This is a genomic window from Longivirga aurantiaca (assembly GCF_042660085.1).
In the GTDB taxonomy this organism is placed as follows: domain Bacteria; phylum Actinomycetota; class Actinomycetes; order S36-B12; family CAIYMF01; genus Longivirga; species Longivirga aurantiaca.
In genome coordinates, this window is the sequence record NZ_JBHSTI010000008.1 from 1319659 (window position 1) to 1376652 (window position 56994).

The 56994-nt window shown below is 72.6% G+C and carries 54 protein-coding genes (2 of these 54 cut by a window edge); 28 read left to right on the top strand and 26 right to left on the bottom strand.

The features are described from left to right. Positions 1 to 631, top strand: partial view of an HAD family hydrolase gene (locus tag ACFQGU_RS10085; RefSeq protein WP_386766255.1) — the 3' portion only. Its footprint begins 14 nt before the window's first position; the window shows 631 of its 645 coding nt (coding positions 15–645); its start codon lies beyond the left edge, outside the window; it ends in the stop codon at positions 629 to 631. Between the two features lie 64 nt (positions 632 to 695). Then, complete coding sequence (locus tag ACFQGU_RS10090) at positions 696 to 2030, top strand: FAD-dependent oxidoreductase (protein WP_386766257.1); 1335 nt, start codon at positions 696 to 698, stop codon at positions 2028 to 2030. 58 nt (positions 2031 to 2088) lie between these two features. Here the strand turns inward: ACFQGU_RS10090 and ACFQGU_RS10095 are convergent, their stop codons facing one another. The 6 genes from ACFQGU_RS10095 to ACFQGU_RS10120 all read right to left on the bottom strand — a co-directional run bounded on the left by ACFQGU_RS10095 (position 2089) and on the right by ACFQGU_RS10120 (position 8600). Then, a complete protein-coding gene (locus ACFQGU_RS10095) occupies positions 2089 to 2601 on the bottom strand; it encodes a beta-class carbonic anhydrase (protein WP_386766259.1) in 513 nt (170 codons plus the stop codon). Between the two features lie 76 nt (positions 2602 to 2677). Then, entirely contained in the window at positions 2678 to 3667 is a 990-nt protein-coding gene (locus tag ACFQGU_RS10100) for a sucrase ferredoxin (protein ID WP_386766261.1), read from the bottom strand. After that, a complete protein-coding gene (locus tag ACFQGU_RS10105) occupies positions 3664 to 6156 on the bottom strand; it encodes a DNA gyrase/topoisomerase IV subunit A (protein ID WP_386766263.1) in 2493 nt (830 codons plus the stop codon). Before ACFQGU_RS10105 ends, ACFQGU_RS10100 begins: the two co-directional genes overlap by 4 nt. A gap of 93 nt (positions 6157 to 6249) precedes the next feature. Further along, positions 6250 to 6663: a hypothetical protein gene (locus tag ACFQGU_RS10110; RefSeq protein WP_386766265.1), complete on the bottom strand. Its 414-nt coding sequence runs from the start codon at positions 6661 to 6663 to the stop codon at positions 6250 to 6252. 96 nt (positions 6664 to 6759) lie between these two features. Further along, the gene (locus ACFQGU_RS10115) at positions 6760 to 7701 is read right to left on the bottom strand and encodes a carbohydrate kinase family protein (RefSeq protein WP_386766267.1); all 942 of its coding nucleotides are present in this window, start codon (positions 7699 to 7701) and stop codon (positions 6760 to 6762) included. Next, entirely contained in the window at positions 7698 to 8600 is a 903-nt protein-coding gene (locus tag ACFQGU_RS10120) for a pseudouridine-5'-phosphate glycosidase (protein ID WP_386766269.1), read from the bottom strand. The genes ACFQGU_RS10115 and ACFQGU_RS10120 overlap by 4 nt, the downstream gene beginning before the upstream one ends. Before the next feature lie 43 nt (positions 8601 to 8643). Here ACFQGU_RS10120 and ACFQGU_RS10125 point away from each other — a divergent pair, with 43 nt between their 5' ends. From ACFQGU_RS10125 to ACFQGU_RS10145, 5 genes are all read left to right on the top strand, one after another. After that, entirely contained in the window at positions 8644 to 11460 is a 2817-nt protein-coding gene (locus tag ACFQGU_RS10125; protein ID WP_386766271.1) for a bifunctional acetate--CoA ligase family protein/GNAT family N-acetyltransferase, read from the top strand. 60 nt (positions 11461 to 11520) lie between these two features. After that, complete coding sequence (locus ACFQGU_RS10130) at positions 11521 to 12819, top strand: MFS transporter (RefSeq protein ID WP_386766273.1); 1299 nt, start codon at positions 11521 to 11523, stop codon at positions 12817 to 12819. Between the two features lie 4 nt (positions 12820 to 12823). Beyond that, on the top strand, positions 12824 to 13411 hold the full coding sequence (locus tag ACFQGU_RS10135; protein ID WP_386766275.1) for a DUF5998 family protein: 588 nt from the start codon (positions 12824 to 12826) through the stop codon (positions 13409 to 13411). A 138-nt stretch (positions 13412 to 13549) separates the two neighbouring features. Beyond that, positions 13550 to 14206 carry a thymidine kinase gene (locus ACFQGU_RS10140; protein ID WP_386766277.1) on the top strand — a complete coding sequence of 219 codons (657 nt, stop codon included), beginning with the start codon at positions 13550 to 13552 and terminating at the stop codon, positions 14204 to 14206. After that, the gene (locus tag ACFQGU_RS10145; protein WP_386766279.1) at positions 14203 to 15057 is read left to right on the top strand and encodes a sulfurtransferase; all 855 of its coding nucleotides are present in this window, start codon (positions 14203 to 14205) and stop codon (positions 15055 to 15057) included. Before ACFQGU_RS10140 ends, ACFQGU_RS10145 begins: the two co-directional genes overlap by 4 nt. Positions 15058 to 15132: 75 nt before the next feature. Here the strand turns inward: ACFQGU_RS10145 and sepH are convergent, their stop codons facing one another. Together sepH and ACFQGU_RS10155 are read right to left on the bottom strand one after the other, a co-directional pair. Next, positions 15133 to 16083 carry a septation protein SepH gene (gene sepH / locus ACFQGU_RS10150; RefSeq protein ID WP_386766281.1) on the bottom strand — a complete coding sequence of 317 codons (951 nt, stop codon included), beginning with the start codon at positions 16081 to 16083 and terminating at the stop codon, positions 15133 to 15135. Positions 16084 to 16191: 108 nt separating this feature from the next. Next, positions 16192 to 17424, bottom strand: coding sequence for an MFS transporter (locus ACFQGU_RS10155; RefSeq protein ID WP_386766283.1), 1233 nt, complete (start codon positions 17422 to 17424; stop codon positions 16192 to 16194). Positions 17425 to 17482: 58 nt separating this feature from the next. Here ACFQGU_RS10155 and ACFQGU_RS10160 point away from each other — a divergent pair, with 58 nt between their 5' ends. The 3 genes from ACFQGU_RS10160 (at position 17483) to ACFQGU_RS10170 (ending at position 20478) form a co-directional block, all read left to right on the top strand. Next, complete coding sequence (locus ACFQGU_RS10160) at positions 17483 to 18571, top strand: ferrochelatase (protein WP_386766285.1); 1089 nt, start codon at positions 17483 to 17485, stop codon at positions 18569 to 18571. Between the two features lie 54 nt (positions 18572 to 18625). Continuing rightward, complete coding sequence (locus tag ACFQGU_RS10165) at positions 18626 to 19453, top strand: inositol monophosphatase family protein (RefSeq protein ID WP_386766287.1); 828 nt, start codon at positions 18626 to 18628, stop codon at positions 19451 to 19453. A gap of 176 nt (positions 19454 to 19629) precedes the next feature. After that, a complete protein-coding gene (locus ACFQGU_RS10170; RefSeq protein WP_386766289.1) occupies positions 19630 to 20478 on the top strand; it encodes an SDR family NAD(P)-dependent oxidoreductase in 849 nt (282 codons plus the stop codon). Here the strand turns inward: ACFQGU_RS10170 and ACFQGU_RS10175 are convergent. Next, positions 20475 to 20993 (bottom strand): gamma carbonic anhydrase family protein, encoded by a 519-nt coding sequence (locus tag ACFQGU_RS10175; RefSeq protein ID WP_386766291.1) that lies wholly within the window; start codon positions 20991 to 20993, stop codon positions 20475 to 20477. The two genes, ACFQGU_RS10170 and ACFQGU_RS10175, sit on opposite strands and share 4 nt — an antisense overlap. A 188-nt stretch (positions 20994 to 21181) precedes the next feature. Here ACFQGU_RS10175 and ACFQGU_RS10180 point away from each other — a divergent pair, with 188 nt between their 5' ends. Further along, entirely contained in the window at positions 21182 to 21478 is a 297-nt protein-coding gene (locus tag ACFQGU_RS10180) for a DUF4193 domain-containing protein (protein ID WP_386766293.1), read from the top strand. Positions 21479 to 21515: 37 nt separating this feature from the next. Beyond that, a complete protein-coding gene (locus tag ACFQGU_RS10185; RefSeq protein ID WP_386766295.1) occupies positions 21516 to 22313 on the top strand; it encodes a hypothetical protein in 798 nt (265 codons plus the stop codon). Here the strand turns inward: ACFQGU_RS10185 and ACFQGU_RS10190 are convergent. Together ACFQGU_RS10190 and ACFQGU_RS10195 are read right to left on the bottom strand one after the other, a co-directional pair. After that, positions 22310 to 22603, bottom strand: coding sequence for a DUF4235 domain-containing protein (locus tag ACFQGU_RS10190; protein ID WP_386766297.1), 294 nt, complete (start codon positions 22601 to 22603; stop codon positions 22310 to 22312). The two genes, ACFQGU_RS10185 and ACFQGU_RS10190, sit on opposite strands and share 4 nt — an antisense overlap. A gap of 32 nt (positions 22604 to 22635) precedes the next feature. After that, positions 22636 to 23142 carry a DUF3093 domain-containing protein gene (locus ACFQGU_RS10195; protein ID WP_386766299.1) on the bottom strand — a complete coding sequence of 169 codons (507 nt, stop codon included), beginning with the start codon at positions 23140 to 23142 and terminating at the stop codon, positions 22636 to 22638. Positions 23143 to 23194: 52 nt separating this feature from the next. On the opposite strand from ACFQGU_RS10195, the gene ACFQGU_RS10200 reads away from it, so the two are divergent. The 3 genes from ACFQGU_RS10200 to ACFQGU_RS10210 are packed head-to-tail and all read left to right on the top strand — an operon-like array spanning position 23195 to position 25094. Continuing rightward, complete coding sequence (locus ACFQGU_RS10200; RefSeq protein ID WP_386766301.1) at positions 23195 to 23803, top strand: PaaI family thioesterase; 609 nt, start codon at positions 23195 to 23197, stop codon at positions 23801 to 23803. Then, positions 23800 to 24261, top strand: coding sequence for a dUTP diphosphatase (gene dut / locus ACFQGU_RS10205; protein ID WP_386766303.1), 462 nt, complete (start codon positions 23800 to 23802; stop codon positions 24259 to 24261). The genes ACFQGU_RS10200 and dut overlap by 4 nt, the downstream gene beginning before the upstream one ends. 53 nt (positions 24262 to 24314) lie before the next feature. Next, a complete protein-coding gene (locus tag ACFQGU_RS10210) occupies positions 24315 to 25094 on the top strand; it encodes a DUF3710 domain-containing protein (protein WP_386766304.1) in 780 nt (259 codons plus the stop codon). On the opposite strand, the gene ACFQGU_RS10215 is transcribed toward ACFQGU_RS10210, so the two are convergent. Next, positions 25091 to 25786: an alpha/beta hydrolase gene (locus ACFQGU_RS10215; RefSeq protein WP_386766306.1), complete on the bottom strand. Its 696-nt coding sequence runs from the start codon at positions 25784 to 25786 to the stop codon at positions 25091 to 25093. The genes ACFQGU_RS10210 and ACFQGU_RS10215 overlap by 4 nt on opposite strands. 68 nt (positions 25787 to 25854) lie before the next feature. Between ACFQGU_RS10215 and ACFQGU_RS10220 the strand changes: the two genes are divergently transcribed. Further along, complete coding sequence (locus tag ACFQGU_RS10220) at positions 25855 to 26226, top strand: OB-fold nucleic acid binding domain-containing protein (protein ID WP_386766308.1); 372 nt, start codon at positions 25855 to 25857, stop codon at positions 26224 to 26226. A gap of 1 nt (position 26227) precedes the next feature. Then, positions 26228 to 26968 carry a DUF3159 domain-containing protein gene (locus tag ACFQGU_RS10225; protein WP_386766310.1) on the top strand — a complete coding sequence of 247 codons (741 nt, stop codon included), beginning with the start codon at positions 26228 to 26230 and terminating at the stop codon, positions 26966 to 26968. Positions 26969 to 27025: 57 nt separating this feature from the next. On the opposite strand, the gene ACFQGU_RS10230 is transcribed toward ACFQGU_RS10225, so the two are convergent. Both ACFQGU_RS10230 and ACFQGU_RS10235 read right to left on the bottom strand, forming a co-directional pair. Then, positions 27026 to 27682 carry a potassium channel family protein gene (locus ACFQGU_RS10230; protein WP_386766312.1) on the bottom strand — a complete coding sequence of 219 codons (657 nt, stop codon included), beginning with the start codon at positions 27680 to 27682 and terminating at the stop codon, positions 27026 to 27028. Beyond that, positions 27679 to 28344, bottom strand: coding sequence for a potassium channel family protein (locus tag ACFQGU_RS10235; RefSeq protein ID WP_386766314.1), 666 nt, complete (start codon positions 28342 to 28344; stop codon positions 27679 to 27681). Before ACFQGU_RS10235 ends, ACFQGU_RS10230 begins: the two co-directional genes overlap by 4 nt. Before the next feature lie 65 nt (positions 28345 to 28409). On the opposite strand from ACFQGU_RS10235, the gene ACFQGU_RS10240 reads away from it, so the two are divergent. The 10 genes from ACFQGU_RS10240 to dxs all read left to right on the top strand — a co-directional run bounded on the left by ACFQGU_RS10240 (position 28410) and on the right by dxs (position 42299). Then, positions 28410 to 30470, top strand: a complete 2061-nt coding sequence (locus ACFQGU_RS10240) for an APC family permease (protein ID WP_386766316.1) — start codon at positions 28410 to 28412, stop codon at positions 30468 to 30470. Continuing rightward, positions 30467 to 31723: a class I SAM-dependent RNA methyltransferase gene (locus ACFQGU_RS10245; RefSeq protein ID WP_386766318.1), complete on the top strand. Its 1257-nt coding sequence runs from the start codon at positions 30467 to 30469 to the stop codon at positions 31721 to 31723. Before ACFQGU_RS10240 ends, ACFQGU_RS10245 begins: the two co-directional genes overlap by 4 nt. 38 nt (positions 31724 to 31761) lie before the next feature. Next, the gene (locus ACFQGU_RS10250) at positions 31762 to 32142 is read left to right on the top strand and encodes a bleomycin resistance protein (protein WP_386766320.1); all 381 of its coding nucleotides are present in this window, start codon (positions 31762 to 31764) and stop codon (positions 32140 to 32142) included. A 113-nt stretch (positions 32143 to 32255) separates the two neighbouring features. Next, a complete protein-coding gene (acnA, locus tag ACFQGU_RS10255; protein WP_386766322.1) occupies positions 32256 to 34916 on the top strand; it encodes an aconitate hydratase AcnA in 2661 nt (886 codons plus the stop codon). Between the two features lie 99 nt (positions 34917 to 35015). Next, positions 35016 to 35387: a hypothetical protein gene (locus tag ACFQGU_RS10260; protein WP_386766324.1), complete on the top strand. Its 372-nt coding sequence runs from the start codon at positions 35016 to 35018 to the stop codon at positions 35385 to 35387. 270 nt (positions 35388 to 35657) lie between these two features. Beyond that, positions 35658 to 36788, top strand: coding sequence for a sugar ABC transporter substrate-binding protein (locus ACFQGU_RS10265; protein WP_386766326.1), 1131 nt, complete (start codon positions 35658 to 35660; stop codon positions 36786 to 36788). A gap of 89 nt (positions 36789 to 36877) precedes the next feature. After that, on the top strand, positions 36878 to 37738 hold the full coding sequence (locus tag ACFQGU_RS10270) for an ATP-binding cassette domain-containing protein (RefSeq protein WP_386766328.1): 861 nt from the start codon (positions 36878 to 36880) through the stop codon (positions 37736 to 37738). After that, the gene (locus ACFQGU_RS10275; RefSeq protein ID WP_386766330.1) at positions 37735 to 39003 is read left to right on the top strand and encodes a sugar ABC transporter permease; all 1269 of its coding nucleotides are present in this window, start codon (positions 37735 to 37737) and stop codon (positions 39001 to 39003) included. Before ACFQGU_RS10270 ends, ACFQGU_RS10275 begins: the two co-directional genes overlap by 4 nt. Before the next feature lie 46 nt (positions 39004 to 39049). After that, positions 39050 to 40276 (top strand): ROK family protein, encoded by a 1227-nt coding sequence (locus ACFQGU_RS10280; RefSeq protein ID WP_386766332.1) that lies wholly within the window; start codon positions 39050 to 39052, stop codon positions 40274 to 40276. A gap of 70 nt (positions 40277 to 40346) precedes the next feature. Continuing rightward, positions 40347 to 42299 carry a 1-deoxy-D-xylulose-5-phosphate synthase gene (gene dxs, locus ACFQGU_RS10285; protein WP_386766334.1) on the top strand — a complete coding sequence of 651 codons (1953 nt, stop codon included), beginning with the start codon at positions 40347 to 40349 and terminating at the stop codon, positions 42297 to 42299. Between the two features lie 6 nt (positions 42300 to 42305). On the opposite strand, the gene ACFQGU_RS10290 is transcribed toward dxs, so the two are convergent. The 11 genes from ACFQGU_RS10290 to ACFQGU_RS10340 form a co-directional block, all read right to left on the bottom strand. Then, entirely contained in the window at positions 42306 to 43211 is a 906-nt protein-coding gene (locus tag ACFQGU_RS10290; protein WP_386766335.1) for a hypothetical protein, read from the bottom strand. A gap of 120 nt (positions 43212 to 43331) precedes the next feature. Continuing rightward, complete coding sequence (locus ACFQGU_RS10295) at positions 43332 to 45455, bottom strand: 3-hydroxyacyl-CoA dehydrogenase NAD-binding domain-containing protein (protein WP_386766337.1); 2124 nt, start codon at positions 45453 to 45455, stop codon at positions 43332 to 43334. A gap of 5 nt (positions 45456 to 45460) precedes the next feature. Next, on the bottom strand, positions 45461 to 46669 hold the full coding sequence (locus ACFQGU_RS10300; protein WP_386766339.1) for a thiolase family protein: 1209 nt from the start codon (positions 46667 to 46669) through the stop codon (positions 45461 to 45463). 120 nt (positions 46670 to 46789) lie between these two features. Further along, positions 46790 to 48766 (bottom strand): ABC transporter ATP-binding protein, encoded by a 1977-nt coding sequence (locus tag ACFQGU_RS10305; protein WP_386766341.1) that lies wholly within the window; start codon positions 48764 to 48766, stop codon positions 46790 to 46792. Then, positions 48763 to 50496 carry an ABC transporter ATP-binding protein gene (locus ACFQGU_RS10310; protein ID WP_386766344.1) on the bottom strand — a complete coding sequence of 578 codons (1734 nt, stop codon included), beginning with the start codon at positions 50494 to 50496 and terminating at the stop codon, positions 48763 to 48765. Before ACFQGU_RS10310 ends, ACFQGU_RS10305 begins: the two co-directional genes overlap by 4 nt. A gap of 133 nt (positions 50497 to 50629) precedes the next feature. After that, complete coding sequence (locus ACFQGU_RS10315) at positions 50630 to 51316, bottom strand: DNA alkylation repair protein (RefSeq protein ID WP_386766346.1); 687 nt, start codon at positions 51314 to 51316, stop codon at positions 50630 to 50632. Between the two features lie 32 nt (positions 51317 to 51348). Further along, positions 51349 to 51714 carry a hypothetical protein gene (locus tag ACFQGU_RS10320; RefSeq protein WP_386766348.1) on the bottom strand — a complete coding sequence of 122 codons (366 nt, stop codon included), beginning with the start codon at positions 51712 to 51714 and terminating at the stop codon, positions 51349 to 51351. A gap of 61 nt (positions 51715 to 51775) precedes the next feature. Continuing rightward, complete coding sequence (gene efeU, locus ACFQGU_RS10325) at positions 51776 to 52693, bottom strand: iron uptake transporter permease EfeU (protein ID WP_386766350.1); 918 nt, start codon at positions 52691 to 52693, stop codon at positions 51776 to 51778. Positions 52694 to 52747: 54 nt separating this feature from the next. Then, on the bottom strand, positions 52748 to 54145 hold the full coding sequence (locus tag ACFQGU_RS10330; protein WP_386766352.1) for an HRDC domain-containing protein: 1398 nt from the start codon (positions 54143 to 54145) through the stop codon (positions 52748 to 52750). A 122-nt stretch (positions 54146 to 54267) separates the two neighbouring features. Beyond that, on the bottom strand, positions 54268 to 54771 hold the full coding sequence (locus ACFQGU_RS10335; protein ID WP_386766354.1) for a response regulator transcription factor: 504 nt from the start codon (positions 54769 to 54771) through the stop codon (positions 54268 to 54270). Between the two features lie 331 nt (positions 54772 to 55102). Beyond that, positions 55103 to 55699, bottom strand: coding sequence for a DUF3000 domain-containing protein (locus tag ACFQGU_RS10340; protein ID WP_386766356.1), 597 nt, complete (start codon positions 55697 to 55699; stop codon positions 55103 to 55105). A gap of 154 nt (positions 55700 to 55853) precedes the next feature. Here ACFQGU_RS10340 and hemE point away from each other — a divergent pair, with 154 nt between their 5' ends. Continuing rightward, positions 55854 to 56912, top strand: a complete 1059-nt coding sequence (hemE, locus tag ACFQGU_RS10345) for a uroporphyrinogen decarboxylase (RefSeq protein ID WP_386768227.1) — start codon at positions 55854 to 55856, stop codon at positions 56910 to 56912. Between the two features lie 9 nt (positions 56913 to 56921). On the opposite strand, the gene ACFQGU_RS10350 is transcribed toward hemE, so the two are convergent. Continuing rightward, a protein-coding gene (locus tag ACFQGU_RS10350; protein ID WP_386766358.1) for a DUF4349 domain-containing protein crosses the window boundary here: on the bottom strand, positions 56922 to 56994 show its 3' end. The gene runs 947 nt beyond the window's last position; only the last 73 of its 1020 coding nucleotides appear in the window; its start codon lies off the right edge, out of view; it ends in the stop codon at positions 56922 to 56924.

Genomic DNA, 56994 nt, shown 5'->3' on the forward strand with positions numbered 1-56994 from the left:
GCTCGACTTCGGCGGCCCGGTGCTACGCACGCCGTTCGAGCTGCTGCGCGGCGCCGAGACGCGGTTGGGGCTCGCCGACGGCGCGCTCGGCTGGACCGGGCCGTTCGATCCGTCCGTGGACGAGGACTGGCGGCTCATGCAGGGGCATGCGATCACCGAGCGCGACTACTGGCAGCGCAAGGCCGACGAGTTCGCGGCTCTCACGGGGCGCGAGGCGTCGTTCCGTGGCCTCATGGACGTGCTCTTCGACGCGCCCGAGCAGGAGCTCGTGCGGCCCGAGGCGCGGCGCCTCGCCGAGGACGCGCGGGGCGCCGGGATCCCGGTCGCCGTGTGCACCAACGACATGCAGGCCTTCCATGGCCTCGAGTGGGTCCAGCGCAACGAGTTCCTGAAGCTTGTCGACGTGCTCGTCGACGGCTCGGTCGAGCACATCCTCAAGCCGGACCCACGGATCTACCTCATGGTGGTGGAACGGCTCGGCCTCGCCGCGGCGGACTGCGTCTTCGTCGACGACCAGCCCGGCAACGTGGCCGGTGCCGAGGCCGTGGGCATGCCGAGCGTGTGGTTCGACGTCACGGAGCCGTCGTCGTCGTACGCCGAGGCGCGCGCGCTGCTCGGGCTGGGTGCCTAGAGATGGCGGCGACGCGGACCGGTCTCGGCGCCTGCGCGGGGCACGTATGTGGTGGGATCGGCTCGTGACCTTCCGTGCAGCCGTCGTCGGCGCCGGGCCCTCGGGCCTGTACGCGGCCGACGCCCTCGCCTCCGCCGGTGTGAACGTCGACGTCATCGAGCGGCTCCCCGTCCCGTTCGGGCTCGTGCGCTACGGCGTCGCGCCCGACCACTTCTCCATCCGGTCGGTGCGCGACACCCTCGCCAAGGTGCTCGCGCGGCCCGAGGTGCGGCTGCTGGCGGGCGTCGAGGTGGGCGCAGACGTCACGGTCGACGAGCTCGTCGCGGCGTACGACGCCGTGGTGCTGACCTACGGCGCCTCGCGCGACCGGCACCTCGACGTGCCGGGCGAGGACCTGCCGGGCAGCGTCGCGGCCACCGACCTCGTGAACTGGTACTGCGGCCACCCGGACGCCGACCGCGAGCGCATCGAGGCGTCGCTGCGCGGCGTGACGAGCGCCGTCGTCGTCGGCGTGGGCAACGTGGCGGTCGACGTCGCGCGCGTGCTCGTCGCTCCGGCCGATCGGCTGGCGGCGACCGACATGCCGCAGCACGTGCTCGACGTGCTGGCCTGCACCGGCATCACCGACGTGCACGTGCTCGGCCGGCGTACCGCTGCGCACGCCAACTGGACCACGAAGGAGCTGCGCGAGCTCGGCGAGCTCGACGGCGTCGACGTCGTCTGCGGCGCGGCCGAGCTCGTGTCCGAGCCTGTGGCCGACAGGCTCGACGCGGAGGACCGCGTGGTGCACCGCAACCTCGAGGTGCTGCACGAGTGGTCGCACCGCTCGCCCACCGGGGCGCCGAGGCGGATCCACCTGCACTTCCACGCGCGTCCGGCAGAGCTGCGCGGCACCGACCGTGTCGAGACGATGGTGGTCGAGCGCACGCAGGTCGACGACGACGGCAGCGCGCACGGCACCGGCCAGACCTGGGAGCTTCCCGCGCAGCTCGTGATCCGGTCGGTCGGCTATCGCGGCCTGCCGCTCGAGGGCGTGCCGTTCGACCCTCGGCGCAACGTCGTGCGCAACGACGAGGGCCGCGTCGTCGACGAGGCCGGTGCGCAGGTGCCGGGGCTCTACGTCGCCGGATGGATCAAGCGGGGCCCCAGCGGGATCATCGGCACCAACAAGAAGGATGCCGGCGCGACCGTGGCGCACCTGCTCGAGGACCTCGACGGTGCGGCCGAGCGCGGCGGCGACGGCGTCGTGCCCCTGCTGGCCTCGCGCGGCGTCACGCCGGTGGGCCTGTCCGGCTGGGAGTCGATCGACGCCGCCGAGCGCGCGCTCGGCGCCACCCAGGGCCGCGACCGCACCACGCTGCACACCCGCGACGCCCTGGTCGCCGCCGCCCGCCCCTGACCGATTCGGTAGTGGAATCTCGCGGCAGAGTGCGAGATTCCACTACCGAATCGGGGGTTCAGACGTCGCGGGGGAGGAGACGGCCGGTCTGCACGTCGTAGACCGCGCCGGCGACCGCGAGGTCCTTCGGCAGCAGGGGGTAGGCGCGGATCCGCCGCACGTCGAGCGCGAGCGCGGCCTCCTGGTCGTCGACCGTGCGGAACTCCACCGAGGCGGTCTCCACGCCGAACTCCTCGCGGATCGCGTCGTGGATCTGCTCCTCGGTGGCGTTCGCCATCTTGCAGTCGGTGTGCGGCATGACGAGCACGCGGTCGACGCCGAGGAGGTACGTCGCCAGCACGAGGGTGCGGAGCACGTCGTCGGTCACGCGGGCGCCGGCGTTGCGCAGGATCTTGACGTCGCCGTGCTTCATGCCGACGAGCGCGAGCGGCTCGATCCGGCTGTCCATGCACGTGATGATCGCGAGCCCCTGGGCGGCGCGGCCTCCGAGCTCGGAGGGGGTGTAGCGCGCGGAGTAGGCGCTGTTGCCGGCGAGCACGTCGGCGAAGGTGTCACCCGGGAACATGGTCATGCCGACGACGATACAAGAACGGACGTTCCTCTTTCCTTGTCGGGGTCGTCGCGTCCCGAGGCGTTCGGCGTCGGGCTCAGGCCCAGGGCTCCGCGGCCACCGGCTCGTCGGCCGCCCACGACACCACCGGCACGGCGGCCTTGCCGCACGACTCGCTGCGATCGGGGAGCGCGGAGACCACGCGCCGCACCCGGACGGTCCAGGTGCGGCCGTCGACGTGGCGCACCTCGAGTTCGGCGACATCGTCCTGGCCGACGTACGACAGCGGCACCGGAGCGACGTGCTCGCCCACCCGACGCAGCACGTCGATGTCGTCGAGCCCGTCCACGTCGTGACCGAGGCGTACGGCGATCGCGGCCGACTGGGCCGGAGCAGCCGCCGAGCTACGACCACGCAGGTGGCCCATGGCGCCGATCCGGCCCGAGGACGCGGCGTCGAGCACCTCGGTCGCAGCGGCGAGGTCGAGGCGGCCGAAGACGTTGCCCGAGGGCAGCAGCATCGCGGTGGGTGCGAAGCGGTGGCCGCCGAGGTGGTTCACCTCGAGGACACGGCCCGCGTGCGCACCAGCCGCAAGCCCTTCTGCCAGAGGCAGCCCCGCGATCGCGCAGCAGCGGTCGCGGCGCGAGTTGGTGCAGACGAGCAGGAGCGGCGAGTCGTCCTTGGTGCCCCACGGCGGCAGCTGGCCGTGCGCGGCGTCGCGCATGACGTCGGGCAGCTCGGGCCGCAGCAGCACGGAGTCCTGAAGAACGCCGCTGCGCATGCGCACGCCGCCGGGCGCGCTGTGGGCGAACCAGAAGCGCCGGCTGGTGGTCTCCTCGTGCGCGTCGGCGTGCCGACCCGTGGTCCGCGCGAGCAGCACGGCGGTGCGGGTTCCTTCGATCGCGCGCGATAGCGCGGCGCCGACCTCGGCCGGCAGGTGCGAGTCGGTGAGGGCGACGCGGCCGTAGGGACCCGGCTGCTCGAGCACGAGCCACGCGCGGGCGAGCGGCGCCGTGCCCGGCATCGGCTCGGCGAGCCGGGCCGAGACGACCGAGCAGCGCTGGTCGTCGGTCACAGGGGTGCTCACGCGGACGGCTCCGGGGCGGCGGGGGTCGCCGGGCGGGGGCCGCCCGGCTCGAGCGGGCCGCCGACCGCAGCCACCGGCTTGGAGGTGGGCAGGCCTGAGCCGTCGCGACGCGGGTCGATCGGCGGCAGCGGCGCCGGCCCGCCCTGCGGCGTGGCCGCGCGAGCGGGCGCCGGGCCCACCCAGGCGACGAGCAGGGTGTCCTCGCCCTTGAGGAACCGCTGGGCGCGGACGCCGCCGGTGGCGCGGCCCTTGCCGGGGTACTCCGAGAACGGCGTCACCTTGACCGTCGCGCCCGACGTGCCCGGCAGCGCGCTCGTGCTGCCCGCGGCCGTGACGACGACAGCCTCGCGCGCGGGGTCGACCGCGCCGAACCACAGCACGCGCGCGGAGTCGTCGAGCCGCACGCCGGCCATGCCGCCGGCGGGCCGCCCCTGCGGACGGACGGCGGATGCCGGGAAGTGCAGCAGCTGCGCGTCGGTCGTGACGAAGACCAGCTCCTCGTCGCCGGTGGTGAGCTCCACCGCGCCGACGACGCGATCGCCGTCGTCGAGCCGGATGACCGACCACTGGTCGGACGACGACGGCACGTCCGGCGCCACCCGCTTCACGACACCGCCGGCAGTGCCGAGCGCGAGCCCCGGGCCCTCGCCGGTGACCGAGCAGAGCCCGACGGGCTGCTCGCCCTTGTCGAGCTCGACGAGCGCGCCGAGCGGCACGCCTCCGGCGAGCGACGGCGCGCCGTGGGTGGGCGGCAGCGTCGGCATCTCGAGCACGGGCAGGCGGAGCACCCGGCCGGTGCTGGTCACGAGGCCGACGTGGCCGCGCGCGGTGGTGCGGACGGCGGCGGAGATCACGTCGTGCGCGCCGCGCTCGCCGTCGGCCGGCAGCTCGCGGTCGTCGGTGGTGCGTGCGAGCAGACCGGTGCTCGACATGAGGACCACGCACGGGTCGTCGGCCACCTCGAGCGGCACGGCGGCGGCCTTGGTGGGCGCACCCGACCCCTCGAGCAGCACCGTGCGACGCGGCGTGCCGTGCTCCTTGGCCACCGCGGCGAGCTCGTCGCTCACCACGCGGCGCAGGCGCTTCTCGTCGTCGAGGATCTCGGTGAGCTCGGCGATGCGCGCCCGCAGCTCGTCGCGCTCGCTCTCGAGCTCGAGCCGGCTGAACTTCGTGAGACGGCGCAGCGGCATCTCGAGGATGTACGTCGCCTGCGCGTCGGACAGGTCGAACACCTGGATCAGCCGCACCTTGGCGGCGGCGGAGTCGTCCGACGACCGGATGAGCGCGATGACCTCGTCGATGTCGAGGATCGCGACCAGGAGGCCGTCGACGAGGTGCAGGCGCTCCTCGGCCTTGCGGCGGCGGTAGAGCGAGCGACGCCGCACGACGTCGAGCCGGTGCGCGACGAACACCTCGAGCATGTCCTTCAGCCCGAGCGTGCGCGGCTGGCCCTCGACGAGGGAGACCGCGTTGATGTTGAACGAGTCCTCCATCGGTGTGAGCGCGTAGAGCTGCTCGAGCACCGCCTCGGGGACGAAGCCGTTCTTCACCTCGATCACGAGGCGCAGCCCGGACTCCATGTCGGAGAAGTCGTCGACGGCGGCGATGCCCGTGAGCTTCTTGGCGTCCACCGCCTCCTTGATGCGCTGGATCACCTTCTCGGGGCCGACGTTGTACGGCAGCTCGGTGACGACGATGCCCTTGCGCCGCGGCGTCACGCTCTCCACGTGCGCGGTCGCGCGGACCCGGAAGGCGCCGCGTCCGGTCTCGTACGCCTCGCGCACGCCGTCGAGGCCGATGATCCGGCCGCCGCTCGGGAGGTCCGGTCCGGGCACGAAGCCCATCAGGTCGTCGAGCGTGGCCTTCGGGTGCGCGATCAGGTGGCGCGCGGCCGCGACGACCTCGACGAGGTTGTGCGGCGCGATGTTGGTGGCCATGCCGACCGCGATGCCGGATGCGCCGTTCACGAGCAGGTTGGGGATGGCGGCCGGCAGCACGACGGGCTCGTTCTCGCGGCCGTCGTAGTTGGGCGCCATGTCGACGACGTCCTCGTCGAGCGAGGCCGTCATGAGCAGGGCGCTCTGGGCGAGACGGCACTCGGTGTAGCGCATGGCCGCAGGGCCGTCGTCGAGCGAGCCGAAGTTGCCATGGCCGTCCACGAGCGGCAGCCGCAACGAGAACGGCTGCGCCATGCGCACGAGGGCGTCGTAGATCGCGGTGTCGCCGTGCGGGTGGTACTTGCCCATGACGTCGCCGACCACGCGCGAGCTCTTCACGTGCCCGCGGTCGGGCCGCAGGCCCATCTCGGACATCCCGAACAGGATGCGCCGCTGCACCGGCTTGAGGCCGTCGCGGGCGTCCGGGAGCGCGCGCGAGTAGATGACGGAGTAGGCGTACTCGAGGAACGATCCCCGCATCTCGTCAGAGACGTCGATGTCGACGATCTTCTCCGGGACGTCCGGTGGCGGTGTGGTCGTGCGACGGGCCATGCGGGACTGCACTGCTCCTGCGGTCGAGGTGGTCGGGGGCCAGGGTCTGGGTCTCTGCGGTCCGGGTGACAGCAGCCTCCATCATGCGCCTGCTCAGCGCACCGTCTGCCTCCGGACGTCCGCGGCCACGGCCGCGACCAGCAGCAGGAGGAACCCGGTGATCGCGGCGCCGTAGGCGCCGATGCGGATGGCGGACAGCGGCACGCCGCCGGTGCTGTCGAGGGCGTTGACGAGGATCCACGCGCTCGGGACGGCGACCGCGAGCAGCGCGCCGATCACGACCAGGGCGCGCAGGTTCGTGAGGGCGCCGAGCAGGGCGACGCCGGCGGCGATCGTGAGGGGCAGGCCCATCGAGGCGAGCCACCCGGTCGCGCCGACCTCACCCGGCGAGAGCACGCTGCGCCAGGGGATGTCGATGCCGGTCACGTCCCCCACCCACGGCAGGAACTGGCAGCCCGCCACGACGAGGGCGAGCAGCAGCGCGACGACGCGTGCGAGCGACTTCATGCGCGGATCCTCCCAGGTCCGGGGCATCCGCGGCGGAACCTGGGTGGCGTCCTCACCGTGTCGCGCCGCCCACGGTCACCCACCGTGCCGCCGGTGTCACGGGCGGGCGCCGACGCGCGCCACGACCCGCGCCGCGGCTCGGTTGCCGCGCCCCAGCGCCACCTCGAGGTCGACGCCGTCGCACCAGGCGGGCAGGAATCCGGCCGCGAACGCGTCGCCGGCACCGGTGGTGTCGACGACGTCCACCGGGACGGCCGGCGCGTGGGCCTCGCCCTGCTCGCTGTCGACGGCGAGCGAGCCGCGCGAGCCCAGCTTCACCACGACGGTCGCAGCCGCGGAGCGCAGGGCCAGCGCGGCCTGCCGCGCACCGTCGAGCGCGGCGGCGGTGCTCTCGTCGTGCTGCGGCGCGGGCAGCCCCGCGAGCAGGGCGGCCTCCTCCTCGTTGGCGAGCAGGACGTCGACGCCGGAGATCCACGAGAGGAACCGTGCGGCGCCGGTGTCGGCGAGCGGACCCACCGAGGCGACGTCGACGCTCGTGGTCATGCCGCGCAGGCGCGCCCGGTCGAGGGCGGACAGCCCTGCCATGCGGCTGCTGTCGACCATGAGCATGTAGCCGGACAGGTGCAGGTGGCGGCCTGCGGCGAAGAGGCCGTCGGGAAGGTCCTGCGGCGTGAGGGCCTGATTGGCGCCAGGGTCGGGCACCATCGTGCGCTCGCCGTCCGGCATCACCAGCACGATGCAGGTGCCGGTGGGCCGCTGGGCGTCGACGGCGAGGGCGCAATCGACGCCGCCCTCCTCGAGCTCCATCCGCCCGGCGCGGCCGAGGAGGTCGTCGCCGATCCTGCCCACGAACGTGGTCGTGTGGCCGTCGTGGGCCAGCCACGCAGCGGTGTTGGCAGCGGCCCCGCCGCCCATGACCCGTACGTCGGCCGGGGTGTCGGTGCCCTCGCGCAGGGCGCCGGGGAGCGAGGCGACGACGTCGGTCATGTACTGGCCGACCGACACGTACCGGCGGTCGGGGTGCGGCGCGCGGCTCATGCCGCTGCGGCGACGGCGATCGCGGCGGCGAGCACGGCGTTGCTGCGCACCAGCGCCACGTTGACCTCGAGGCTGCGGCCCTTGGTCGCGGTGTGGAAGAACTCGAGCAGGAACGGCGTGACGTCCTTGCCGCGCACGCCCGCCTGGTCGGCGGCCGCGAGACCGGCTACGAGCACGCTGTCGTGCAGGGTGCGGTCGAGCTCGTCCTCCGGCGCGACCGGGTTGCAGACGATGACGCCGGCGTCGCACTCGAGCGCCGAGCGCGCGTGCATCACGGCCGCGACCTCGGCGGGGTCGTCGACCCGCCAGTCGACGGCGAACCCGGAGTCGGCGAGGTAGAAGCCGGGGAAGCGGTCGGTGCGGTAGCCCAGCACCGGCACGTTGAGGGTCTCGAGGCGCTCGAGGGTGGCGGCGACGTCGAGGATCGACTTCACCCCGGCGCAGACGACCGTCACGGGCGTGGTCGAGAGCGTGGTCAGGTCGGCCGACTCGTCCCACGTGTCACGTGCACCGCGGTGCACGCCGCCGAGGCCGCCGGTGGCGAAGACCAGGATGCCGGCCAGATGGGCGAGGTGGGAGGTGGCCGCGACGGTGGTGGCACCGTTCCCGCGCTTGGCCACGAGCGTGCCGAGGTCGCGGACGCTGACCTTCACGACCGAGTCGTCCTCGGCAACCGTGCGCAGGGCGTCGTCGTCGAGCCCGATCCGGGGGATGCCGTCCACCACCGCGATGGTCGCGGGGACGGCGCCGCCGGAGCGCACGGAGTCCTCGATCTCGCGCGCCACCCGCAGGTTGTCCGGGCGGGGGAGGCCGTGGCTGATGATCGTGGACTCGAGGGCGACCACGGGTCGGCCCGACTCGAGGGCGTCGGCGACCTCGGGGTGGATCTGCAGGTGCATGGATGAAAGGTAACGGGAACCCCCGGCGCACTACGTTGGGGCCGTGCCAGACGAACCCGAGGTCGCCGAGCCGCCCGAGCACTGGGAGGCGGACGTCGTCCTGCGGGACGGGCGCACCGCGAGGCTGCGGCCGATCCGGCCCTCCGACGCCGAGCGGCTCGCCGAGTTCCACCGGTCGCTGTCCGAGGAGACCATCTACTACCGGTTCTTCGCGCCGTACCCGGAGCTGACGCCGCGCGACCTCACCCGGTTCACGACGGTCGACCACCACGACCGCGTGGCGTTCGTCGCGTTGACGGGCGACGACATCATCGGGGTCGGCCGCTTCGACCGGGTGGACGAGCGCGACGCCGAGGTCGCCTTCGTCATCCGCGACGCGCACCAGGGCCGCGGCCTGGGGTCGGTGCTGCTCGAGCACCTGGCCGCCGCCGCCCGCGAGCTCGGAGTACGGCGCTTCGTCGCCGAGGTGCTTCCCACCAACCGCCGGATGCTGGCGACGTTCGAGGAGGCGGGCTACCACCCCTCGCACAAGATGGAGGACGGCGTCGTGTCGCTGGCCTTCGACCTCGAGCCGACGGAGTCGTCGGTGGCCGTGCGCCTGGCCCGCGAGCATCGCGCCGAGTCGCGCAGCGTCGCCGCCCTCGTGGCGCCCGAGTCGCTCGTGGTGGTCGGCGCGAGCCGCGACCCGCGCTCGCTGGGCAACCGCGTGCTGCGGCACCTGCTCGAGGGCGGATACACCGGCCGCCTGTCGGCGGTGAACCGCGCCGCCGTCGAGGAGGGGGTGCAGGTCCTCGGGGTGCCGACGTACGCCTCGGTGTCCGAGATCCCCGAGCCCGTCACCCTGGCGCTGCTCGCTGTGCCGCACGACGAGGTCGACGCCGTGGTCGACGACTGCGCGGCCGCCCGGGTGCGCGGACTGCTGGTGGTGGCATCCGGCTACAGCGAGAGCGGTCCGGACGGCGTCGCCCGCCAGCGGGCGCTGGTGCGCAAGGCGCGCGGCAACGGCATGCGGGTGATCGGGCCCAACGCGCTCGGCATCGTCAACACCGACCCGGCCGTCTCGATGAACGCCTCGCTCGCGCCGAAGCTCCCGGGCCACGCGCCGATCGGGTTCTTCAGCCAGAGCGGGGCGCTCGGGGGCACGATCCTCGCCCGCGCAGTGCGCCGCGGCCTCGGCGTCTCGACGTTCGTGTCGGCGGGCAACCGCGCCGACGTCAGCGGCAACGACCTGCTGCAGTACTGGGAGGACGACGAGCAGACGTCGGTCGTGCTCCTCTACCTCGAGAGCGTGGGCAACCCGCGCAAGTTCACGCGCATTGCGCGCAGGCTGTCGCGCACCAAGCCGGTCGTCGCGATGCGCACGGGCCGATCCACCCAGGCCTACCCGATCGGGCACGCCATCCGCCGGACGACGCTGCCGGTGGCCGCGGTCGACTCGATGTTCGCCCAGGCGGGCATCGTGGAGGTCGAGTCGCTGGGGGAGATGTTCGACGTCGCGGGGCTGCTCGCCTACCAGCCGCTGCCGGCGGGACGACGCGTCGCGATCGTGGGCAACTCCGACGCCCTCGCGGTGCTCGCGGGCGACGCGTGCGAGGGCGCCGAGCTCGACGTCGTCGGCGAGCCGATGACTCTGCGCAGCGACTGCACGCCCCAGGATCTCGCCCGCGCTCTGGCCGCGGTGCTCGACGACCCTGCGGTCGACTCGGTGGTCGTGTCGCACGTGCCGACGCTCGGCCACGACGGCCGGGCCTGGGAGCGGGTCGTCGCCGAGACCGTGGTGCGCGGGGCAAAGCCGGTCGTGGCGGTGCTCGTGGCCGCGGAGGAGGAGAGCGGGCTGCTGGCCACGCCGGAGGGCGAGGCCGCGGATCTCGCGATGCCCGAGCACGGGTCGGTCCCGTTCTACGGCACCGTCGAGGACGCCGTGCGCGCGCTGCGCCGGGTCACGCGGTACGCCGAGTGGCGCGCACGACCGCTGGGCGACCTGCCCGAGTTCTCCGACATCGACCACAAGCGGGCGCGCGCGATCGTGGACCAGCTCGTGGGCGAGGAGCTCGACTCCGCTGAGGGCCCGGTGCCCAGCCTCACCGGCCGCGGCAGGGCGGGCGGCGGGCCCGCGGCCACCACGAACACCGCGCACGTGGACGACGACCCGGACGAGGTCGTGCTGTACGCCGAGGACCCCGACGACGACCTCACGCTGCTCCTCGAGCAGTACGGCATCCCGGTGTGGCCGGTGGTCGCCGTGACGAGTGCCGAGCAGGCGGTGGAGGTGGCCGACCGCATCGGCTACCCCGTGGTGCTGAAGACGCTCGACCCGCGCTTCTCCTCGCGCACGGACCTCGGAGGCCTGCGGCTCAACCTCGAGAACGAGCGGGCGGTGCGAACGGCGTTCCGGTCGATGTCGCTGAGCCTCGACCCCGAGGCCGCGGACCGGCTCGTGCTGCAGCACATGGCGACGCCCGGGGTGGCGTGCGTGGTCGGCTCTACCGAGGACCCGCTCTTCGGACCGGTGGTGTCGTTCGGGCTGGCCGGCATGGTGCCCGAGCTGCTCGGCGACCGCGGCTACCGCATCCCGCCGCTCACGGACACCGACGCGCACGACCTCGTCGACGCGCCGGGGGCCTCGCCGATGCTCAACGGCATCGGGGGCACCGAGCCCGTCGACCACGCCGCGATCGAGGACCTGCTGCTCCGGGTCGGGCAGCTCGCGGACGACGTGCCCGAGCTCGGCGACCTGCGGCTCGAGCCGGTGGTCGTGGCGGAGGAGGGCCTCGCCGTCCTCGGCGCGCGTGCGGTCCTGCGCAGGCCGCAGGCCCGTTCGGACGCCGAGGCGCGCCGGCTGGGCGTCGGCGACCTCTAGGCGGTCCGCTCGGGCCTAACGCAGTGGCACCGTGTCGGGGGTCTCTGATGGACTCGTGCCATGGACGGCGACGCGGTGCTGGAGCGGCCCGTCTCCATCCGTGAGGTGCTGAACCCGCCGATCATCCGGATGCTCGTCGGCATCGGCTGCTCGGCGCTCGGCGGCGGCCTCATCATGTCGCTGCTCGTGGTCTACCTCCACCAGGTCCGCGGCCTGCCGCTGCAGCTCGCCGGGCTGGTCCTCACGTTCCAGGCGCTGCTCGGCCTCGCCTTCTCTCCGCTGGTCGGTCTGGTGGTGGACCGCATCGGTCCCAAGCCCGTGCTGCTCACGGCCCTCGGCATCGAGGCGGTCGGCACCGTGGCCATCGGGTTCGCGGCGACCGCGCCGCAGGCGTTCCTCGCGGCCGGGATCATGGCCGTGGGCAACGCAGGGCTGTGGGCGCCGCAGGCCGCGATCCTGTCGCGGCTGACCACGCCAGAACGCCGCCAGCGCGTGTTCGGGCTGCAGTTCATGCTGCTCAACCTCGGCATCGGGCTCGGCGGCCTCGTGGGGGCGGTCGTCGTCGACGTCGACCGCCCGTGGACCTTCACGGTCCTGTACGCCGCCAACGCGGTGACGTTCCTGGCGTACGCCGTGGCGGTGGCGGGCGTGCGCGGGGTCAGCGGGCCGGAGGCGCACCCGCCGGAGGAGGGCGAGGACGGCCGGGGCGGCTACCTCCAGGTGCTCTCGGACCGTCGGCTGCGCCGGTACGTCCTCGGGGCGCTGCTGCTGCTCACCTGCGGCTACGGGTCGATGGAGGTCGGGATCCCGGTGTTCATGACCACCGAGGCCGGCCTGCCGATCAACGCGATCGGCATCGTGTTCTTCTTCAACACCCTCGTGATCGTGGTCGCGCAGGTGTGGGTCATCAAGCGCATCGAGGGGCGCTCGCGCTCGAAGGTGCTGCTGCTCGTGGCGGTGGCGTGGTCGGCGTGCTGGGTGCTGCTCGCGGCATCCTCGCTCGTGAGCGCCGTCGCCGCCGCAGTGGTCATCACGATCGGCGTCAGCATCTTCGCGGTGGGGGAGACGCTCTGGTCGCCGGTCGCGCCGTCGCTGGTGAACGACTTCGCCGCGCCGCACCTGCGGGGCCGGTACAACGCGGTGGGCGGCCTCGTCTGGAGCGTCGCCGGCGCGATCGGCCCTGCGTTCGCCGGTGCGCTGCTCGGAGCGGGCCTCGGCGTCCTCTGGGCGCTGCTCGTCGCGGGGGGCGCCCTCATCGCTGGCCTGGTGCTGCTGTCGCTGCGCCGGCTGCTCACCCCGGCCGAGGACGGCCGGACCGAGCCTGCCGCGTCCGGTGACCCGCTCGGGGTGCGAGGATGAGCGCATGTCGAACGACGCCACCCTCGCTCCGCGCCTGCGCGCCGACATCGAGCGCAGCGGCTACTACCCGGAGCTCGTGAGCGACACGCTCGACACCGCGCTCGCCAACGAGGCGGTCGTGGCGTACGTCGTGCACCACGAGGCCACCTTCGACCACGACGAGCTGCGCCGCCACGTCACCGTGCTCGCGCTCACCCCGACCCGGCTCATCGTCGGGCACACCGACGAGCACCCGGCCGACGAGACGTCGTCGCACGCGTACGCCACGGCGTCCACCGAGGCCGTGCGGATCGAGCGGATCGACTCCGTCGTCGTCACCCGCGTCGCAGCGGACGCCGCCAAGCACAAGAGGGGCGCCCCGGTCCGCGAGGTCGTGCTCACCATCGGGTGGGGCGCCGTCAGCCGCATCGACCTCGAGCCGGCCTCGTGCGGCGACCCGCAGTGCGATGCCGACCACGGCTACACGGGCACGGCGTCCAACGACGACCTCGCGCTGCGCGTGTCCGAGGCCGCCGACGGCGCCCCGGTGGTCGCCCAGACGCTGGAGTTCGCCGCGGCCCTGTCCCAGGCGACGGCGCACCGCACCCGCTGATCGGGGTGTCCCCGCCCGCGGCCGAGGCCCGGCAGGGATACTGGTGGCCTTCCCCGAGCACGAGCACGTGAGCACCACGTCCGACCCCCGCCCCCGGGCGCCGCTGGCCGCGGCGTCCGCCGTGCCTCGAGGAGCCGCATGGCCGAGCTGGTCTTCTTCTCCGGGACCATGGACTGCGGCAAGTCCACCCTGGCCCTGCAGACCGACCACAACCACGCGGCCCGAGGCCGCGCGGGCATCGTGTTCAGCCGGCTCGACCGGGCGGGGGAGGACACGCTCTCCAGCCGCCTGGGCCTCAAGGTGCCGGCGGTCGAGGTGTCGGCCGGGACCGACTTCTGGCAGCACGTGACCGACGTCCTCGCGGGCGGCGGCCGCGTCGACTACCTCATCTGCGACGAGGCCCAGTTCTACGAGCGCGAGCAGGTCGACCAGCTCGCCCGCATCGTCGACGAGCTCTCGATCGACGTCTTCGCCTTCGGCATCCTCACCGACTTCCGCACCGAGCTGTTCCCGGGGTCGCGGCGCCTCACCGAGCTCGCCGACAAGGTGCAGGTGCTGCAGGTGGAGGCCCTCTGCTGGTGCGGCCGCCGCGCCACGCACAACGCGCGCACGGTGAACGGCGTGATGGTGGTCGAGGGCGACCAGGTCGTGGTCGGCGACACCTTCAGCGCGGACGTCGTGGCGTACGAGGTGCTCTGCCGGCGCCACCACACCCGTCGGATGACGGCCGTGACCTCGATGCACGCCCACATGAGCCCGACCCCGCTGCCCTTCGACGAGCCCGCCCGCGCATGACCTTCCTCGTCGACGCGGTCGCGCTGGAGGCCGAGCTCGCCTCGGACCGTCCGCCGGTCCTGCTCGACACCCGGTGGAGCCTGTCCGGCCCGCCCGGTCGCGAGGTCTTCGCCGCGGGCCACCTGCCCGGCGCGGTCTTCGTCGACCTCGACGCGGATCTCGCCTCGCCGCCCGGTCGTGGGGGTCGGCACCCGCTGCCCGATCCCTCCCGGTTCGCGGCGGCCATGCGCCGGGCCGGTGTCACGCTCGACCGGCCGGTCGTCGTGATGGACGGCCGCGAGGGTTCGCAGGCCGCGCGGATGTGGTGGCTGCTGCGCCACCACGGCCACGACGACGTACGGCTGCTCGACGGCGGCCTCGCCGCCTGGGCCGACTCCGGGGGAGACGTGGCGACGGGCGAGGTGCTGCCGCCGTACGGCGACGACGGACCGCCCGACGGCGTGCGCTTCACCGCCGACCTCGCGCGGCTGCCGGTGCTCGACGCGGCCGGCGCGGCCGCGATGGCGCGCGACGGCGTGCTGCTCGACGCCCGCGCCGAGGCCCGCTACCTCGGCCGGACCGAGCCCATCGACCCCGTGGCCGGCCACATCCCGGGCGCCGTCTGCTTCCCGACCCTCGACCTCGTCGTGCCCGACGGCCGGTTCCTGCCGGCCGACGTGCTGCGCGTGCTGTTCGCGGGTGTCGACGTACGACCGGGCACGCCGGTGGGCGTCTACTGCGGCTCGGGCGTCACGGCCTCGCACGAGGTGCTGGCGCTCGCCGAGGCGGGCATCGAGGCGGCGCTGTACGCCGGATCCTGGTCCGACTGGATCACCGACCCCGCCCGACCCGTCGCCACGACCGAGCGCTAGCGCCTCACGCACGCAGGTGCCAGAAAGCCCTGGTGGTTTCTGGCACCTGCGTGGGTGAGACAGGCGTGGCGGGGATCAGCTCTCGGGGTCGCGGGCGCCGAAGAGGATCTCGTCCCAGCTCGGCACGCTGGCGCGCGGCTTGCTGCCCTTCTGGGCGTCGCCGACCGGGGGCGGGGTCTCGCGGGCGGCCTTGCGGCGGGCGCGGCGGGTCTGGCGGTTATCCGGGCGCTTGAGGCCAGGGAGAGTGTCGTAGAGGTCGTGCAGCGGCGACTCGTCCTCGGGCTCGATCGGCGGACGGTCCATGAGGTCGACGACGTCGGCGCTCGGCTCGTTCTCGACGATCGCGCTGAAGGCGGCGTCGGGGTCGACGTCCTCGTCGTCCCAGTGGTCGACGTCGTCAGCGCTCGGCAGGCCCACGAGGAACGGCCGGCCGTCGACGTTCACCTCCTCCGTAGCACGCTCGCCGAGCAGCCATGCGCTGGCGGTGTCGTCGGCCGACAGGGTGCGGACGCTGTTGTCGTAGATCCAGAGCGCGGCGGTGGCGCCGACGGCGACGGACTGGCGCGGCTCCCAGGAGGCGAGGACCGACCAGGTGCCGTCCTCGCGGCGCCAGGCGTCCCACTCGAGGGTGCCGGCGTCGACGCCGCCGCTCTCGAGCGCGGCCGCGACCGTCTCCTCGAGCGTGGCGGAGGTGCCGGCGGTGCGGAGCTCGGTGGAGCGGGCCTGGCCGGCCATGTGCTCGCGCTCGGCGAGCACCGGGCCGGCGAAGCGCATGACCCGCTCGACCGTGAGGCCGGAGGTCGCGGCGATGTCGTCGGGGGTCTGCCCGTGGCGCACCCGCATCTGGATGTCGCGGGGCGAGGTGCCGTCGAGCGCGATCTCGAGCTGGCCGAGGCGGCTCTTGTCGCGGCGGACGGCGGCCTCGAGCCGCTCGTCGCAGGGGACGGTGTAGCGCGTGCCGTCGGTGCTGCTGAGCACCAGGCTCGAGCCGTCCTCGCTGAGCCCGACGAACGCAAGGTCGCGCATCGGTCCTCCTGCCGTCCGGGCACCCGTCCCGGGCGCTGCCTCGTCAGTCTCGCCCGAGGAGGGCCCCGCGTCGAGGACCGCCACGCGGCCCGATGCCCCGATCGGGTCTCAGACGGGGTCTCCGTGGGCGTCCACGCCGTTGTCGGAGTCGGCACCCGCGAGCGAGCGCACGAGGTACGGCGTCCCCGCGGCACCGATGAGCGCCGCCATGATCGACGAGACCACGAGCACCCAGTAGGCCGTGGACGCGCCGTACGCGTCGATGATCGGTCCCGAGACCGAGGTGCCGGTGGCGAAGCCGACGGTGAGCCCGGCCATCACCACGGTGAGCCCCTCGGTGAGCCGCTGCGACGGCACGAGCCGCTCGACCAGCGCGAAGCCGGTGATGAGGCTGGGCGCCACTGCGAAGCCCGCGACGAAGGCGGCGACGCCGAGGAGCGCAGGCGACCCGATGAACGGGAACGGCACGGAGACGAGGGCGACGAGCAGGAGGTAGGTGCGGAACTGCGTGGGCAGCGGTGTGCGCAGGTGCAGCGCGCCCAGGGTGAGGCCTGCGATTCCGGAGCCGAGCGCGTAGAGGGCCAGGAGCAGACCGGTCCAGCCGCGCACGTCGTACTCCGCAGCGAACGCGACAGTGACCACCTCGGACGAGCCGAACACCGAGCCGACGAAGAAGAAGACGCCCACGATGAGGGGGACGCCGGCGTACCGGATCGCAGCCCGCCCGCCCACGTGCGCGTTGCCGGCGGCCGGCGGCTCGGTGGCGCGCAGCGGCGCGAGCAGGAGGGCGCCGATCGTGAGCAGCACGATGCTCGCGCCGATGGCGCCCCAGGTGACGAGCGAGATGGCGAGCAGCGTGGCCAGCGGGGGACCGGCGACGAACACGACCTCGTCGACGACGGACTCGAACGCGAACGCCGTGCGCACGTCCTTCGGCTCGTCGAGCACGTGCGCCCACCGGGCGCGGGCGAGCGACCCGAAGTTGGGCACCAGCGCCTCGCCGATCGCGAACGAGACGAACCATGTCCACACGGGGGCGTCGACCAGCACCAGCACGACGAACGTCAGCTGAAGCGTGACCGCGCCGGTGACGACCAGCGGCAGCACCCGGTGCTGGCTGTAGCGGTCGATGTAGCGCGCGACGAACGGGCCGACGAGCGCGTTCGCGAGCGCACCGGTCGCCGACACGGCGGCGGCCACGGTGTACGACTCGCCGCGCAGTGTGAGGAAGAGCACCACGCCGAGGCCGAGCATCGACATCGGCAGCCGCGCCACGAACGCCGCGAAGCTGAACCGGAACGTGCCGGGGCGACGCAGGAGGTCGAGGTACGGGCGCAGCACCCCGTGACGCTATCGACCGGGAGTGCGTGCCGACGAATCCGTTGCAAGGATCGGTGTCGTGACCCTCACCGGACCCCGTGGCTCGTACGACGCCCTCCTCCTCGTCTCGTTCGGCGGCCCGGAGGGCCCGGACGACGTCGTGCCGTTCCTCGAGAACGTCACGCGCGGCCGCGGGATCCCGCGCGAGCGCCTCGTCGAGGTGGGTGCGCACTACACGGCGTTCGGCGGCGTCTCGCCGATCAACCAGCAGAACCGGGACCTCCTCGCAGCGCTGCGCGCCGACCTCGCCGGCGCGGGCGTCGACCTGCCCGTCTACTGGGGCAACCGCAACTGGGACCCCTACCTCGCCGACGCGCTCCGCGAGATGCGCGACGACGGCATCACCTCGGCGATCTGCCTCATGACGAGCGCCTACTCGTCGTACTCCGGCTGCCGCCAGTACCGCGAGAACCTCGCGGACGCCGTCGCCGAGGTGGAGGCCGACGGCCAGGGCCCGGCTCCGCGCCTGGACAAGCTCAGGCACTTCTTCGACCACCCCGGGTTCGTCGACCCGATGGTCGACTCGGTCGTCGCCTGCGTCGAGCGGCTCGCGGCGGACGGCGTCGCGTCGCCGCGCCTCGTGTTCACCACGCACTCCATCCCGACGGCGTCCGCCGACACCTCGGGCCCCGAGGGCGGGGCGTACGTCGCCCAGCACCGCGAGGTCGCGGCGCTCGTCGCGGCCGCGGCGGCGCGACGGGTCGAGGTGCAGGAGGGTTGGGACCTCGTCTACCAGTCGCGGTCCGGCGCCCCGCAGATCCCGTGGCTCGAGCCCGACATCAGCGACCACCTGGCGGCGCTGAGGTCCGATGGCGTGCCCGGCGTGGTGATCGTGCCTATCGGCTTCGTGAGCGACCACATGGAGGTCGTGTGGGACCTCGACACCGTGGCGCTCGAGGACGCCAGGGCGCTGGGCCTCCCTGCGCTGCGATCGGCGACGGTGGGCACCGACCCGCGGTTCGTCGCGATGGTGCGCGAGCTCGTCCTCGAGCGGGTGGGAGCTGCCGAGCCGCGGTCCCTGTCGCCGCTCGGCCCGATGCACGACGTCTGCCCCGGCACCTGCTGCCCCAACCCTCGCGGGGAGCGGCCGGCGCTGTGCCAGATGTGACGGGACGGGTCTGACGGGCCGGGTCTGGCGGGCCAGGTCTGACAGGATCGCGGCATGGACATCGAGTACGACCCCCTCCTGCTCGACGAGCTGCACGACCTCGCCATCGCTGCTGCACGGGAGGCGGGCGCGCTGGTCCTCGAGGGCCGGCGCGGCCGGATCGAGGTCGCGGCCACGAAGTCCAGCGCCACCGACGTCGTCACCGAGATGGACCGCCACTGCGAGGCGCTCCTCGTCGACCGCCTGCTGTCCCAGCGCCCCGACGACGGCGTGCTCGGGGAGGAGGGCTCGTCCCACATCGGCTCGACCGGTGTCCGCTGGGTGCTCGACCCCATCGACGGCACCGTCAACTACCTCTACGGCCTGCCCGAGTGGGGCGTGTCGGTGGCGGCCGAGATCGACGGGATCGTCGTCGTCGGGGTGGTCGAGGTGCCGGCCCTGGGGGAGTCGTACGTCGCGGTGGTCGGCCGCGGCGCACGCCTGCACGACCGGTACGGCGTGCACGACCTCCGGGTGAACGATCCGGTGCCGCTCGCGCAGGCGCTCGTGGCGACCGGCTTCGGCTACCGGGTCGAGCGGCGGGTGGCCCAGGCACGCGTCGTCGAGCAGGTCGTCCCGCGGGTGCGCGACATCCGGCGCGGAGGCGCCTGCAGCGTCGACCTCTGCTCGGTCGCGGCCGGTCGGGTGGATGCGTACTACGAGCGCGGGCCCATGGCCTGGGACCTCGCGGCGGGCGGCCTCGTCGCCACCGAGGCGGGCGCGCGGCTCGAGGGGCTGCGCGGCGCGCAGGCCGGCGAGGACCTCATCGTCGCAGCCGGTCCGGCACTGTTCCCCGAGCTGCACGACCTGCTGGCAGACCTCCGGGCCGACACGGACGACTAGCGCGGGGTCAGCCTCGCGGCACGAGCGCCGGAGCGAGGAGAGCTCCGTGGCCTGTCCGTGCGCGCCTGGTCATGACCTGCGCCCCCTTCGTCCAGTCCGGGTGTCGTCGGGCGTGGGCCCGCGTCGTGAACGGGGCTCGTGATCGAGAGCGAGAACTGAGGGTGGAGAGTGGTGCCATGACGACAACGAGAGGTGCGGCCCTCGTGACCGGCTGCTCCACCGGCATCGGCCGTGCGACGGCCCTCGCGCTCCACGAGGCGGGGCTGGCCGTCGTAGCGACCGCCCGGCGCGCGGAGACGCTCGCGGACCTCGCTGCCCTCGGCATCGAGACCCTCGCTCTCGACGTGACGTCGGAGGAGTCGATGACCGAGGCGGTCCGTGCGGTGGAGGAGCGGCACGGGCACGTGTCGGTGCTCGTCAACAACGCCGGCTACGCCCTGCAGGGGCCGGTCGAGGAGACGGCGATCGAGGCCGTTCGCGACCAGTTCGAGACCAACGTGGTCGGCCTCGTCCGGCTGACCCAGCTCGTGCTCCCCGGGATGCGCGCGGCGGGAGCCGGCAGGGTGGTGAACATCGGCTCGATGGGTGGCCGGTTCACCTTCCCGGGCGGTGGTTTCTACCACGCCAGCAAGCACGCGGTGGAGGCGGTGAGCGACGCGCTCCGCCTGGAGGTCGCACCGTTCGGCGTCACGGTCGTGCTCATCCAGCCCGGCCCGGTGCATTCGGCCTTCGTCGACGCAGCGATCGCCACGCTCGACACGGGAGCCGGCCCCTACGCCGAGTTCCGCGGCGAGCTGGCCGAGCGCTACCGCCAGGCGTACGACGGATCCGGCTCGAACCTCGAGATCACGCCCGAGACGGTGGCCGCCGTCGTGGTGAGGGCGGCGACGTCGAGCCGTCCGCGCGCACGCTATGCCGTGGGCCTGATGGCCAAGGCGCTCATCACCATGCGCCGCCTCCTGCCCGACGCCGCCTGGGACGGGATCATCCGGCGCGTGTGGCCGACGCCGCAGGCGCCGCGCTAGTCGAGGCGCTTGAGCTCGGCGCGGTACCAGTGACCGTTCTGCACGTACTTCGCGACGGCGTGCCCGAACGCCCCCTCGGCGACGGCGTCCTCGCGGATCCTCACCGGCACCCCGAGCGCCATGGCACGCGAGGGGACCTCGGTGCCGTTGGGCACGAGCGCCGACGCCCCGATCAGCGCACCGCGGCGTACCACCACCCGGTGCAGCACCACCGAGCCGGAACCCACGAGGCAGTCGTCCTCGATCGTGCATCCTTCGAGGTGGGCGTTGTGCCCGACGACGCAGCGGTCGCCGATGATCGTCGGGTTGTCCTCCGTGCAGTGGACGACGGTCCCGTCCTGCACCGAGGTCCGGGCACCCACCACGATGCGCCCGTGGTCGCCGCGCAGGACCGCTGTCGGCCAGACGGTCGACTCGGGACCGATGGTGACGTCGCCGATGACGACCGCGTCCGGGTGGACGAACGCGCTGGGGTCGATCGAGGGGATCCGGTCGCCGAGGGCGTAGACGGGCACAGGTACCTCCGGGGTGACGGGCGGGCGGGCGTGTGAGCCATCCCACCACCTCCGCGTACGGAGCCTCGCGCCGGCTGGGATGATTCCGCGCGTCAGCGCTGTTTGGGCCGCTGCAGCACCCCCGCTGCGTCCCGGAGGACGACGTCGGGCACGGCACGGACCGCACGCGTAGAGGACGAGACTGACTGATGGCAACCGATTACGACGCACCCCGCAAGACCGACGACGAGCTCGCCGAGGACTCCCTCGAGGAGCTGAAGGCGCAGCGCGCCACCAAGGCCGCCTCCAGCGTCGACGTGGACGAGGTCGAGCTCGCCGAGAACCTCGAGCTGCCCGGCGCGGACCTGTCGGACGAGTCGCTCACCGTCCGGGTGATCCCGCGGCAGGCGGACGAGTTCACCTGTGTGAAGTGCTTCCTGGTGCACCACCGCAGCCAGCTGGCCAAGGAGACCGCCGACGGGCCCGTGTGCCGCGACTGCGCCTAGGCACGGCAGCACCACCCGGGACGTGCGAGGCTGAAGCATGAGCGACCCGCAGCAGCCAGCGCCGGACGACGGTCGCGAGGTGGCCGACCTCGTCACCCGGCTCTCCGACTCCGACGCCACCCGCCGCGACCGCGCTGCCGTCCTCGGCCGGCTCTCCCAGGTGACCGCGGCCCGCGCGAAGGAGGCCGGCCTCAAGGCCGTGGGGAGCGGCAAGTACATGGCCGACCTCCTGCTCGAGGCCGCGCCGCACATCCCGGTCCGCGACCTCGAGACCCTCACCCAGCACCACAAGGGCCTGACGGGCGACGCCCTCGCCGATGCCCTCGTCCGCAACGCCCAGCGCGCGACCGCGGGGATCGGAGCGGCGGGCGGGGCGGTGGCGGCGGCGGAGTGGGCGGCGATGCCGGTGCTCGTGGCCGTCCCCCTCGAGGTGGTGGTCGAGACCCTCGCCGTGGCGGCGGTGGAGGTGAAGCTCACCGCTGAGCTGCACGCCGTCTACGGCATCCCCGTCGAGGGCACGGGCACCCAGCGGGCGATCGCGTTCACCGGCGCGTGGGCGAGCCGTCGCGGCCTCGACCCCATGCGGCCGTGGACGATCCCCAACGTCCTCGGCATCGCCGGTCGGCAGCAGCTCGCGAAGCGGATGCTCGGCAGGTTCGCGCGCAACCTCGGCACCGTGGTGCCGTTCCTCATCGGTGCGGTGGTCGGCGCCCGCGTGAACCACCGCGAGACCAAGCATCTCGGCGACGTGCTGCGCGCGGACCTGAGCCGGGTCGCGGCCGAGCGCTCCGCCGCGGCGGCGGCACCGATGATCGAGCCGCCCACGTCCCGCTAGGCGGAGATCGACCGGTGCTTCGGGGCGGTCATCCGGTCGATCGCCACGTTGACCATGGCGATCGCGACGGCGGTGGCGGCGGCGTACACGAGCACGCGGCCGATGTTGACCTCGCGGTCCGCGGCCTTGGGCGGAGCGGCACCCGTGGTCTTCTGGTAGACGCCGTCGAGGGCCTTGCGCACCAGCCAGCCGGCACCGAGGGCGAGCACTGGTGCGGCGATCTTGAGCGCGGTCGACACCTCGACGAGGTCGTCGTCGTCCAGGGCGGGGAGCTCGAGGTCGTCGGACATGGGTCCCTCCGGTGCAGGTGGTGCGGTCGGGGTCAGCCTGCCACGTCGCGCGCCGCATCGCGTGCGGCTGCGAGGACAGGCGCGAGCTCCCGGCCCCGTCTGGTCGAGACGAGCCAGTACGGGTGCGGGTCGTCGGGGTCGTCCACCTCGACGAGCACCGAGGCCGGGACCCACCCGCGCAGGCAGAGGTAGGCACGCTTGTCGCCCCGCGTGCCGCGGGCGTCGCGGGTGCGCGCGGCGTCGAAGACCGCGACGCGGCCGACGTGCCGGAGCGGGAGGCGGGCGCGTCCGGCGCGCAGGACGGCGTCGTCGACGACGACCAGGGGCGCGGTGACGAGCAGCAGCGCAGCAAGCACGGCCTCGGCGACGACGAACGTGATGACGCCTGCGACCGCGCCGAGGCGGAACCCGTAGGCGACGCCCAGGGTGAGCATGAGCACGGTGCCGAGCAGCCACATCCACCACGGCGCGTGCAGCCGCTCCCGGTAGGCGACGACGCTGCCGTCGAGGCCCTCGGCGGTCGGCTGGGTGCTGGCCATGACCCGAGCCTGCCACGGCTGGCGCGGGCGCCCGACGGGTAGGGTCGCCGACGTGACGAGCGACGCCGCGATCCCCTCGCGCGGTGGGCTGCTGCCCACCACACCGCCCGCGGACGCCGTGCTGCCCGAGCGCAACCCGAACGCGCCGGCGCCCGGCCAGCCGATCCCGAGCCACTACACCCGCTGCTTCGTCTGCGGCGACGACCACGACGCCGGCCTCCGGCTCGAGGTGATCGCGGGGGAGGGGCTCTCGCTCACCGGCTCCTTCACCGTGTCCGAGCACCACCAGGGCGCCCCCGGGCTCGCGCACGGCGGCCTCCTGACCGCCGCGTTCGACGACGCGCTGGGGTCGCTCAACTGGCTGCTGTCGGCGCCGGCCGTGACCGGGCGGCTCGAGACCGACTTCCGGCGTCCGGTGCCGGTCGGCTCGACCCTGCACATCCGCGCCGAGGTCGTCGGCGTCAAGGGCCGCAAGGTCTTCACCAAGGCGGTCGGCCGCCTCGGCTCTGCCGACGGCCCGGTGGCGCTGACCGCGGCGGCGCTGTTCATCCAGGTGCCGATCGAGCACTTCACGTCCAACGGGCGCCCCGAGGACGTCGCGAAGGCGCGCGAGGACCGTGCGGTACGACGTAGCGTCGAGAACCTCGAGGTGAACCCGTGACGACCGCGCCCCGGCCCCCGCATGCCGTCGACGTGCTGCTGCAGCGCCTCGACCCCGGCGTGCCCGCGCCCGCGTACGCCCACCCCGGCGACGCGGGCGTCGACCTCGTCACGACCCTCGACGCGGAGGTCGCGCCGGGGGAGCGCGTCCTGCTGCCGACCGGGATCGCCATCGCGCTCCCGGACGGCTACGCAGCCTTCGTGCATCCGCGCTCGGGCCTGGCGGTGAAGTACGGCGTGTCCCTCGTCAACGCCCCCGGCACGGTCGACGCCGGGTACCGCGGTGAGATCAAGGTCTCGCTGGTGAACCTCGACCCGCGGGAGCCGGTCGTGCTGCACCGCGGTGACCGCATCGCCCAGCTCGTCGTCCAGAGGGTGGAGCACGCGGTGTTCCACGAGGTCGAGAGGCTGCCGGGCTCGGACCGCGGCGAGGGTGGATTCGGCTCGTCCGGCCGCTAGCGTCACAATCGTCCGGGGCGCCCGCCCCGTCCATGCCAGCTGAAGGAGTCCCGGTGTTCCGTCGCCGCAAGGGTCAGGACACGCCGTCCGCCGACGAGGTGCTCGAGGACGGCCTCGACGCCGAGCTCGAGTCCGATGAGACCGACGAGGCCGACGAGCCGGCGGCCCCTGTCGTCGACCGCTCGGGCGGTCCGTTCGACACCTCCGAGGTGCCGGACGACGGGCTCACCCGCCTCGACCTCGGTGGCCTGCGCGTCGCCGGCGCCGAGGGCATGGAGATCCGGCTCGAGGTCGATGAGGCCACCCAGAACGTCATGGCCGTCACGATCGTGTCCGGCGACTCCGCGATGCAGCTGACCGCCTTCGCGGCCCCGCGCACCGAGGGCATCTGGGACGACGTACGCCGCGACATCCGCAACAACCTCGCGGGCAACGGCACGGTGGACGAGGTCGACGGACCGCTCGGCCCCGAGCTGCGCGCGACGCTCTCGCTGCAGGGCCCCGACGGCAAGCAGGTCTCCCAGCCGGTCCGCTTCGTCGGGGTGGACGGGCCCCGATGGTTCCTGCGCGGACTGTTCACCGGCCGCGGTGCGCGCGACGCCGCTGCTGCGGCGCCGCTCGAGGCGGTCCTCCGGGCGACCGTCGTGGTCCGCGGCGACGAGGCCATGGCCCCCGGCGACGCGCTCCCGCTGAACGTGCCGACCGCGCTGCCGGACGGCATGTCCCAGACCGGCGGAGCAGACGCGGAGGGCGACGAGGACGACGCCGCTCCCGACCGCCGCACCCCCCTGCCCCCGCCCGTGCGCGGCCCGGAGATCACCGAAATCCGCTAGCGGTCCAGCACCGCGCGCGCCGCCCGGCCGAGGGCGCCGCGGTCGGTGCCGGGTGCATCGCGCGGCACGACGACGAGCCGAGCCCGGGGGATCGCGTCCGCCCACGCCTCCGCGACGGCGGCCGGGTGGAGCGGGTCGTCCGCGAGCGCCACGACCACCGTGCGCGCCCGGATGCGCGCGAGCTCGTCGAGGGTGGGGGCTGCGCTCGCGGCGGCCGCGCGCAGCGACGCGGCAAGGGCCTGCGGATCGGCGTCCGACCACGACCGCACGAGCTCGTCTACGACCCAGTCGTGGCCGGCCACGGCCTGCAGCCGCGCCAGGATCCCGCCGACGCCGTCGCGCTCGATCTCGTCGGCGCTCGCGGCGGTGAGGGCGGCGACGCCGTCGGGCTCACCGGTCCACGCCGGCATCGCCAGCACCAGGTCGGGTGCCATGCCCGGCTGCTCCGCGGCCCAGTGCGCCACGGCGTGGGCGCCCAGCGAGATGCCCCCCACCAGGTCGACGGTGCGGCCGGAGGCCTCGACGCGGCCGACGGCGGACCGGATCGTGGCCACGACGTCCTCCAGCGTGCCGCGCGCGTACGGTGCCTCGTGGACCCAGCCGGGGGCCGCCGCACCGAGGAGGCGTCGCGCAGCATCGGGCGCGGACCCCGACCCGTGCACCAGCAGCGCGACGGGCGGAGTAGAGGGCACGGGACGATCCTGGCACCGGTCGTGCAGCCTGCGCGGCAGGGCTGGGCGTCGCGGGTTAGCCTGGGCAGGTGAGCAGCAGCCGTCGCGGCCCCTTCGCTCGCCTGCTGCGCACGCAGGCCGAGGTCGATGCCGACCGCCTCGAGACCGAGGCCACCGCGCAGGGCGCGACCCTCGTCCGCGACTGCCAGGGCGGCTGCGTCAGCACCGTGTCCGGCCGGCTCCGCTCGGTCACGCTCCGGCCGGTAGGCAAGGCACCCGCCGTCGAGGCCGAGCTCTGGGACGGCACCGGACGCCTCACCCTGCTGTTCCTCGGCCGACGCCGGATCCCGGGGATCACGCCCGGACGCCACGTCGTGGTGCACGGCCGCGCGATCGTCCGCGACGGCGACCGCACGATGGTCAACCCGCGGTACGAGCTCGTGCCGTCGTCGGCGGAGTGACGTGAGCACCTCCGACGACGCGTCCGCCGCACCGGACGCCGACCACCACGCGCTGGCCGAGGCACTGCACCTCGAGGGCGGCACCGGCAGGCCGGGCGACGCCACCACCGAGCAGCTCATGGCCAACGCGATCGGCGGCTGGCGCGGGCTGATCGACGGCTCGCTGCCGTCGCTCGTCTTCCTCGTGGTCTTCCTCGTCACCGGCCAGCAGCTGATGCCTGCGGTGTGGGGGGCCGTGGTAGCCGGGGCCCTCATCGCGGTGCTGCGCCTCGTGCGCCGCCAGTCGCTGCAGCAGGTGCTGTCGGGCTTCATCGGCGTCGCCTTCTGCGCCTGGTTCGCCAGCCGCACCGGCAACGCCGAGGACTTCTACCTGCCGGGCCTCCTCATCAACGTCGCCTACGGCACTGCGCTCGCGATCTCCTGCCTGGTCGGCCACCCCCTGCTGGGGTACGCCGTCGGCGCGGCAACCGGTGACGTCACCGGCTGGCGCCGCGTCCCCGAGCAGCGCCGCGCGTATGCGCTCGCCACCTGGTTCTTCGTGGCGGTGTTCGCGGGTCGGCTGCTCGTGCAGGTGCCGCTCTACCTCGCCGGCGCGGTGGGCGCGCTGGGCACGGCCAAGCTGTTCATGGGCTGGCCGCTGTTCGCCCTGGCGGCGTACCTCTCGTTCCGCGTCATCACCCGCGCACGCCGCGAGGCCCCCGTCCCCGAGCTCGAGCCCGAGGTCGAGCCCGCCTCGGACTGACGAATCCGTCGCCTCCCGGCTCGGGAGACGACGGATTGATCAGGGTGAGCGGGTGGGTCAGTCGCCCAGCAGGTCTTCGAGCGCGGACTCCTGCTCGTCCGAGGCGACGAAGAGGAGCTCGTCGCCGGCTTCGAGGGAGTCGTCCGGGGACGGCGCGATCACGCGAGAGTCGCGGATGATCGCCACGAGCGCGGTGTCGACGGGCCAGGTGACGTCGCCGACCCGCGAGCCCACCACGCCAGCCGACGCCGGCAGCGTCATCTCGACGAGGTTGGCGTCGCCCTGGCGGAACGTGAACAGCCGCACGAGGTCGCCGACGGTCACCGCCTCCTCGACGAGCGCGGAGAGCATGCGGGGGGTCGAGACCGCGACGTCGACGCCCCACGCCTCGTCGAACATCCACTCGTTCTTGGGGTGGTTCACGCGCGCCACGACGCGCGGCACGCCGTACTCGGTCTTGGCCAGCAGCGACACGACGAGATTGACCTTGTCGTCGCCGGTCGCGGCGATGAGCACCTGGCACGCGGGGAGGTCGGCCTCGTCGAGGACCGCGATCTCGCAGGTGTCGCCGAGCAGCACCTCGGCTCCGGCCACGACGCCTTCGCGGCCCTTGTCGGGGTCGCGGTCGATGAGCAGCACCTGGTGGTAGTTGCTGAGCAGCTCGCGGGCGATGGCGCGGCCCACCTTGCCGGCTCCGGCGATGGCGACCCTCATGCCGATCCCTCCGGCCCAGCGGCGAACACGGACTGCACCTCGGCGCGCCGTGACGGGTCGAGCAGCACGTGCAGGAGGTCGTCGGCCTGCACGACCGTCTCGGTGTCCGGGATCAGTCCCTCGCCGAAGCGGGTGATGAAGCCGATGCGGGTGCGCGACTCGCGCTCGAGCCGGGTGATGCGGTGGCCGATCCAGCCCTCGCCGGCGCGCACCTGGGTGAGCGCCACCTTGCCGGAGCCGTCGCGCCACTCGTCGTCGACGGCCTCGGGGAGGATCCGGCGCAGGATCTGGTCGGTCTGCCACGCGACGCTCGCGACGGTGGGGATGCCGAGGCGCTGGTAGACCTCGGCGCGGCGGGGGTCGTAGATGCGGGCGACGACGTTCTCGACGCCGAAGGTCTCGCGTGCGACGCGCGCGGCGAGGATGTTGGAGTTGTCGCCGCTGCTGACGGCCGCGAACGCGTGGGCACGCTCGATCCCGGCCTCGACGAGCCGGTCGCGGTCGAACCCGATCCCGGTGATCGTCGTCCCGGTGAAGCTGGGGTGCAGCTTGCGGAAGCTCGAGGTCTCCTGGTCGATCACGGCGACCGAGTGACCGGCGTCGTTGAGGGTGTGGGCCAGCGCGGACCCCACGCGGCCGCACCCCATGATCACTACGTGCACGTTCGCAGACGCTACACGCCGGACCTCCGCCGCCGTGGGCCGGACGGCGCGTAGGGTGTGCCGACGTGTCCAATGTGACGGGTTCCGCCAAGCGCCTCCTGGTCGGCCGTGCCCTCTCCAGCGAGCAGCTCGGCGAGACTCTGCTGCCCAAGCGCATCGCGTTGCCCGTCTTCGCCTCGGACGCCCTGTCGTCGAACGCGTACGCCACCCAGGAGATCCTCCTGGTCCTGTCCCTCGGCGGCGTGGTGCTCTACGACTTCGCGCCGTGGGTGGCCCTCATGGTGATCGTCATCTACACGGTGGTGGTCGCCTCCTACCGGCAGAACGTCCACGCCTACCCGAGCGGCGGCGGCGACTACGAGGTGGTCACGACCAACCTCGGGGCGAGAGCGGGCGTGTTCGTGGCGAGCGCGCTGCTCGTCGACTACGTCCTCACGGTCGCCGTGTCGATCTCGGCGGCGGTGGCGAACCTGGCCTCGGCGTACAGCGTGATCGGCGAGCACAAGACGCAGTGGGCCGTCGCCGTGATCGTCGTGATCACGCTCATGAACCTGCGAGGCGTGCGGGAGTCCGGGCTCGCGTTCGCGATCCCGACGTACGGCTTCGTCCTGGGCATCTTCGGCATGGTGGGCTACGCGATCTACCGCATCGCCCAGGGTGACGTGCTGCGAGCCGAGAGCGCGGACTGGGTGATCACCCCGGAGGGCAGCTTCGCGGGGGCGGCGCTGGTCTTCCTCATCGCGAGGGCGTTCTCGTCCGGCACGACCGCGCTCACGGGTATCGAGGCCATCGCGAACGGCGTGCCGGCCTTCCGCAAGCCCAAGAGCAAGAACGCTGCGACGACGCTGCTGATGCTGGGCGCGATCGCCATGACCATGTTCGCCGCGATCACCTGGCTCGCGCTCTACACCCAGGTAAGGGTGACCGAGTTCGACCGGGACCTCATCGGGCTGCCGGAGGGCCAGGCGCAGAAGACGGTCATCGCGCAGATCGCGGACGCCGTGTTCGGCGACTTCACGATCGGGTTCCTCTACGTCTCGTTCGCCACCGCCCTCATCCTGGCGCTGGCGGCCAACACGGCGTTCAACGGCTTCCCGGTGCTGGGCTCGGTGCTCGCGCGCGACGGCTACCTCCCGAGGCAGCTCCACACGCGTGGCGACCGGCTTGCCTTCAGCAACGGCATCGTGGTGCTCGCGGGCCTGGCGGTCGTCCTCGTGATCGCGTACCGCGCCGAGGTGACCGCGCTCATCCAGCTGTACATCCTGGGCGTCTTCGTCTCCTTCACGCTGAGCCAGCTCGGCATGATCAAGCACTGGAACCGCCTGCTGCGGGCGAACCCGCCAGCGGGGGAGCGACGGGCCGCCCTGCGCAGCCGTGCGATCAACGCAGTCGGCTTCGTGATGACCGGAAGCGTGCTCATCATCGTCCTGGTCACGAAGTTCACGAAGGGCGCGTGGATCGTCTGCGTCGCGATGCCCCTGATCTACCTGCTCATGCGCGCCATCCACAACCACTACGCGCAGGTCCGAGTCGAGCTCGCAGCAGGGGACAACGAGCGGGTCACGCTTCCTGCCCGCGTGCACGCCGTGGTGCTGGTGTCCAAGGTGCACAAGCCGACGCTGCGCGCGCTGGCGTTCGCCCGGGCGACCCGTCCGAGCACGCTCGAGGCCGTCACTGTCGACGTCGACGAGGCCGACACCGCTCGGCTCGTGGCCGACTGGGACCGTCGCGCGATCCCCGTCCCGCTCAAGGTGCTCGACTCGCCGTACCGCGAGGTCACCCGCCCGATCCTCGACCACGTCCGCGGCCTGCGGCGCAGCAGCCCGCGCGACCTGGTGATCGTCTACGTGCCCGAGTACGTCGTCGGCCACTGGTGGGAGCAGATCCTGCACAACCAGAGCGCGCTGCGGCTCAAGAGCCGGCTCCTGTTCCAGCCCGGCGTCATGGTCTGCGCGGTCCCGTGGCAGCTGGCCTCATCCGAGGGGCTCGTCGACCGTCCGGAGCCCATCGCGGCCGGAGCCGTGCGCAGGGGCGAGCCGGACGCCGTCACCCAGGACGCCGTGGTCTCGGCGGAGTTCGTCGACCCGGACGGCGGAGTCCGAGGAACCGCTGGTCCGAGCTCATGATGCGCGCCGGCGACAGGCTGGTCGTCGAGGTCGGCCCGGTCGCGCACGGTGGGCACTGCGTCGCTCGGCACGACGGCCAGGTGCTCTTCGTGCGGCACGCCCTGCCAGGCGAGCAGGTCGAGGTCGTGGTGACCGACGTCGGCAGGAAGAACCGGTTCGTGCGGGCGGATGCGGTGGCAGTGCTCACGCCGTCGCCGGACCGCGTCGAGGCGCCGTGCGCCCACGCGCGACCGGGCGGGTGCGGCGGATGCGACTGGCAGCACGCGTCCGTGCCGGCTCAGCGTGCTCTGAAGGCGACCGTTCTGCGCGAGCAGCTCGCACGGCTCGGCGGGATCACCGAGCTCGGGGGAGTGCCGCTGGAGGAGTGCGTCGACGTCGTGGCGGTGCGTGGCGACGAAGGCGGCCTCGGGTGGCGCACGCGCGTCCGGTTCGCCGTGGGGCCCAACGGCAAGGCGGGCTTCCGCGGCCACCGCTCGCACGAGGTCCACGCGGTGGACCCGTGCCCGCTGACCTCGGCGGGCGTCCAGTCGATCGGTGCGACCCACGAGTCGTGGGACGGCGCGGAGGAGATCGAGGTCGTGGCCTCCTCCGGCGGCGACCGCACCGTGGTCGTCGAGCCCGCCAAGCTGGGACGGCGGCTCCCGGCCGATGTCAACGTGCCCGGCCTTCGCGGCCGTGGCTGGGTTCGCGAGAACGCCGCGGGCCGGGAGTGGCGGGTCGCCGCCGACGGTTTCTGGCAGGTGCACCCCGGCGCCGCCGACACGCTGGTCGACGTCGTGCGCGCTCTGCTCGCGCCGCAGCCCGGTGAGCACCTGCTCGACCTCTACTGCGGGGTGGGGCTGTTCGCCGGGGCGCTGGCCGCCGACCTCGGCGAGGAGGGCTCGGTCGACGCCGTGGAGGCGTCGGTGCAGGCGTGCGCGGACGCGCGCCGCAACCTGCACGACCTCCCGAACGTCCGCATCCACGCCGCGCCGGTGGAGAGCTGGCTGCTCTCACCGACCGCGTCCGACTCCGCCGACCTGGTGGTGCTCGACCCGCCGCGCAGCGGGGCCGGAACCGAGGTGATGGACGCCGTCCTCGACCGCGCGCCGCGCGCGATCGCCTACGTCGCGTGCGACCCGGCGTCGCTCGGCCGCGACCTCGGGCACGCCGTCCAGGCCGGCTGGCGGGTCGCCTCGGTCCAGGGCTTCGACCTGTTCCCGATGACCCACCACCTCGAGGCGGTCGCGCTCCTGCTGCCGCCTTCGCGCTGACGGCTGCCTCCGTGCCGCCGCCCGCGTAGCGTGGCCGCATGAAGCATGTTGCTGGAGACATGTCGGTGGCCGCCCCCGTCCTCGTGAGCGCGGACGTCCCGGCCTCGCTCGAGCGCTACCGGGCCCTCGGGTTCATGGTGTCGGCGCACGAGGACGGCCACGCCTACGGCTTCCTGCGCCGCGGCGAGGCCTGGCTGCACGTGTCGCTGCTGCCCGATCTCGACCCGACCATGAACGCCGTGTCGGCGTACCTCTACTGCGACGACGCCGACGCGCTGCACGCGGAGTGGGCCGCATCGGGCGTGGCCGGCCGGCACGTGCCGCCCGTCGACACCGACTACGGGCTCCGCGAGGGGGCGTACATCGACCCCGACGGCAACCTGCTGCGCTACGGGAGCCCGCTGCCGCACCACTCCTGAGGCGCGCACCCCCGCGTGCCGGGGGTGGTGCCGGTCGGTACGATGAAGTATCTTGACGTCAAGATAAATTGCGATCGGTTCCAGAAGGCACGACGGCGGAAGGACTCCCTGGCATGGCGAGCAAGGACAGCTTCGGTGCCCGCGCCGACCTCGAGGTCGGCGGCACGACGTACGAGATCTTCCGCGTCGGCGCGGTGGAGGGCTCGGCCCGGCTGCCGTTCACGCACAAGGTGCTCCTCGAGAACCTCCTGCGGACCGAGGACGGCGCCAACGTCACGGCCGACCAGATCCGCTCGCTCGGCAGCTGGGACCCGTCCGCCGAGCCCAGCGAGGAGATCCAGTTCTCGCCCGCCCGCGTGATCATGCAGGACTTCACCGGCGTCCCGTGCGTGGTCGACCTCGCCACGATGCGCGAGGCCATGAAGGACCTCGGCGGCGACCCGGCCAAGATCAACCCGCTCGCCCCTGCCGAGCTCGTCATCGACCACTCCGTCATCGCCGACCACTTCGCCTCGCCCGAGGCCGTCGGCCTCAACGTCGAGCTCGAGTACGAGCGCAACCGCGAGCGCTACCAGTTCCTGCGCTGGGGCCAGACGGCGTTCGACGAGTTCAAGGTCGTGCCGCCGAGCACCGGCATCGTGCACCAGGTCAACATCGAGGCCCTCGCCCGCGTCGTGATGGTGCGGGGCGGTCAGGCCTACCCCGACACCTGCGTCGGCACCGACTCGCACACGACGATGGTCAACGGCCTCGGCGTGCTCGGCTGGGGCGTCGGCGGCATCGAGGCCGAGGCAGCGATGCTCGGCCAGCCCGTGTCGATGCTCATCCCGCGCGTCGTCGGCTTCAAGCTCTCCGGCCAGGCGCCCGAGGGCACCACGGCCACCGACCTGGTCCTCACGATCACCGAGATGCTCCGCAAGCACGGCGTGGTTGGCAAGTTCGTGGAGTTCTACGGCGAGGGCGTGTCGGCGGTGCCGCTGGCCAACCGCGCCACGATCGGCAACATGAGCCCGGAGTACGGCTCGACCGTCGCGATCTTCCCGATCGACGACGAGACGCTGCGCTACCTCGAGCTGACGGGCCGCACGGCCGAGCAGGTCGCGCTCGTCGAGGCGTACACCAAGGCCCAGGGCCTCTGGCACGACGCCGCCAACGAGCCGGTCTACTCCGAGTACCTCGAGCTCGACCTCGGCACGGTCGTGCCGTCGCTCGCGGGCCCGAAGCGCCCGCAGGACCGCGTGATCCTCTCCGAGGCCAAGACGAGGTTCGCCGAGGCACTCCCGGCGTACACCTCCGAGCCCGCGAGGACCGCGACGTTCACGATCGACGGCGAGGAGGTCACGATCGGCCACGGCGCCGTCACGATCGCCGCGATCACGTCGTGCACCAACACCTCGAACCCGTCCGTGATGGTGGGTGCCGCGCTGCTGGCGAAGAAGGCGGTCGAGAAGGGTCTGACCCGCAAGCCGTGGGTGAAGACCACGCTCGCCCCCGGGTCCAAGGTCGTGACCGACTACTACGACAAGGCGGGGCTCACGCCGTACCTCGAGAAGATGGGCTTCGACCTCGTCGGCTACGGCTGCACCACCTGCATCGGCAACTCGGGCCCGCTGCCCGAGGAGGTCAGCGCCGCCGTCAACGCCGAGGACCTCGCGGTGTCCGCGGTGCTGTCGGGCAACCGCAACTTCGAGGGCCGCATCAACCCCGACATCAAGATGAACTACCTCGCCTCGCCGCCTCTCGTCGTCGCTTACGCGATCGCGGGCACGATGGACATCGACATCATCAACGAGCCGCTCGGCACCGACCAGGACGGAGACCCCGTCTTCCTGCGGGACATCTGGCCGTCGCCGGCCGAGGTGCAGTCGACGGTCGACCAGTGCATCGACGCCGAGATGTTCACCTCCCGCTACGCGGACGTGTTCGCGGGCGACGCGAAGTGGCAGTCGCTCCCGACGCCCACCGGCGACACGTTCGCCTGGGACGCCGAATCGACCTACGTGCGCAAGCCGCCGTACTTCGACGGGATGCCGGCCTCCCCGGCCCCGGTCGTCGACTTCGACGGCGCCCGAGTCCTCGCCAAGCTCGGCGACTCGGTCACGACCGACCACATCAGCCCGGCGGGCAACATCAAGGCCGGCACGCCGGCAGCGACGTACCTCACCGAGCACGGCGTGGAGCGCAAGGACTTCAACTCGTACGGCTCGCGCCGTGGCAACCACGAGGTGATGATCCGCGGCACGTTCGCCAACATCCGCCTGCGCAACCAGCTGCTCGACGGCGTGGAGGGCGGTTACACCCGCGACTTCACCCAGGCCGACGCGCCGCAGACCTTCATCTACGACGCCGCTCAGTCGTACGCCGCCGCCGGAATCCCGCTCGTGATCCTCGCGGGCAAGGAGTACGGCTCGGGCTCCTCGCGCGACTGGGCCGCCAAGGGCACGGCGCTGCTGGGCGTGAAGGTCGTCATCGCCGAGTCGTACGAGCGGATCCACCGCTCGAACCTGATCGGCATGGGCGTCCTCCCGCTGCAGTTCCCCGCGGGGGAGACGGCCGACTCGCTCGGACTCGACGGCACCGAGACCTACTCGGTCACCGGCATCACGGCGCTGAACGAGGGCCGTACGCCGACGACGGTCGCCGTGCAGGCGGCCAAGGCCGACGGCAGCGTCGTCGCGTTCGACGCCGTCGTGCGCATCGACACCCCTGGCGAGGCCGACTACTACCGCAACGGCGGCATCCTGCAGTACGTGCTGCGCTCCCTGGTCGCCTAGGAGGCAGCACCCCCGGACGACGGCGGCCCCCACCTCTCGCCAGGTGAGGGGCCGTCGTCATGCCCGGGTGCGGTCGTGCGCTCTCACTAGAGTCGCGGCGTGGTTCGTGACCTCGCCCCGCCCGGCTGGCCGTCGGGCGTGCTGCCTCCCGGCGCCCCGGGGTGGGAGGACTCCGTCGTCGGGTGGCTGCTCGACCAGTGCCCGCCGGAGTACCGCGGCCACGACGTGCTGCGCCGCCATCCCGTCGTGCTCGTGCGCTTCGCCGCGCACCACATCGAGTCCGCGCTCGCCGGCGCGCGGTCGGCGTACGGCTCCGCGCGGCGCGAGCTGGGGGAGCGGGTGGCCCCGGAGGTGCTCGACCAGTCGCTGCGGGCGCTCGAGGCCGAGGGCGCCCGGCTGGCGCGCGCCTCGCGGGAGATCGCCCTGGTGGAGGACGCCCTGCTCGGCGGCCGGTGGACCCCGCGGCTGTAGGTCGCCGCCCCAGACCCTATGCAAACGCTGTCATCGGTGGAGTCCGGGGCGATCCGGACATTCGGGAACAGCGGGTGACGGGCGCGTGACGAAATTGTTACCGGACACAACGAACTTTGTTGCGTGTAGGGGTGGCCTCGGTCACACAGGGGGAATATGTTCGCGCTGGCAACATTCACCGGGCGTCCTCCGACGACCGGTTCTGCTCCCTCCCGGGTGGCTCAACCCGGGCCCTTCATGCACAGCGGACCTGTGCGAGAGAGGACGAGAATGAGCAAGCGTCACCTGGCCATCGCTGGTGCGGCGGCCCTTTCCCTCCTGCTGGCTGCCTGTGGCAGCAGCAGCGATGGCGGCACGACCACGAGCGCGGCCCCGGCCGAGAGCTCGTCGAGCGCAGCCCCTGCCGGCGGCAAGGTCGGCGTCATCCTCCCCGACGCGGCCTCGTCGCCCCGCTGGGAGAACAATGACCGCCCGGCGCTCGATGCCGCCATCACCGGTGCCGGCTTCGAGGCGATCATCCAGAACGCCGACAAGGACGTGAGCAAGTTCGCGACCCTGTGCGACTCGATGATCAACCAGGGCGTCAACGTCCTGATGATCGTGAACCTCGACTCCGAGTCTGGCGCTGCGTGCCAGAAGAAGGCGCTCGACGCCGGTATCCCGTCGATCGACTACGACCGCCTCACGCTCGGCGGCTCGGCCAAGTACTACGTCTCGTTCGACAACGTCCAGGTCGGCAAGCTCATGGGCGATGGCCTCATCAAGTGCCTCGACACCGCGGGCAAGACGAAGGCGAACATCGTCTTCATCAACGGCGACCCGACCGACAACAACGCCGCGCTCTTCAAGGAGGGCTACGCGGGCGCCCTGAAGGCCAAGATCGACTCCGGCGACTACACGCTGGTGGGCGACCAGACCGGTAAGTGGGACGCCACCGTCGCGCAGACCACGTTCGAGCAGCTGTACACGCAGAACGACGGCAAGGTCGACGGCGTCATCTCCGCCAACGACACCATGGCGGGCGGCATCGTCACCGTGCTGACCAACAACAAGGTCGCGGGCCAGGTCCCGGTCACTGGTCAGGACGCCTCTGACGAGGGCCTGCAGCGGGTCATCGCCGGCACCCAGTGCGGCACGGTCTTCAAGGACGTCAACGTCGAGGCCAAGGCTGCGGCCGACCTCGCCATCGCGATCCTGAAGGACGACGGCTCGGCTGACGCGCTGGTGAACGGCAAGGTCACCGACAGCACCACCAACGTCGAGGTCCCCTCGGTGTTCGCCACGCCCGTCTGGGTGACGCAGGAGAACATCAAGGCGCCGTTCGATGCCGGCTACACCACGGTCGAGAAGGTCTGCACGGCCGACTACGCGGACGCGTGCGCCAAGCTCGGTCTGAGCTAGTACCGACGACGGGGGCCCGGTACACCTGTACCGGGCCCCCGTCGCCACACCCACCGCACTTCTCACTCACTCCCTCACCGAGAGGCGCCATGACCGTCACGACGACCTCAGGCGACGCGTTCGTGTCGCCCGACAGCCCGCCGCTGCTGTCGCTGCGCAAGGTCAACAAGAGCTTCGGTGCAGTCGACGTGCTGAAGGACGTCGACCTCGACGTCCGGCTGGGTCGCGTCACCGCCCTCGTCGGCGACAACGGCGCCGGCAAGTCGACCCTCATCAAGGGGATCGCGGGAATCTACTCCTTCGACTCCGGTGAGTACTTCTGGGAGGGGCAGCCCGTCGAGGTCGCCAACCCCAAGGACGCCAACGCCATCGGCATCGAGGTCGTCTACCAGGACCTCGCCCTGTGTGACAACCTCGACATCGTCCAGAACATGTTCCTGGGCCGCGAGGAGACCTCGGCAGCCGTGCTCGACGAGATCACCATGGAGGAGCGGGCCAAGAGCACCCTCGCCGGTCTGTCGGTGCGCACGGTGAAGTCGGTCCGACAGAAGGTCGCCAGCCTGTCCGGGGGCCAGCGTCAGACGGTTGCCATCGCCCGCGCCGTGCTGTGGAACTCCAAGCTCGTCATTCTCGACGAGCCCACGGCCGCCCTGGGCGTGGCTCAGACCGAGCAGGTGCTGCGCCTCGTGCGGCGCCTGGCCGACAACGGCCTCGCAGTCATCCTCATCAGCCACAACATGAACGACGTCCTCGCCGTCGCCGACGACATCGCGGTCCTCTACCTCGGGCGTTGCACTGCGCACGTCCAGGCCAAGGATGTGACCCACTCGCAGGTGGTCGAGCTGATCACCGGCGGCGGGCTCGCACCGTCCAGCGGCGATGGCATCGAGGTCGTTCCGGTCGAGCTGCACATCGACGCTCCGACCGCCGAGCAGGGAGATGAGTCATGAGCGAGACGTCCCTGACCCAGAAGGAGCTCGAGAATGCGGCCGAGGTGCCCGACAACGGGCTGTCAGCTGCCGCCCGTGAGTATGTCGCACGCGTGCGCGGCGGCGACGTCGGCCCACTGCCCGCAATCCTCGGGCTCGTCGTGCTGCTTCTGGTCTTCTCGGCTTTGCGGCCGACCACGTTCACGAACCCGTTCAACTTCGCGAACCTGATCGTCCAGAGCGCGGCCATCATCGTGATCGCGATGGGCCTGGTGTTCGTCCTGCTGCTGGGTGAGATCGACCTGTCCGCCGGCTTCACCGCCGGAGTGTGCGGCGCCATGCTCGGCATCGTCACCACGCGGTGGGGGATGTCGTGGATCGTCGGGGTGCTCGTCTGCCTCGCGGTCGGCGCCGTGATCGGCTTGGTCATCGGAACACTGGTGTCGAGGATCGGCATCCCTTCATTCGTCGTCACCCTGGCCATGTTCCTGGCGCTGCAGGGCGCTCTGCTCGGCCTCATCGGCGAGGGCGGCACCATCCGCATCTCCAGCCCCGTGATCCTGGCGATCATGGCGAACACCCTCCCGCCGTGGCTCGGCTGGGTGCTCTTCGTCGTCTGCATGGCCGCGTACGCCTTCTTCACCTACCGGGCCATGGCCGTGCGGCGCGCGAAGGGCCTCGTCGCGCAGTCGACGTCGGTCTGGGCCGTGAAGGTGGGCTGCCTGGGCCTGCTGCTCGGACTGTGCGTGTTCTACTTGAACCTCGAGCGCAGCCGCAATTCCGCCCTGAGCTCGATCAAGGGGATCCCGATCGTCGTCGTGCTCCTGCTGGTGCTCCTCGTCGCGTTGACGTTCCTGTTGCTGCGCACGGCGTTCGGTCGTCACCTGTATGCCATCGGCGGCAACGCCGAGGCGGCGCGACGCGCCGGCATCAACGTCCCGCTGCTGCGCACTCTGGCCTTCGTGCTGTGTTCCACCATCGCGGGCATAGCGGGCATCGTGCTGGCCAGTCGTGTCAACTCGGTGACCCCGTCGACAGGCGGCGGCGAGACTCTCCTGTTCGCCGTGGCTGCAGCGGTCATCGGTGGCACGAGCCTCTTCGGAGGCAAGGGTCGTCCGGCGGACGCCATCATCGGTGGTCTCGTCATCGCGGTCGTCGGCAACGGCATGGGTCTGCTCAACCAGCCCGCAGCCGTGGTGTACATCGTCACCGGCTTCGTGCTGCTCCTCGCGGCAGGCGTCGATGCGCTCTCGCGTCGTCGCTCGGCTGCGACCGGTCGAGGCTGACCGGGCAGGTTCAGCCCGTCCGGCAACACCGAGGGAGGTTCGACCCGTGTCGCTCGCAGGAGCCACGCAGGACGAGGTGCGTCGCCACAACCTGGCCGCGCTCGCCCGGTTCCTGCACGACCACGGGTCGACCTCCCGCTCCGAGCTCGTCAGCCACACGGGGCTCAACCGCAGCACGGTCGGCGGACTGATCGCCGACCTCGTGTCGTCGGGCCTGGTCCGGGAGACCGAGCCGGTCGGTCGCGGCGTCGGCCGGCCGTCGTACGGCGTCGAGCCGGTCCGCGAGCGCGCGTACGTCCTGGCCATCGACCTCCGGGTCGACCGGGCGATCGTCGCGCTCGTCGGCTTCGGCGGCGACGTCCTGCACCGTCGCGAGCACGCGTTCCGGAAGGGGCAGCAGCGCGAGGACCGCATCGTGCGCGAGACGGTCCAGGTCTGCCACGAGGCGCTCGCGGCCGCACCGCAGCACTCCGTGCTCGTGGGCGTCGGCGTCGGCGTGCCTGGTCTCGTGCGCCAGCCCGACGGTCTCGTGCGGTTCGCGCCCAACCTCGGCTGGGTGGACGTGCCGCTCGGAGACCTCGTGGCCGATGCGCTCGGCCTGTCCGTCCCGGTCGTCATCGGCAACGACTCCGACCTCGGTGCCGTCGCCGAGCGCCAGCGGGGCAGCGCCGTCGGCGCCTCCAACGTGATCTACCTGTCCGGCCAGGTCGGCGTCGGCGGTGGCATCGTGATCGACGGCCGCCTGCTCATGGGCGCGCAGGGCTACGGCGGCGAGATCGGCCACATGCGCGTGAACCCCCGTGGCCGTGGCTGCCGGTGCGGTGCGATCGGCTGCTGGGAGACCGAGATCGGCGAGCCCGCCGTCGCGCTGTCCGCAGGGTCGCCCGAAGGAACCTCGGTCGCGCAAATCATCGAGGCCGCCGCGGCAGGCGACAAGGACGCCCGGAAGGGTCTGCGCACGGTGGGCGGCTGGCTCGGCGTGGGCGTCGCCAACCTCGTGAACATCTTCAACCCCGACGTCATCGTGTTCGGAGGCTCGCTGCGGGAGATCCTCCCCGCGACCCGCGACGCGGTGGACGCCGCGGTCGAGGGCGCCCTGGCCGCGCCGGCCGAGCACGTCGTGCTCGCGCTCCCCGCGCTCGGCGACGACTCCACGCTGCTCGGCGCCGCCGAGTCCGCGTTCGCCGCCCTCCTGGACGACCCGATGGGTGTCGTGGCCGGGGGAGTGCACCGGGAGAGCCGGGGTCTTGCGGATGTCGTCTCAGGCCGCTGAGGGTGACGATCGCGACACGGACACCGGCGGTCGGGAGGCCGGGAAGGCCCGCCTTCCCTAGACTCGGGCCATGAGCCTCCTGCCCCGGATCGGGTCGCCGGACGATCTGCGGGCGCTGCCCGCAGAGGTCCTCCCCGACCTCGCGGCCGAGATCCGTGCGGCGCTCGTCGAGAAGGTCACCCGCACCGGCGGGCACCTCGGACCCAACCTGGGCGTGGTCGAGCTCACGATCGCGCTGCACCGCGTGTTCCGGTCGCCGCAGGACGTGCTCGTCTTCGACACGGGCCACCAGTCGTACGTGCACAAGATGCTCACCGGGCGGCTCGCGGACTTCGACGACCTGCGCCAGGGCGGCGGCCTCTCCGGGTATCCCAGCCGGGCGGAGTCCGAGCACGACGTCGTGGAGAACTCGCACGCCTCGACCGCGCTGTCGTGGGCGGACGGCATCGCGAAGGGCTTCGAGCAGACAGGGGAGCTCGAGGCCCGGCACGTCGTCGGGATCATCGGGGACGGCGCTCTCACGGGCGGTATGGCGTGGGAGGCCCTCAACAACATCGCCGGGGCACCGGACCGCCCGCTCGTCATCGTGGTCAACGACAACGAGCGCTCGTACTCGCCGACCATCGGCGGCCTGGCCCACCACCTCGCGACCCTGCGCACCGCCCGCAGCTACGAACGGGTGCTCGACTTCGGCAAGCGGGCGCTCGGCCGCACGCCGGTGCTCGGCCCTCCGATGTACGAGACCCTGCACGGGATCAAGAAGGGCATCAAGGACGTCGTCGCTCCACAGGGCATGTTCGAGGACCTGGGCCTGAAGTACATCGGCCCCGTGGACGGCCACGACATCCCCGCGCTCGAGCACGCGCTCCGTCGCGCGCGCTCGTTCCCCGGCCCGGTCATCGTCCACGTCATCACCGAGAAGGGGCGCGGGTACACCCCGGCGCTGCAGGACGAGGCCGAGCGGTTCCACGCGGTCGGCATCCTCGACCCCGAGACGGGTCAGCCTCTCGGCACCAAGGGCACCACGTGGACGTCGGTGTTCTCCTCCGAGCTCGTCGAGATCGGTCGCCGTCGGCCCGACGTCGTGGCGATCACCGCGGCCATGATGGGGCCGACCGGCCTCGACAAGTTCTGCGCCGAGTTCCCGCACCGCACCTTCGACGTCGGGATCGCCGAGCAGCACGCGGCCACGAGCGCGGCGGGCATGGCGTACGCGGGCGTGCACCCGGTCGTCGCGGTCTATGCGACGTTCCTCAACCGGGCGTTCGACCAGGTGCTCATGGACATCGCCCTCCACAAGGCCGGCGTGACGTTCGTGCTCGACCGTGCAGGGGTGACGGGCGACGACGGCGCGAGCCACAACGGCATGTGGGACATGTCGATCATGGGCGTGGTGCCGGGTGTGCGCGTCGCGGCGCCGCGCGACGCGGCGACCCTGCGCGAGGAGCTCGGTGAGGCCGTCGAGGTGTCGGACGCCCCCACGGTCGTGCGCTTCCCCAAGGGCGGCGTGGGCGACGACGTACCGGCTCTCGAGCGGGTCGGCGGCGTCGACGTGCTGCGGCGTGACGACGAGCGCGACGTGCTGCTCGTGTCGGTGGGTGCCTTCGCCCCGCTCTGCCTCGAGGTCGCGGACCGCCTCGCGGCGCAGGGGATCGGTGTGACGGTCGTCGACCCGCGCTGGGTCGTGCCGGTGCCTGCCGCGCTGATCGGGCTCGCCGCCGAGCACCGCCTGGTGGTGAGCGTCGAGGACAACAGCCGCGCGGGCGGCATCGGGTCGGGCATCGCCCAGGCGCTGCGCGACGCCGAGGTCGACGTCCCCTTCCGCGACTTCGGCATCGAGCGCAGGTTCCTCGACCACGGCACGCGGGCGACGGTGCTCGGCGAGCTGGGGCTGACCGCGCAGGACGTCTCGCGCGCCGTGGTGGAGACGGTGGCCCGGCTCGAGCACGTGCGCACCGGAGGCGAGGACGAGGCTGCGGGGGCCGTGCAGCAGGTCGAGCAGGACGGCGCAGCCGAGGCCTGAGGCTGATCAGGCGAGGCGCCGTCGCGGCGGGTGGCCGAGCTCCTCGGGCGACGGGTCGGACAGCGACTGCGCCACGGGGTCGCCACCGCTGCGGATGAGGGCGACCTCGTCCTTGGTGATGAGGACCGGTCGGATGAAGCCCCGCTCGTCAGGCTCGGTGATCTCCGCGGCGCTGATCGCGAACGCGGGGTCGATGCGGCCGAGGTCGAGCCAGCCTCGGTTGCGCACAGGCACGGCAGCGGTGCGCATCCCGTGGCCTTCCACGAGCGCTGCGCGCAGCTCCGCACTGGCGAGCAGGGTGAGGACATCGGCGTCGCCGAGGGGGCGCAGCACCGACGTCGTGTCGCGGCGGACCCGCTCGGACGCCAGGACGGCCATGTCGGACAGGTGCCGCTCGGCACGCATGGACGCCTCGGAGACGTCGATGCCGGCAGCGATGAGCACGCCCGCCGGAAGCACTCCGACCGCCTCGTGCTCGGGGCGGCCGTCGTCGTCGACCCCGCGCAGCGCCAGACCGACGTCGAGGGCACCGCCCAGGACCGCACGGCGCGGCCAGGACGGCCCGGGATGCACGGGGTGGTCCGGAGGGAGGGCACGCAGCCGCACCTTCGCCAGGACCCGCGCACGGGCCTCCAGGGGCGTGCCCGGCAGGGACATGAGGTCGTGCAGGGCGATCCGCAGGCGCAGCCATCGGCCCACGCGACGGCAGGTCTCGGCGGCGGTGAGCTCACCGGGGCCGTCGTGCGCCACGGCGAGGAACAGCTCGGGCCAGCGCACGAGCATCTCGTCCCCGTCGACGCCGGTGTGCACGACGCCGTCGGTGCGCGTCTGCAGGTCGCCGACGGCGCCGTCCTCGGTGAGGGTCAGGGACAGCACGGCTCGCCGCAGCGCGACGGGCACGTGGATGCTCATGCCTCGACCGTACGCGGCTGCACCCACCCGCGCCGAGGCCCCGGCGGGTGACCACCCGCCACGCAGCGCGTGCGAACGAGCACGAAAAGTGACGCCCGGTGACGGTTCCTCAGCAGAGGCTCAACGCGGGCTCGCCACGCCGGGCGGGAGGAACCGCTGCCCCGTGACGCGCTCGCTGGTGCCGGTGCGGTCGAGGTACGGCGTGATGCCGCCGAGGTGGAACGGCCATCCGGCACCGAGGAGCATGCACAGGTCGATGTCCTGCGGCTCCGCGACGACGCCCTCGTCGAGCATGAGGCGGATCTCCTCGGCGACCGCGTCGAGGGCGCGCTGACGCACCGCCTCGCCCGTCGACGGCGAGTCGCCGACCACGAACAGCTCGGCGACGTCGTCGGCGATGCGCGGGGTCGAGCCGTCCCACGCGAGCAGCGTGGTCTTGCCCGCCTCGACCATGCGGCGCTGGTTCTCCGAGATGCCGTAGCGGTCGGGGAAGGACTGGTGCAGCGTCTCCGCGGTGTGGAACGCGACCGCCGGCCCGACGAGCTGGAGCAGCACGTACGGCGACATCGGCAGGCCCATCGGGTCGAGCGCGTGCTCGGCGACCTCGAACGGCGTGCCCTCGTCGTACGCCGCGGTGACCTCGCCGAGGAAGCGGGTGAGGAGGCGGTTGACGACGAACGCCGGGGCGTCCTTCACGAGCACGCACGACTTCTTCAACGTCTTGCCGAGGGCGAAGGCCGTGGCGAGCGAGGCGTCATCGGTGCGCTCGGCGCGGGCGATCTCGAGCAGCGGCATCATCGCGACGGGGTTGAAGAAGTGGAAGCCGACGACGCGCTCGGGGTGCTGCAGGTTCTCCGCCATGGCCGTGACCGACAGCGAGCTCGTGTTGGTGAGCAGGACGCAGGTGTCGGCCACGACGGCCTCGACCTCGGCAAAGACCTGCTGCTTGACCTTGAGGTCCTCGAACACGGCCTCGATGACCACGCTCGCGTCGGCGAAGTCGGTCTTGCTCGTGGAGCCGGAGACCAGGGCGGTGAGGCGGTTGGCCTTGTCCTGGTTGAGGCGACCCTTCTCCTGCAGCTTCGAGATCTCGCCGTGCACCCACGCGACGCCCTTGTCCACGCGCGCCTGGTCGAGGTCGGTGAGGACCACGGGCACCTCGAGGCGCTGCACGAACAGCAGCGCGAGCTGGCTGGCCATGAGACCCGCGCCGACGACTCCGACCTTGGTGATCGGTCGGGCGAGCCCCTTGTCCGGGGCGCCCACCGGCCGCTTGGCCCGGCGCTGGACCAGATCGAACGAGTACAGGCCGGAGCGCAGCTCGTCGCCCATGACGAGCTCGGTGAGCGCGTCGTCCTCGGCGGCGAAGCCCTCGTCGCGCGTGGCGGTGCGGGCTGCGGCCACGAGGTCGAGCGCGCGGTACGGCGCCGGCGTGGCGCCGTGCAGCCTGGCGTCGACGAGCGCACGGACGCCCGCGACGGCCGCGTCCCAGGCCTCGGCGTCGACGGTGTGGTCGGTGCGCTCGACGACGACCGAGCCGCGGACGACGTCGGCGGTCCAGCGCAGGGACTGCGCGATGAAGTCGGCGGGCTCGAGCGCGACGTCGGCGATTCCGAGCTTCATCGCATCGGCCGGCTTCAGCATCCGGTTCTGCGAGAGCGGGTTCTCGACGACGACCTTGAGAGCCTTCTGCGCCCCGATGAGGCGGGGGAGCAGGTAGGCGCCGCCCCAGCCCGGGATGAGGCCGAGGAAGACCTCGGGGAGGGCGAGGAGCCCGGCCCCGGTGGAGAGCGTGCGGTAGGTGCAGTGCAGCGCGACCTCGAGGCCGCCGCCCATGGCCGCGCCGTTGACGAGCGCGAACGAGGGCACGGGCAGCTCGCCGAGGCGGCGCAGGACCGAGTGACCCGCCTCGCCCGTGGCGCGGGCCTCGGACGCGTCGGTGAGCTGTGCGACGCCGGTCAGGTCGGCGCCGACGGCGAAGATGAACGGCTTGCCGGTGACCGCGACCGCGACGATCTCGCCAGCCGCCGCGTCGGCCTCGGCCTGGTCGAGCGCGGCCGACAGCGAGCGCAGGCCGGCGAGCCCGAAGGTGTTGGGCTTGGTGTGGTCGTGGCCGTTGTCGAGCGTGATGAGTGCGGCTCTTCCGGCTCCTGCCGGGAGGTCGACGAGGCGGTACTTGGCCTCGGTGACGACCTCGTCGGGCGCGCCGGCCGGGATGGTCTCGGTGGTGAATCGGGTGCTCACGTCGTTCACGCGTCCTTGCCGTCGAAGTGGGGGTTCTCCCAGATGACCGTGCCGCCCATGCCGAGGCCGATGCACATGGTGGTGAGGCCGTAGCGGACCTCGGGGTGCGCCTCGAAGGAGCGCGCGAGGTACGCCATGAGGCGGATGCCGGACGACGCCAGCGGGTGGCCGACGGCGATGGCGCCGCCGTAGGGGTTCACGCGCGGGTCGTCGTCGGCGATGCCGAAGTGGTCGAGGAAGGCCAGCACCTGCACGGCGAACGCCTCGTTGACCTCGAACAGGCCGATGTCGTCGATGGTGAGGCCGGCCTTGGCGAGAGCCTTCTCGGTCGAGGGCACCGGTCCGACGCCCATGACCTCGGGGGCCACGCCCGCGAAGGCGAAGGACACGAGCCGCGCCTTCTTGGTGAGTCCGAGCTCGTCGGCGACGTCCTCGGCCACGAGCAGCGCGGCGGTGGCGCCGTCGTTGAGGCCCGAGCTGTTGCCCGCGGTCACGCGGCCGTGGGCGCGGAAGGGGGTCTTGAGGCTGGCGAGGGTCTCGACCGTGGTCTCGCGCGGCGGCTCGTCGACCGTCGCGAGGCCGTATCCGAGGGACGCGCTGCGCACGGCGACAGGGACCAGATCCTGCTGGATGACGCCGTCGGCGTAGGCCTTGGCGGTCTTCTCCTGGCTGCGGACGGCGTACTCGTCGGCGCGGGCCTTGGTGAGGTGCGGGAAGCGGTCGTGCAGGTTCTCGGCCGTCTTGCCCATGAACAGGGCCTCGGGGTCGACGAGCTTCTCGGCGATCAGGCGCGGGTTCGGGTCCATCCCCTCGCCCATGGGGTGGCGTCCCATGTGCTCGACGCCGCCGGCGACGACGACGTCGTACGCCCCGAAGCCGATGCCGCTGGAGAGGTTGGTGACCGCGGTGAGCGCGCCCGCGCACATGCGGTCGACGCTCTGGCCGGGGACGGTGTTCGGGAAGCCCGCGAGGATGCCCGCCGTGCGGCCGAGGGTGAGGCCCTGGTCGCCGATCTGGGTCGTGGCCGCGACGGCGACGTCGTCGATCCGGTCGGCGGGAAGGTTCGGGTTGCGACGCAGCAGCTCGCGGAAGACGGCGACGACCAGGTCGTCGGCTCGGGTCTCGGCGTAGACGCCGTTGGCGCCGGCCTTGCCGAAGGGGGTCCGGACGGCGTCGACGAGCACGACGTCACGGACAGCGCGGGTGGGGGACACGGGAACTCCTCGCGAGCGGCGGACCGGGTCACCGCGGGGCCCGGCTCGGGTTACCCACGGGTAATGTCCCGATGCTACCCGCCGGTAACCGATCGCGGTACCCGCCCCCCGCGCGTGCCCTCAGGCGGGGGCGGGCTCGTCGTCGAGCGCTCCCACGAACTGGGCGTGGTAGAGCCCGTGGTAGGCGCCGCGCGCGGCGAGGAGCCGCTCGTGGCTGCCCTGCTCGACGATCCGGCCGTTCTCCATCACGAGGATGAGGTCGGCGTCGCGGATGGTGGAGAGGCGGTGCGCGATGACGAAGCTCGTGCGGTCCGAGCGCAGCTTCGTGGTCGCCCGCTGCACGAGCACCTCGGTGCGGGTGTCGACCGAGCTCGTGGCCTCGTCGAGGATGAGGAGCGACGGGTCGGCGAGGAACGCGCGCGCGATGGTGATGAGCTGCTTCTCGCCCGCGCTGAGGTTGTCGCCCTCCTCGTCGATGACGGTGTCGTAGCCGTCGGGCAGCACGCGCACGAAGCGGTCGACGTACGTCGCGCGCGCTGCCGCAAGGATCTCGTCCTCGGAGGCACCGGGCTTGCCGTACGCGATGTTGTCGCGGATCGTGCCGCCGAACAGCCAGGTGTCCTGCAGCACCATGCCGATCTGGCTGCGCAGGTCGTCGCGCGTCAGCGTCGCGATGTCGACGCCGTCGAGCGTGATCCTCCCCGCGCGGACCTCGTAGAACCGCATGATGAGGTTGACGAGCGTCGTCTTGCCGGCGCCGGTCGGACCGACGATGGCGACGGAGTGGCCGGGCTCGGCGACCAGCGACAGGTTCTCGATCAGCGGTGCGTCGTCGGTGTAGGAGAACGAGACGTCGTGGAACTCGACGCGTCCGCCGGTGCGCGGCGACGCGTTCGGCGCGACAGGGTCGGGCAGCTGCTCCTCGGCGTCGAGGAGCTCGAAGACCCGCTCGGCCGACGCGACGCCGGACTGCAGCAGGTTGGACATCGAGGCGACCGTGGTGAGCGGCTGGGTGAACTGGCGCGAGTACTGGATGAAGGCCTGGACGTCGCCGAGGCTCATCGACCCCGATGCCACCTTCAGGCCGCCGATCACGGCGATGAAGACGTAGTTGAGGTTCCCGATGAACATGATCACCGGCATGATCAGGCCGGACAGGAACTGCGCACCCGAGCTCGCCTCGAAGAGCTTGTCGTTGCGCTCCTCGAACACGTCCTCGGACGCCTTCTGGTGGCCGTAGACCGTGACGAGGGTGTGGCCCGAGTAGGCCTCCTCGATGTGCCCGTTGAGCTTCCCCGTCTCGCCCCACTGCGCGATGAAGAGCGGCTGCGACCGCTTGGCCACCATGGCGGTGACGATCACGGACAGCGGCACGGACACGAGCGCGACCAGCGCGAGCAGCGGAGAGATCCAGAGCATCATGCCGAGGACGCCGACGAGCGTGAGCAGCGAGGTCAGCAGCTGGCTGAAGGTCTGCTGCATGGTCTGCTGGATGTTGTCGACGTCGTTCGTCACCCGGGAGAGCAGCTCGCCGCGGGGGACCTTGTCGAAGTAGCTGAGCGGCAGCCGGTGCAGCTTGTCCTCGACATCGCGGCGCAGGCGCATGGCCGTGCGCTGCACGAGCCCGTTCAGCACGAACGCCTGCAGCCACATGATGATCGACGACATGACGTAGAGCGCGAGCACGAGCAGGAGCACGCGTCCCAGTGCGTCGAAGTCCACGCCCTGCCCGGGCACGACGCTCATGCCGGAGACGAGGTCGGCGAGCTGGTTCTGCCCGTCGGCGCGCAGGCCCGCCACGACCTGCTCCTGGGTGAGCCCGGCAGGCAGCTGCTTGCCGACGAAGCCCTCGAAGATGAGGTTGGTGGCGTTGCCCAGGATCTTGGGCCCGACGACGTTGAGCGAGACGCCGACGACGGTCATGAGGATGACCGCGGTCACGCCGATCCGCTCGGGACGCAGCCGGCGCACGAGGCGCTTGGCGGACGGCCAGAAGGTGAGGGACTTCTCGGCGGGCATCGTCGAGCCCATCATCCCGCCGCGCGGGCCGAAACCGCCGCCGCCGGCGGGCCTGCGGACCGGCGCCTGGCCGCTCATGCCGCGTCCTCCACGAGCTCCTGCGACGCCACGATCTCGGCGTACGTCGGACACGTCTCGAGCAGGTCCTCGTGCTTTCCGACGCCGACGAGCATGCCGTCGTCGAGCACCACGATCTGGTCGGCGTCCAACACGCTCGAGACGCGCTGCGCCACGACGATGACCGTCGACTCCCGCGTCACGGGCCGCAGGGCCGCCCGAAGCCGCGCGTCGGTGGCCATGTCGAGGGCGGAGAACGAGTCGTCGAACAGGTAGATCTCGGGCCTGCGGATGATCGCGCGCGCCATCGCGAGGCGCTGGCGCTGCCCGCCGGAGAAGTTGGTGCCGCCCTGCGCGACCGCGGTGTCGAGCCCGTCGGGCAGCGCTCGGACGAAGTCGTCGGCCTGCGCTATCCGCAGGGCGTCCCACAGCTCGTCCTCGGTGGCGTCGAGCTTGCCGTACTCGAGGTTGCTGCGGACGGTGCCGGTGAAGAGGTACGCCTTCTGCGGCACCAGGCCGATGCGCGCGTGCAGGGCGGCGGGGTCGAGCTCGCGGACGTCGACGCCGTCGACGAGCACCTGGCCCTCGGTGGCGTCGAAGAGCCGGGGGATGAGGCTGACGAGCGTGGTCTTGCCGGAGCCCGTGCCGCCGAGGACGGCGGTGACCATGCCGGGGCCGCAGGTGATCGAGATGTCGCAGAGGACGGGCTCGTCGGCGCCTGGGTAGGAGAACGTCGCGCCGCGCAGCTCGACCGTGGCGTGCGAGGTGGTCTCGGTGACGGGGCCGACCGGAGGCGTGACCGACGGCTCGGTGTCGAGCACCTCGACGATGCGCTCGGCGCTCACCGCGGCGCGGGGAACCATCACGAGCATGAACGTCGCCATCATGATCGACATCAGGATCTGCATGAGATAGCTGAGGAACGCCGTCAGCGAGCCGATCTGCATCGCGCCCGAGTCGACGCGGATCGCGCCGAACCACATGACGCCGACGCTCGAGACGTTGAGCACGAGCATCACGGTCGGGAACATCAGGGCCATGAGCCGGCCGACGCTGGTCGCGGTGGCGGTCAGCTCGTCGTTCGCCACGCCGAACCGATCGCGCTCGACCGGCTCGCGCACGAACGCGCGGACCACGCGGATGCCCGTGATCTGCTCGCGCAGCACGCGGTTCACGTTGTCGAGGCGCTTCTGCATGCGCCGGAACTGGGGGATCATCCGCGACACGATCAGCGCGATCGCACCCACGAGGACCACGACGCTCACGACGATGATCCACGCGAGACCGACGTCCTGCTGGAGCGCCATGATGACGCCGCCGACGCCCATGATCGGCGCGCTCACCATCATCGTGCAGGTGAGCAGCACGAGCATCTGGACCTGCTGCACGTCGTTCGTGGTGCGGGTGATCAGCGTCGGCGCGCCGAACGTGCCCATCTCCCGGGCGGAGAAGCGGCCGACGCGGTGGAAGATCGAGGCGCGGACGTCCCGGCCGAAGCCCATGGCGCTGCGGGCGCCGAACCACACGGCGCCGATCGAGCAGACGACCTGCACGAACGAGACGCCGAGCATCACGGCGCCGATCTTCAGGATGTACTCGGTGTCGCCGCGGGCCACGCCCTGGTCGATGATGTCGGCGTTGAGCGTCGGCAGGTAGAGCGAGGCGATGGTGCCGACGAGCTGCAGGAGCACGACTGCGACCAGGAACGCCGTGTAGGGCTTCAGGTGGTCCTTCAGGAGCCGAACGAGCACGTGCCCTCCGCCATCAGGTGCGTCGACCGGCAGCGACGGTCTCTGCTGGCCGGCGCGCGGAACGAACGGCCCATCCTCGCACCGGCCGACAGGGCGGGCACCGCGGTATCGCTCTCAGCGATACCGCGACGGGCTAGAGGTTCTTGAGCGCCTCGCGCCGGGACAGCGGCGACAGGTCGGCCTCGTGCTCGGCGACGAACGCACGCACCCAGGCCGGGTCGCGGTGGGCGAGGTCGCGCAGCGCCCAGCCGACCGCCTTGCGCAGGAAGAACTCCGTCGAGGGTGCTGCCGCGAGCACCACGTCGGCCAGCAGGTCGCGGTCGACGTCGCCGCGAGCGCCGAGCTGGCTGAGCACCGACGTGCGCCGCAGCCACAGGTCGTCCGACCGCGACCAGAGACGGATCACGGGGTCCATCTCCGTGGGGAACGCGCGACGCAGCGGCGACACCGTGCGTCCGGCGACCTCGTCGACGAGGTCCCACCACGCGCCGGTCACCACGAGGTGCTCGAGCAGCGGGACGAGCGAGGCGTCGCGCCAGCGCTTCCCGCGGTCGAGCAGCGCGAGGGCGGCGTACCGCTCCTCGCGATACGCGGCGTCGTCGTACAGAGCGCGGACCGTCGCCTCCCAGACCTCGCGGTCCGCGAGGGGATGGGCGGCCCAGACCGGGCGCAGGGCAGCGACCCGGGCGGGCTTGGCGACGCCGAGGAACGGCATCTCCGACTTCATGTAGGCCCGCATGGCCGGCGCACGGCCCGCGTCCGCCTGAGCGCCGAGCGCTGCGCGGACGGCGTCGACGAGTGCGAGGTCTGGCGCGGTCACCGGAGCAGTGTGCCGACCGGCATGCGGGGCCGTCAGCCGGTGACGGTGAGGGGGACGCGCTTCTCCTGGCCGCCGCCCTCGCACTTGACCTCGTAGGTGCCGGTCGTGACGTCGGCGGTGAAGGTCTTGGTGGTGGTCGTCAGGTCCTCGACCTCGCCGAGGATCTTGGTGAAGGCGCCGTTCTCCTCGGCGTAGAGGTAGACCTCGCCGGTGCCCTCGCCGGTGTACGTCGCCGAGATCGTGATCTGGCCCTTCGGGACGCTCGTGGGCGAGACGTCGCAGGTGCCGACACCGGCCTTCACCGTGACGGTCGCGACCGAGCTCGCGCTGCTGGAGCAGGCGGCAAGCGCAGGGACGACGAGCAGGGCGGCGGCAGCGGGCAGGACGATGCGGTTCACAGGGACGGGCCTTCCGGGAGGACGACGGTCGCGCGCCCCGTGCGCGCGTCCGGGAGATCGATCAGGCAGTGGGGTCGGGCGTGCGCTCGACGAGCGCGGGCTCGACCTCGGTTGCGCCCGCGACGGTCGCGGCCGCGGCGGCGCGCTCGGCCTCCGTGGCGGGGACGACGACGGGCTTGGCGGCGCGGAAGTACAGGAACATCACCGGCACGAGGTAGGCGAACCAGGCCGTGACCTCGAGGACGGTCATCGACGGCGAGATGTTGAGGATCCCCTTGAGCAGGGTCGCGATGATCGAGCCCGGGATGATCACCGAGGTCACGTCGAAGGCGATGTTGTCGAGGCCGGGCAGGATGCCGGCCTCCTGCAGGTCGTGGATGCCGTAGGCGAGGACGCCGGCCGCGACCACGATGAGGGCGGCGCCGGTCCACGTGAAGAACACAGCGAGGTTGAGGCGCAGGGCGCCGCGGTAGATGAGCCAGCCGAGGACGACGGCGGTGGCGAGGCCGAGCACGGCGCCGAGCACCGCGCTCCAGGCGCCGCCGTCGGACGACGTGGAGTTGATGGCGGACCACAGGAACAGCGCGGTCTCGAGGCCCTCGCGCGCGACGGCGATGAAGGCGACGACGGCGAGGGCGCCGCCGCCGACGGCGAGGGCGTTCTCGACCCGGCCGTGCAGCTCGCCCTTGAGGTTGCGGGACGCCTTCTTCATCCAGAAGACCATCCAGGTGACGAACCCGACGGCGATGAGCGACATGATGCCGCCGAACGCCTCCTGGGCCGTGAAGCTCATGCGCTGGCTCGTGAAGGTGAGCAGGGCGCCGAACGCGAGGGAGACGCCGATCGCGATGGCGACGCCGAGCCAGACGGCGCGGACACGGCCGTTGTTGCCGGTGCGGACGAGGTAGGCCACCAGGATGCCGACGACCAGCGAGGCTTCGAGCCCCTCGCGCAGGCCGATCAGGTAGTTGGCGAACATGCTCTCTCCGATGCCCCAGCAGTGAACTAAGGGTTACCTAACCACAGGCGTCGGTCACGTCTCAACCGACGCGGGTGTGCCGTAGGACACCCCGTCAGTCCCGTCACCAGCAGCAGCGGCCTCGCCGTCGGCGGTGAGCCCGCTCGCGGCGCTCTCCTCGGCCTCGGCCCGCTCACGCTCCTGCTCGGCGGTCCAGGCGAGGGCGCCGAGCAGCACGGGGAGCACGAGCTCGACCTGCCACGGGCGGGCGCCCCCGGCGCGCAGGGCGGCACCGACGTGCTCGGCATCCACCGCAGCCGGCGGCTGCCACAGGATGCGGCGGGCGAGATCGGGCGACACGAGGTTCTCGACCGGCATGCCGACCTCCTCGGCCACGGCGGTGAGGCCGCGGCGGGAGGCGGCGAGGCGGGCGGCGGCCTCGGGGTCCTTGTCGGCCCAGGCCCGCGGGGGCGGGGGGCCGTCCGAGAGCACGGACTGAGCGGGGAGGGCCGAGTCGGGCAGTGCCAGCGCGGCGTCGACCGCCGACTGCCACTCGCCCATGTGGCGGCGGGCGCCCCGGCCGGTGAAGGCGGGCACTGCCTCGAGCGTGGTGAAGCCCGCCGAGGTCGCCGCGACGGCGGCAGCGACGATCGACGAGTCCGGCAGGATGCGGCCGGGGGAGATGTCGCGGCGCTGCGCGACCTCGTCCCGGCGCTGCCACAGGGCACGGACCACCCCGAGCTGCCGAGGACGCCGCAGCTTGTGCACGCCGGACGTACGGCGCCACGGGTCGACGCGGGGCGCCGGGGGCGCCGCGTCGCGCGCCGCGTCGAACTCCTGCAGGGCCCACGCGAGCTTGCCCTGCTCGACGAGCTGCTGCTCCAGCGCGTCGCGGAGCTCGACCAGGAGCTCGACGTCGAGGGCGGCGTAGCGCAACCAGGGCTCAGGAAGCGGGCGGGTGGACCAGTCGGCGGCCGAGTGCTCCTTGGCCAGCGAGTAGCCGAGGACCTCTTCGAGGAGGGCGGCGAGGCCGACCCTGGCGAACCCGAGCAGGCGGCCGGCGAGCTCCGTGTCGAACAGCCGGGCCGGCGTGAGCCCGATCTCGCGCAGGCAGGGGAGGTCCTGGGACGCCGCGTGCAGCACCCACTCGGTGCCCTCGAGGGCCGCTGCGAGCGGAGCGAGGTCGGGCACGGCCATCGGGTCGACGAGGTGGGTGCCGCTGCCGGCGCGGCGCAGCTGGACCAGGTAGGCGCGCTGGCCGTAGCGGTAGCCCGACGCGCGCTCGGCGTCGATCGCGACGGGGCCCGACCCTCCGGCGATCGCGTCGGCCGCGGCCTGCAGCTGCGCGGGGGTGACGACGACGTGGGGCACGCCGTCGCGCGGGGCCACGAGGGCGACGACCGCGCGCTCCGGGGCCTCGGCGCTCTCGGACGTGCCGGGGGCAGCCGTCAGGGTGCCCTCGGAGTCGCTCACGCTCTAGAGGATAGGGACTGTCCGGGAAGGTCAGCGCCGCAGCGGCCCCCACGGCGAGCCCCGACGCGACGACGCCGCCCCGAAGGGCGGCGTCGTGAGCGTGCGGATAGCGGTGCGGAAGGTCAGCGGACCAGGCCGGAGCGCATCGCGTGGGCGACCATCTCGGCGCGGTCGCCGGTTCCGACCTTGCGGGCGATGCGGGCGAGGTGGCTCTTGACCGTGAGGGCGGAGAGCCCGAGGGCGTCGCCGATCTCCTTGTTGGAGCGTCCCTCGGAGACGAGCTGGAGCACCTCGACCTCGCGGGCGGAGAGCTCGTCCGGGGCGCCGCCGCGGGGGCGGATGCGCGCGACCGGCATCGCGGGGACGCCGTCCGGCTCGTCGGGGGTCACGATGTAGCAGCGCACGCCGGCGGTGATCGCGGCGCGGACGGCGTACGGGTCGTCGCGGACGGTCAGGAGCACGACGCGGCGCCAGCCGGCGGCACGCAGGTCGGCCAGCAGCGGGAGCGCGGGACCGTCCGGGAGGGCGCCGTCGATGACGACGAGGTCCCGGGGGCCGTCGTACGCCGCGCGGACGCGGGCCTCGGTGCCGCTCGCGGCCTCGACGACCTCACGTGCACCGAGCATGCGCAGCCGTCCGCACAGACCCTGACGTCGTGCTGCGGACTCCGCGACCACGAGAGCGGAAAAGCGTGCCCTCGGCAGCGGAACGACCGCCGACGGGCGCTCGACAAGTGCGACCACGGCCAGCCCCTTCACCTCGTGCCGGTCACTGTCCGTCCGGCTTCACAAGGGGTATCGGCCCGTACCGGAGGGGTCTTGACCTGCGCAGGAGCCCGAAGGTGTCACCCGATGGGGTGGTTGCCGACGACCGGTCAGTCACTCTCCGCGACCACGGGCCCGTGGGAGCGCGATCTGGACAGAAGCGGACAGGTCGGGCACACGACCCGGGACAGGGCTAGGAGCGACGCGCGAGCGGCAGGCTCGCGACGCCGACCGGCAGCGGCTGCAGGCCGGCCACGCGGGCGAGCACGTCGGCCCACGCCAGCAGGTGCGGCCCGATGTCCGGGCTGCCCGGGGTCCAGGAGGCGCGGATCTCGACGTCCCCGCTCGGGGGGCGGTCCTCGATGGCGCCGAACGACTGCGACGCCGTCCGGGTCACGGTGCCGGACTCGGCCCGGCTGAGCGCCCCTCGCTCGTCCAGGGACTCGAGCAGCCACGACCAGGCGACCTCGGTGAGCATCGGGTCCTGGGCGATGTCGAGCTCGACCGTGCCCTTGCTGAACGAGACGACGCGGAACTGGCCGTCCCACGGCTCCTGGCCGGCGGGGTCGTGCAGCAGCACGAAGCGCCCGCTCGCGACCTCCTCGTCGCCCACCACGACCTCGGCCTGGAGCGCCACGGCGTAGGGCGAGAGCCGCTGCGGGGCAGGGGTCTCCTCGACCGTGATCTCGCTGCGGAGGCTCACGCTCCGGATGCTCTCGAGCGCAGCCGTGAACGACGGGGGCACCGGTTCGTCGGTGCCGCCGCCCGAGTCACGGCGTCGAGCGCTCACAGGGCCGAGAGTAGGTCGCGGGGGCGGCCGGGACGTGCAGGATGCGCGCGGGACGGCGCGTCGCGACGCTCTGTGCCGATTCGACCCGGCATCGGGCCGGTGCGACGATCGACCGGTGACCGATCTCGAGAGCACCGTCGCCCCGACCGCTGCCCTGCCCGACACGCACCCCCTGGTCGACGGGCGCACCGCCGCGTCGCCGCTCGTGCTGGCCGCCCGGCGTCAGCCGGTGCCGCACACGCCGGTGTGGTTCATGCGCCAGGCCGGTCGCTCGCTGCCGGAGTACCGCGCCGTCCGCGCGGGCGTCCCCATGCTCGAGTCGTGCTTCACGACCGACCTCGTCACCGAGATCACGCTGCAGCCGGTGCGCCGGTACGGCGTCGACGCGGCCATCTTCTTCAGCGACATCGTGGTGCCGCTCAAGGCGATCGGCGTCGACCTCGACATCGTCCCGGGCGTCGGCCCGGTCGTGGCGCAGCCGTTCCGCACCGAGTCCGACGTCGACCGCCTCCGCGACCTCACCCCGGACGACGTCGCGCCCGTGCTCGCCGCGGTGACGGCGCTGACCGGCGAGCTCGGCTCGACGCCGTTGATCGGCTTCGCAGGAGCGCCGTTCACGCTCGCGTCGTACCTCGTCGAGGGCGGCCCCAGCCGGGATCACGCGCAGACCAAGGCCCTCATGTACAGCCGCCCCGACGTGTGGCACGCGCTGCTCGGACGGCTCGCCGACATCGCCGGCACGTTTCTGCGCCAGCAGGTCCTCGCAGGGGCCAGCGCGATCCAGCTCTTCGACTCGTGGGTCGGCGCGCTCCCGGCGCGCGACTACCGCGAGTACGTCCAGCCGCACTCGCGCACCGCGCTGTCGTACGTCGCCGACCTCGGCGTGCCGCGGATCCACTTCGGCGTCGGCACGGGCGAGCTCCTCGCCGACATGCGCGACGCGGGGGCCGACGTCGTCGGCGTCGACTTCCGGGTGCCGCTGTCCGAGGCCGCGCGCCGCGTCGGGCCCCACCATGCGCTGCAGGGCAACCTCGACCCCGGCGTCCTGTTCGCCGACGTCGAGTCCGTCGAGGCCCGCACGCGCCAGGTGCTCGCCGACGCGGAGGGGCTCCCGGGCCACGTGTTCAACCTCGGCCACGGGGTCCTGCCCGAGACGAACCCGGACATGCTCAAGCGCGTCGTCGACCTGGTCCACGCCGAGACGGCCCGCTGACCGATCGCGTCAGAACGACTCGACCGGCGGAGCCGGCTGGGCTGCGGGCGCGGTCGGGCGGCGGCCGCGGCGGACGAGCCAC

Bases quoted from the DNA above. Each gene is read 5' to 3' on its own strand.
- ACFQGU_RS10275 (WP_386766330.1), top strand. From the start codon at position 37,735: ATGAGCGAGACGTCCCTGACCCAGAAGGAGCTCGAGAATGCGGCCGAG.
- ACFQGU_RS10095 (WP_386766259.1), bottom strand. From the start codon at position 2,601: ATGACCATGTTCCCGGGTGACACCTTCGCCGACGTGCTCGCCGGCAAC.
- ACFQGU_RS10115 (WP_386766267.1), bottom strand. From the start codon at position 7,701: ATGAGCCGCGCGCCGCACCCCGACCGCCGGTACGTGTCGGTCGGCCAG.
- ACFQGU_RS10135 (WP_386766275.1), top strand. From the start codon at position 12,824: ATGTCGAACGACGCCACCCTCGCTCCGCGCCTGCGCGCCGACATCGAG.
- acnA (WP_386766322.1), top strand. From the start codon at position 32,256: ATGGCGAGCAAGGACAGCTTCGGTGCCCGCGCCGACCTCGAGGTCGGC.
- sepH (WP_386766281.1), bottom strand. From the start codon at position 16,083: ATGCGCGACCTTGCGTTCGTCGGGCTCAGCGAGGACGGCTCGAGCCTG.
- dxs (WP_386766334.1), top strand. From the start codon at position 40,347: ATGAGCCTCCTGCCCCGGATCGGGTCGCCGGACGATCTGCGGGCGCTG.
- ACFQGU_RS10140 (WP_386766277.1), top strand. From the start codon at position 13,550: ATGGCCGAGCTGGTCTTCTTCTCCGGGACCATGGACTGCGGCAAGTCC.
- ACFQGU_RS10105 (WP_386766263.1), bottom strand. From the start codon at position 6,156: ATGGCCCGTCGCACGACCACACCGCCACCGGACGTCCCGGAGAAGATC.
- ACFQGU_RS10270 (WP_386766328.1), top strand. From the start codon at position 36,878: ATGACCGTCACGACGACCTCAGGCGACGCGTTCGTGTCGCCCGACAGC.
- ACFQGU_RS10230 (WP_386766312.1), bottom strand. From the start codon at position 27,682: ATGAGGGTCGCCATCGCCGGAGCCGGCAAGGTGGGCCGCGCCATCGCC.
- ACFQGU_RS10335 (WP_386766354.1), bottom strand. From the start codon at position 54,771: ATGCTCGGTGCACGTGAGGTCGTCGAGGCCGCGAGCGGCACCGAGGCC.
- ACFQGU_RS10110 (WP_386766265.1), bottom strand. From the start codon at position 6,663: ATGAAGTCGCTCGCACGCGTCGTCGCGCTGCTGCTCGCCCTCGTCGTG.
- ACFQGU_RS10290 (WP_386766335.1), bottom strand. From the start codon at position 43,211: ATGAGCATCCACGTGCCCGTCGCGCTGCGGCGAGCCGTGCTGTCCCTG.
- ACFQGU_RS10165 (WP_386766287.1), top strand. From the start codon at position 18,626: ATGGACATCGAGTACGACCCCCTCCTGCTCGACGAGCTGCACGACCTC.
- ACFQGU_RS10245 (WP_386766318.1), top strand. From the start codon at position 30,467: ATGATGCGCGCCGGCGACAGGCTGGTCGTCGAGGTCGGCCCGGTCGCG.
- ACFQGU_RS10190 (WP_386766297.1), bottom strand. From the start codon at position 22,603: ATGTCCGACGACCTCGAGCTCCCCGCCCTGGACGACGACGACCTCGTC.
- ACFQGU_RS10305 (WP_386766341.1), bottom strand. From the start codon at position 48,766: ATGAGCGGCCAGGCGCCGGTCCGCAGGCCCGCCGGCGGCGGCGGTTTC.
- ACFQGU_RS10145 (WP_386766279.1), top strand. From the start codon at position 14,203: ATGACCTTCCTCGTCGACGCGGTCGCGCTGGAGGCCGAGCTCGCCTCG.
- ACFQGU_RS10170 (WP_386766289.1), top strand. From the start codon at position 19,630: ATGACGACAACGAGAGGTGCGGCCCTCGTGACCGGCTGCTCCACCGGC.
- efeU (WP_386766350.1), bottom strand. From the start codon at position 52,693: ATGTTCGCCAACTACCTGATCGGCCTGCGCGAGGGGCTCGAAGCCTCG.
- ACFQGU_RS10195 (WP_386766299.1), bottom strand. From the start codon at position 23,142: ATGGCCAGCACCCAGCCGACCGCCGAGGGCCTCGACGGCAGCGTCGTC.
- ACFQGU_RS10120 (WP_386766269.1), bottom strand. From the start codon at position 8,600: ATGCACCTGCAGATCCACCCCGAGGTCGCCGACGCCCTCGAGTCGGGC.
- ACFQGU_RS10265 (WP_386766326.1), top strand. From the start codon at position 35,658: ATGAGCAAGCGTCACCTGGCCATCGCTGGTGCGGCGGCCCTTTCCCTC.
- ACFQGU_RS10250 (WP_386766320.1), top strand. From the start codon at position 31,762: ATGAAGCATGTTGCTGGAGACATGTCGGTGGCCGCCCCCGTCCTCGTG.
- ACFQGU_RS10185 (WP_386766295.1), top strand. From the start codon at position 21,516: ATGAGCGACCCGCAGCAGCCAGCGCCGGACGACGGTCGCGAGGTGGCC.
- ACFQGU_RS10130 (WP_386766273.1), top strand. From the start codon at position 11,521: ATGGACGGCGACGCGGTGCTGGAGCGGCCCGTCTCCATCCGTGAGGTG.
- ACFQGU_RS10180 (WP_386766293.1), top strand. From the start codon at position 21,182: ATGGCAACCGATTACGACGCACCCCGCAAGACCGACGACGAGCTCGCC.